We start from the raw sequence: 55,411 nt of genomic DNA, 5'->3' as shown, positions 1-55,411 counted from the left end.
GGCACACCGACTGCCAGGTGCCGAGCTCCAGCCGGCCGCCCAGCACCGGCAGGGTCGCGTGGGGCGGGACGAGGGCGGGCAGGACGTGGTCGCGGCCGTGGCCGGGACTGCCGTGCCGGTGCTGCCAGCGGTCGTCGGCGGGCAGCAGGGTGTGCAGCGCGGCCAGGAGGTCGTCGTCACTGCCGGCGCCGGTCTCCAGGACGGCGATGCCGGCCGTGGCGTGCGGGACGAAGACGTTGAGGAGCCCGTCGCGGCCGGCCGCCGCCTCCCGCAGGAAGGACTCGCAGTCGCCGGTGATGTCGAGGACCCTCTCGGCGGCACCGGTGCTGACGTTCAGAACTCGGGTGGTGAAGACATCTGACATGCCCTCCATCCTGACGCACGCGCCGGGGCTTGCCCGGGCCACGCCGGGGGATCCGTGCGTCACGGCCTGGTGACGACCGAGCCGTCGTAGACGTTGCCGGGGGTCGCGACCGCGGTGATCGCCCGGGCGAGCAGCGTGGACGGCTCCTGACCCCCGACCTGGACATCCGTGTTGATCATGACGACCAGCGTGGCCTGCTGCGCGGGCAGATAGACGGTCACGGTCTCGTAGCCCGGGATCGAGCCGTTGTGGCCGATCCAGCCGTTGGTCTCGAAGATGCCGAGGCCGTAGTCGGTCCCGGGGTAGCCGGTGGGCAGCATCCGGAGGCGCTGGGCCTGGGTCTCCGGACTGAGCAGCTCGCCGGTGGCCACGACCTTCGCCCAACGGCGCAGGTCGTGCAGGTCCGAGATCATCGCCCCGGCCGCCCAGGCCCAGCTGGGGTTCCAGTTCGTGACGTCCTCGACCTCGCCGCTGAGCGTCTGGTCGGTGTAGCCGCGCGGGTGTGGCTCGGGGAACTCGTCGTCCTGCGGGAACAGGGTGTGGCGCAGGCCGGCCGGGCGGAGCACCCGCTCGTGGATGACGTCGGCGAGCTTGCGACCGGTGACCTTCTCGATCACCAGGCCCAGCAGGACGAGGTTGGAGTTGGAGTACTGGAAGTCCTCGCCCGGCCCGAAGGTGTTCGGGTGCCGGAAGCCGTAGGTGAGCACCTCGCGGGGGTTGAAGTAGCGCTCCGGGTCGCTCAGCAGGTCGTGGATGAAGTCGGCGTCGGCGGTGTACGGGAACAGGCCGCTGCGCATCCCGGCGAGCTGGCGCAGCGTGATCCGGTGGCCGTTGGGCACGCCCCGGACGTACGTCGCGATCGGGTCGTCCAGCGCGATCCGGCCCTCATCGACGAGTTCGAGCAGCGCGGTGACCGTGAAGGTCTTGGTCTCGCTGCCGATCCGGACGTAGGAGTCGGCGGTCATCGGCATGCGGGTGACGGTGTCGGCCACGCCGGTCGCGCGGACGTAGCTTCCTCTGCCCGGCATCCACAGTCCGACGACGACACCGGGGATGCCGGCCTGCTCGCGGACCTCCGCGACGGCCCGGTCGAGCCGTTCGGTGAGCTCGGGTCCGAGACCGTGCCGCGGGGCGTCGTCGTGGGCGTGCCGGGCGGTGCCGGTGGCCGGGGCGGCCGTGGCGGGCATCGTCGCCATCGGGGCCAGCACGGACGCCACGAGCAGTGCCGCGGCGAACAGACGGCGGGAGGGAGTACGTCGCATGGAGGGCGCCTCTTCCGGAGGGGGCGGGACGCAAGGAACATCACACCCGCACCCGTGGCGGAGACCGCCTTGCGGTCCGCGGGCAGCGGAGTCCACTCGTTCGGAGCCACGCGGGCCCGCCGGGAGGATCCATGGAGGGAAGATCCACGGCCCCGCCCCGGTTAGTAGAAACGTGAACAACACGCGCGAGGTCGAGGTAGTCGTCATAGGCGCTGGTCAGGCCGGTCTGGCCGGCGCCTATCACCTGCGGCGATCCGGTTTCGAGCCGGACCGCGACGTCGTCGTGCTGGACCACTCCCCCGGCCCCGGTGGCGCCTGGCAGTTCCGGTGGCCGTCGCTGACGTACGGCAAGGTGCACGGGATGCACGCCCTGCCGGGCATGGAGCTCACGGACGCGGACCCTTCGCGGCCGTCCGCCGAGGTGATCAGCGAGTACTTCGACCGTTACGAGCGGACCTTCGACCTGCGGGTCAGGCGCCCGGTGGACGTACGGGCCGTGCGCGAGGGCTCCGGTGGGCGACTGCTCGTGGAGACCTCGGTCGGCGTGTGGTCGGCGCGGGCGCTGATCAACGCGACCGGCACCTGGGACCGGCCCTTCTGGCCGCGCTATCCGGGCCAGGAGACCTTCCGGGGACGGCAGTTGCACACCGCCCAGTACCCCGGGCCCGAGGAGTTCGCCGGGCGGCGGGTCGTGGTGGTGGGCGGCGGCGCGTCGGGCACCCAGCATCTGCTGGAGATCGCCTCGTACGCGGCGGCCACCACCTGGGTCACGCGGCGCCCGCCCGTCTTCCGCGAGGGTCCCTTCGACGAGGACGCGGGCCGCGCGGCGGTCGCGCTCGTCGAGGAACGGGTACGGCAGGGACTGCCGCCCCGCAGTGTCGTCTCGGTCACCGGGCTGCCGCTCAACGACGCGATCTCACAGGGCATCGAGGACGGGGGGCTCGACCGGCAGCCGATGTTCGACCGCATCACGCCCACGGGGGTGGACTGGGAGGACGGCCGGCACATCGACGCCGACGTCATCCTCTGGGCCACCGGCTTCCGCGCCGCCCTCGACCATCTCGCCCCGCTGCGGCTGCGCGCCCCGGGCGGCGGTATCCGCATGGACGGCACACACGCGGCTGCGGACCCCCGCGTCCATCTGATCGGCTACGGGCCGTCGGCCAGCACGATCGGAGCCAACCGGGCCGGCCGCGCGGCCGTACGGGACATCAGGCGGCTGCTGGCACGGGAGCCGGCCGCGGCGTGACACGGGCCGGATCCCGCGCGGCTCTCACCCGGCCGCCTTCGCCCCGCTCTTCTTCGCCTCCGCATTGAACTCCGCGACATTGCGCTGGTGTTCCTGGTAGTCCGCGGTGAAGCGGGTGTCGCCCGGGCGGACCGTGACGAAGTACAGCCAGTCGCCCGGGGGCGGGTTGACGGCCGCGCGCATCGCCTCATCGCCGGGATTGTCGATGGGCGTGGGCGGCAGGCCCATGCGCTGGTACGAGTTGTAGGGGCTGTCGATCCGGGTGTCCTTCTCCGCCGTACGGAGGGTGGAACGGCCCAGGGCGTAGTTGATGGTGGAGTCCATCTGCAGCGGCATGCCGCGTTCGAGGCGGTTGAAGATGACCCGGGCCACCTTGCCCATGTCGGCCCGGGTGGCCGCCTCCGCCTGGACGATGCTGGCGATGGTGACGGCCTGATACACGTTCATGGCGTTGCGCTGCGCCCCGGCGGCGATGGGCGCGACGTTGAACTTCTCGTTCGCGGTGTCGACCATGAGCGCGAGCAGCTTGTCCGGCGTGGTCTGCTCCTGGAGCGGATAGGTGGCCGGGAAGAGGTAGCCCTCCGGATTGCCCTCGGCGTCGTTGGGCAGCTTCAGCGCGGCCTTCGCGAGGGACTTCCGGGTGCTGCCGGCGGGCAGGGCGAGGGCCTTGTCGACGGCCGCGTAGACCTGGCTCGCGCGCCAGCCCTCCGGGACGGCCAGGGTCGTGGGCCGGCCTTCCTCCTCGGTCCCCAGGGTCAGCAGCGGCACCGCCACGGCGGTACCGACCACGACGGCTCCGGTCGCGACGAGGGCGATGCGGCCCCGGCGCGTCAGTCGAATCGTGCTCCGTGGCGGAGTGTTCTTCTGCATGCGGGCACGGTAACCCGCATATCGCCATAAACCTGGCATATTTTCATCTTGTCGGTTCCAGTTGGGCGTCCCGGCGTACCAGCGCCGCGTACCGGCCGCCCTCCTCCAGGAGCTCCTCGTGTGTGCCGCGTTCGACCGCGCGGCCCGAGTCGAGGACCACGATCTGGTCGGCGCCGCGCACGGTGGACAGCCGGTGGGCGATGGTGACGGTGGTGCGGTTGGCCGACAGAGCGTCGATGGCGTCCTGGACGGCGGCCTCGGTCCGGGTGTCCAGCGCGCTGGTGGCCTCGTCGAGGATGAGCACCGGCGGGTCGCGCAGGATGGTGCGGGCGATGGCCAGGCGCTGTTTCTCACCGCCGGAGAAGCGGTGGCCGCGCTCGCCGACGACGGTGTCGTAACCGTCGGGCAGGGCCGCGATGTGGTCGTGGATCTGCGCCGCCTTCGCCGCCTGGTGGAGTTCCTCGTCGGTGGCGTCGGGCTTGGCGAAGCGCAGGTTGTCGGCGACCGAGGCGTGGAAGAGGTACGTCTCCTGCGAGACGACGCCGACCGCGCGCGCCAGGGTGTCGAAGTCGAGGTCGCGGACGTCGACCCCGTCGAGGGTGACGCGGCCGCCGGTCACGTCGTAGAGCCGGGGCACGAGATAGCCGAGGGTGGACTTGCCGGCTCCGGTGGGGCCGACGATCGCGAGGCTGCCGCCGGCCGGAACGGTGAGGTCGATGCCGTCGAGGACCGGGCCGCCCTTGCCGTCGTAGCCGAAGGAGACGTTCTCGAAGCGGACCTCGCCCTTGACGCGGTCGAGGCGGACCGGGTCGGGGCGCTCGGTGATGTCGATCGGCAGGTCGAGGTACTCGAAGATGCGCTGGAACAGGGCGAGTGAGGTCTGGATCTGCACACCGGTCGACAGCAGGCTCACGGCCGGGCGGAACAGGCCCTGCTGGAGCGAGACGAAGGCGACGATCGTGCCGATGGAGACCGCGGGGCCGCCCAGCTGGAAGGCCATGCCGGCGGTCCAGTAGATGACGGCGGGCAGGGCGGCCATGACGATCGTGATGACGGCCATGCGCCACCGGCCGGCCATGTTCGACCGCACCTCCAGGTCGACGAGTTCCTCGGACTCGTCGGAGAAGGACTTCGTCAGCGAGTCGGAGCGGCCCATCGTGCGGCCGAGCAGGATGCCGCTGACGGAGAGCGACTCGGTGACGGTGGCGGCCATGGCGGCCATCTGCTTCTGGCGCTGGGTGGTGATCTTCCGGCGTTCGTTGCCGACGCGGCGGCTGATCCACACGAACACCGGCAGCAACAGCAGCGAGACGACCGTCAGGCGCCAGTCGAGGACGATCATCGCGACGATCGTGGCGATCACGCTTGTGAGGTTGGAGACCAGGGAGGTCGCGGTGGAGGTGACGGTGGCCTGCATGCCGCCGATGTCGTTGGCGATGCGGGACTGCACCTCGCCGGTGCGCGTGCGGGTGAAGAAGGCCAGGGACATGCGCTGGAGCCGGCCGTAGACGGCAGTGCGCAGGTCGTGCATGACGCGCTGGCCGACCGTCGTGGAGATCAGGGTCTGGAGGACTCCGAAGACGCTGGTGAGGACGGCGCTGAGGATCATGCCGAGGGCGAGCAGGCTGAGCAGGCCCGTGCGCCCTTCGGGGATCGCGACGTCGAGGATCTCCTTCAGCAGGAAGGGCGTGGCGACCGAGACCAGTGACGCGGCACCGACCAGCAGGCCGACGATTCCGAGGCGGCCCCGGTAGGGGCGGAAGAGGCCGAGGATGCGGCGGACCTGCCGGGGCTCCTGCTTCGAGTCGGCCGGCGGGGTCCAGGGGGCTTCACGGTCGGGATGCATGGGCTCCTACGAGGGATGCGGCGGATCGGATCGTAGCTCATTGTTACCTAGACTCACAATGAACTGCATCCTGATATTGTTCCCGCATGACCACGCCCGACCCCGACGGCCTGCTCGCCGAGCAGTTGCTGCGGCTCACCCGCCGGGTGCACCGCATCCAGAAGCGCCATCTGGAGCATCGCGACCTTGGTATCACCCCGGCCCAGTCCCGGCTGCTGCGCACGCTGGCGCACTGGGGTTCACCACCTCGCATGGCCGACCTGGCCGAGCGTCTTGAGGTGGTGCCGCGAGCCGTGACGACGCTGGTCGACGGCCTGGAGGCGAGCGGCAAGGTGCGGCGGGTCCCGGACCCGGCGAACCGGCGGGTGATCCGCATCGAGCTCACGGACGACGGCCGGGGCGCGCTGCGCGAGCTGCGGGCGGCGCGCAGGTCGGCCGCCGAGGAGATCCTCGCTCCGCTGACGGGGGATCAGCGGGAGGCGCTCGGGGGGCTGCTCGACACACTGATCGACGGGACACCGGTGCAGCCCTGCTGAACCGCAGCGCGAAAGCGGGCCGTGGGCGCCGCTCGTTCTGCACGAGCGGCGACCACGGCCCGCTGCCTTTCGGTCAACCGGCCTCGGGGGCGGGCTCCTTGAGCTCCTTGAGTTCCTTGGCCTTCTGGGCCGGGATGTCCGGCACCGGCGCCTCGGCCCCGGTCTCGCCGCCGAGGCCCTTCGCGCCGTCCTCCGGCGGGGAGGTGTCCTCCCCGCCGAGCACCCTCTTCGCCCGGGCGGTGTCCAGGGCCCCCTCCCAGCGGGACACCGCGAAGACGGCGACGCAGTTGCCGAGCAGGTTCGTGACGACGCGCATCGAGTCCATGATGCGGTCCACGCCGAGCAGCAGCGCGACGGCCCCGGCAGGGATCACCCCCAGGGACGAGGCGGTCGCGGACAGGGCGAGGAACGCCGAACCGGGGATCCCCGCCATGCCCTTGCTGGTCAGCATCAGCACCAGGACGACGGTGACCTGCTGACCGAGGCTCAGGTCCACGCCCACCGCCTGGGCGATGAACAGGGTGCCGATGGACAGGTAGAGCGAGGCGCCGTCGAGGTTGAAGGAGTAGCCGGTGGGGAGCACCAGCCCCACGGCGTCGTCGCGGGCGCCGGCCCGGCGCAGCTTCTGCATCACCCGCGGCATGACCGACTCGGTGGACGCGGTGCCGAGCGCGAGCAGCATCTCCTCGCGGATGTAGCGCAGGAACTTCCACAGACTGAGGCCGGTCACGAGCTTCAGGGCGACGGCCAGCAGCGCGACGAACAGCGCCGCCGCCACATAGCAGAGCACGATGAGCTTGGCGTACGTCCTCATCACGCCCAGGCCGTAGTTGCCGACCAGGTGGGCCATCGCGCCGAACACCGCGATCGGGGCCAGCCGCATGATGAATCCGACGACCGCGAAGATGACCTCCTGGGCCTGCTCGATCGCGGGGAGGACCTTCGGCACCTTGGTGTGCCCGAGGTGCAGCAGGGCGGCGCCCACCAGGCAGGCGAGGATGAGGACTTGGAGCAGTTCGTTCTCGGCGAAGGCGCCTAGGAAGCTCTGCGGCAGCGCGTTCAGGACGAACTCGGTGGTCGTGGGCAGATGGCCGCCGCCCGTCGTCTCGTCCACCGCCGCGGCATCGAGCGAGGAGGGGTCGACGTTCATGCCCCTGCCGGGGCCGACGACGTTGGCGGCGACGAGACCGATGACCAGGGCGGCCGTGGAGGCGACCTCGAACCAGATGAGGGCCTTGACCCCGATCCGGCCGAAGGCCTTCAGATCACCCGCCTTGGCGATGCCGACGACGACCACGCAGAACACGAGCGGCGAGATCACCGTCTTGATGAGGCGGGTGAAACCGTCGCCGAGCGGCTGGAGAGCCGTGGCCGTGTCCGGCCACAGCTTTCCGACGACGATGCCGAGGACGAGCGCGCAGGAAACCTGCGCGAACAGCGAGGTGCGTAGAGTGCGTGCGACGCGTCGCGGGAGGGACGGTACGGACGGCGGCACGAAGCCTCCTAGGGGAACGGGACGCACAGAAGCCGGAGGGGACTTCTGTTATGCGGAAAATCACTTCCGATTCCGACCACTCTGGAGGCTGTCTTGATCGCGCACAAGACCGCAACGTTTCAGCCAGGTAAAAGCCCCATGCGTGGCACGCGTCACACGCACCCCACCGGTCACCTCAGCACCTGCTGCGGTCCCCCGTGAGCACCCCCTGCACGGTGGTCAGGGTGCGGTCGTAGCAGCCGCGCGAGCCGTGCAGCCGGTAGCGCTCGCTCGTGGTGCCGACCGCGTGACGCTGGTCGCGCGGCACGTGCGCCGTGTAGGTCGCGTCGCCCGTGTAGGAGTTGTCCAGCCGTGACCACACGGTGCGTCGTCCGCCGCGCGTCCCGGTGACCGTGGCGCGGTCGCCGAGAGTCAGCACGGTGCGCAGGCGGTCGCCCGCGCCGAGGGTGGTCGTGCCGTCCATGGTGTAGCTGCGGCGGGTCCGCGTGGTCCGGCCGCCGACGGTCACCGACTCGTCGTCGGTCCAGGTGGCTTCGAGAGCGTCACGCGTCTCGCCGTCGGTCCACCGGTGGGTGGAGGCGTTGGCGAGGGAGCGGCTGACGGTGGTCCCGACGCGGCCGTGCGAGGTGTCGATGTAGCCCCCGACGATCAGCCGGTGGGCCCCCTCGGTATCGACGCCGTGCTCCGAACCGGGCGTGTACACCGATGAGTTGATGAGGTCGCCTTCCCTGTGCACGGTGAGCTTCCCGGTGACCTGCTCGCGCCGCTCGTCCTGCCAGACGAGGACGTTCACGGGCGTGCTCCAGCCGCTCTGCCCCTCGGGGACGCCGACGACCGAGACCTCGACGCGGTGCGGGCGGCCGTCGTTGAGGATCCCGGCGAAGGGCGTGAGGTCGTAGGTGATCGGCTTGATGTCGAAGGCGCGCGGCCCTGGGATCACGTACCAGAGGAACGGGTTGGACCAGCCTCCGGTCCACACCGTCGGGAACGGGGCGGCGATGCCGGCGAGCCGGCCGTCCACGCTGATCTGAACCTCCCGGTAAGGACCTTGAGCCGCCTTGCAGGAGTACGGCGCCGGCTCGGACACCGTCAGGTACCAGTACTCCTCGCAGCCGCCGCCGGATCCGGTCGCGTACACCTCGGCGACGATGCGCTCGCTGTTGCGCGGGGTGGTGAGGGCCGAGTCACCGTCGAGGGTGAGGACCCGGTCGGGGCTCTTCCCGTCGGGGCGGCCCCGGTGGAACGTCAGCGTGACCTCGACGTCGAGGACGCCCGTGTAGGTGTCGTCGACGACGTTCCCGATGAGCATCTCGACGTCGCGGCTCGTGCGGAAGGTGTCGCTGTAGCGCGTGACGTCCTTCTCCACGGACCACTCGATGCCGTCCGGCGAGGGCTGCGGCGTCGACGTCCGGAAGATCTCGACCCCGCCGACGTGGAGGTAGCCGAGCCGGTCGTACTGGCGCCCCTTGACCCTGCCGTCGAGCCGCAGCACCACCTTGCTCCAGCGGTCGCCGCAGCCGTCGGGCGGGGTGTACGTGCCGCGGTAGGGGGTGAAGTCACGGAACTGCGCCCGGGCGACGGTGACTTCGCAGGACTGTCCAGCCGGCCTGTCGACGGGCGGGGCGGCCGTGACCGGGTCGTGCCAGTCGGTGCCGAACTCGGCGGGGACGCCGGCCGCCGGGGCCGGGACGTCCGCCGCCCGGGCGGGGCCGGTGCCGAGGAGGGTGCTCGCCAGGAGGGTCGCTCCGGCAAGCATGGACATGACGATCCGTCTCTTCATGGGCGGTGTTCTACGGGGCCCGGGCCGCCTGCGCAATGCGCACCGGCCCGCCGGGACAGCCCTCTTCCCCCCTGTCGGCCGGTTCCGTTCGGTGGGCGGAAAACCTGTTGCCTCCGACCACGCGGCGAGGCGAACCTGTCACGGTTTGCTGCCTTCGGCCGGCCCCATCCCCACGCCATCCCCCCGCCATCCCCCTGACACGAGCCACTGGGACGTCATGCAGATTCAAGACCTTCCGTACCCCGACCCGGGCGTGCCGGACGCGCGTTCGGGTCCCCGATTCCTGTGGTGGCTCTTCCGGAATCAGCTGGGCGGTCAGCTCAAGTCGCTGGCCTGGGGGCTGCTGCACTTCGCCTCCGTCGCCGCGCTGCCGTTCTGTGTCGGTGTCGCCGTGCAGGCCGTCGTCGACCGCTCGGGCACGGGGCTCGCCCTGGCGGGCGGCCTGCTGGCGCTGGCCTGCGCCGGCAACGCGGTCGGCGACACCTTCCTGCACCGCACCGCGATCACCAACTGGATCACGGCGGCCGCCCGCGTCCAGCAGCTGCTCGCCCGCAAGGCCGCCCATCTGGGTTCGGCACTGACCCGGCGTGTCGCGGCCGGTGAAGTGGTGGCGGTTTCGACGGGTGACGTCGAGAAGATCGGCTGGTTCGTCGAGGCACTGTCCCGCTTCACCGCGGCCGTGGTCACCATCGTGCTGGTCTGCGCCGGCCTGCTCGTCTACCAGCCGGCGCTCGGCGTGGTCGTCGCCGTGGGGCTGCCCGCGTTGGCACTCGCGGTACTGCCTCTGCTGCCCCGCGCCACCCGGCGTGCCGACACCCAGCGCGAGAAGGCCGGACGCGCCACCGAACTCGCCTCGGACACCGTCGCCGGCCTGCGCGTGCTGCGCGGCATCGGCGGCGAGGAACTGTTCCTCGACCGCTACCGCAGCGCCTCCCAGGAAGTACGCCACGCGGCCGTGCGCAGCGCCCGGATGTGGTCGCTGATCTCCGCGATCCAGGTCCTGCTGCCGGGGCTGCTGCTCATCGCCGTCGTCTGGTACGGCGTGCGGCTGGCGCGCGAGGGCCGGATCACCGTCGGCGAACTGGTCACCGTCTACAGCTCGGTCATGGTCCTCACCTACCCGCTGCGGCACTTCGAGGAGATCGCCATGGCGTACTCCTTCTCCCGGCCCTCCGCGAAGCGGGCCGCGGGAGTGCTGTCGCTCCAGCGGCCCACGGACACCGCCGGGTCGCGCGCGGCCGACGTCCCCTCCGGCGACCTGTACGACCCGGAGACCGGACTGCTCGCGCCCGCCGGCCGGCTCACGGCCGTGGTGTGCGGCGACCCGGACGCGGCGGGCCTGCTGGCGGAACGGATGGGCGGACACCCGTCCCAGGAGGGCACCTCGGTGCTGCTGGGCGGGGTGCCGCTCGACGAACTCCCGCTGGACAGCGCCCGTACGGCCGTCCTCGTCCAGGACAAGGACCCGGTCCTGCTGTCCGGCACGCTGCGCGACCTGCTCGACGTACCCGCGTCGGGCACCGTCCAGCCGAGGCAGGCGCTCGCGGCCGCGCAGTGCGACGACGTGCTGGCGGCGCTGGTGCAGGGCTCATTGGACGCCGCCGACCCCATGGACGCGCGGATCACCGAACGCGGCCGGTCCCTGTCCGGCGGTCAGCGCCAGCGGCTCGCCCTCGCCCGGTCGCTGATCACGGACCCGGAGGCGCTCGTCCTGGACGAGCCGACCTCGGCCGTCGACTCGCACACCGAGGCACGGATCGCGCAGGGCGTGCGGGAGTTGCGCGACGGGCGCACGACCGTGGTGTTCACCTCCTCGCCACTGCTGCTGGACCGCGCCGACCGGGTCGTGTTCCTGCACGACGGCGAGGCCGTGGCGGTCGGCGCGCACCGGGAGCTGGTGCGCACCGAGCCCCGCTACCGGGCGGTGGTCACCCGCGAGACGGACGACGAGGCCGCGCCGAACGGCTCGGTCGCCCTGAAGGACGTGCTGAAGGACGACGTACTGAAGGACGACGACGTACTGCAGGAACTGGAAGAGATCGAGGAGAAGGCATGATCGGCGTCGCGCCACCGGCGTACGACCCGGCGGCCCCGACGACGGCGAACACCCTGCCGGTCGGCGCCCCCGAGACCGTCCGCGCCTACGTGGCCGAACTGCTGCGCCGGCACCGGCGGGCGTTCCTGCTGCTGGTGGCCGTCAACACGGCCGCCGTGATCGCCTCGATGGCCGGTCCCTGGCTGCTGGGCGGACTGGTGGAGCGGGTGTCCGACGGGGCACGGGACCTGCGGCTGGAACTCACGGCGGGGCTCTTCGTGGCCGCGCTGGCCGTCCAGGCCGTGTTCGTCCGTCAGGTGCGGTTGCGCGGCGCCATGCTGGGTGAGCGGATGCTGGCCGACCTGCGCGAGGACTTCCTCGTCCGGTCGGTCGGGCTGCCGCCCGGGGTGCTGGAGCGCGCCGGGACCGGCGATCTGCTGTCGCGCATCACGACGGACATCGACCGCCTGGGCAACGCCATGCGCGAGGCGGTGCCGCAGCTGTCGATCGGCGTGGTGTGGGTGATCCTGCTGATGGGCGGGCTGGTGATCACGGCGCCGCCGCTGGCGCTCGCCGTGCTGCTCGCCCTGCCGCTGCTGATCGTCGGCTGCCGCTGGTACTTCCGGCGGGCGCCCTCGGCCTACCGTTCCGAGGCCGCCGGGTACGCCGCCGTGGCCGCCGCGCTCGCCGAGACCGTGGACGCCGGGCGCACCGTCGAGGCCCACCGCCTCGGCGACCGCCGCGTCGCGCTGTCGGAGCGCCGGATCCGGGAGTGGACGGCCTGGGAGCGGTACACCCTCTGGCTGCGGTCCGTGCTCTTCCCGGTCATCAACGTCACCCACGTGACCGTGCTCGCCTCCGTCCTGATGATCGGCGGTGTGTTCGCCCTGCACGGGTGGATCGACGTCGGCCAGCTGACGACCGGCGCGCTGATCGCCCAGATGCTGGTCGACCCGGTGGGCATGATCCTGCGCTGGTACGACGAGCTGCAGGTGGCCCAGGTGTCGCTGGCCCGGCTCGTCGGGGTCCGGGACATCGAGCAGGACGCCGGGGATCCGTCGGTGGCTCCCGAGGGACGTCATGTGCACGCCGACCGGGTGCACTTCGGCTACCTGGAGGGCGTGGACGTCCTGCGCAAGGTGTCCCTGGAGGTCTCCCCCGGCACCCGGCTGGCCCTGGTCGGCCCCTCGGGTGCGGGCAAGTCCACGCTGGGCCGGCTGCTCGCCGGGATCTACGCGCCCCGGGACGGCCGGATCACCCTGGGCAGCGCCGAGCTGTCCCGGATGCCCGCCGAACGCGTCCGCTCCCACGTGGCCCTGGTCAACCAGGAGCACCACGTCTTCGTGGGCTCCCTGCGCGACAACCTCCGGCTCGCGCGGACCGGCGCCGTCGACGCCGAGCTGTGGGCGGCGCTCGGCGCGGTCGACGCCGACGGCTGGGCCCGTGCGCTCGACGACGGCCTGGACTCCGAGGTCGGCTCGGGCGGTCTGGCGCTCACCCCGGCCCAGGCCCAGCAGATCGCGCTGGCCCGCCTGGTGCTGGCCGACCCGCACACGCTGGTCCTGGACGAGGCGACGTCCCTGCTCGACCCGCGCGCCGCCCGCAACCTGGAACGGTCCCTGGCCCGGGTCCTCGACGGCCGCACCGTGGTCGCCATCGCCCACCGGCTGCACACCGCCCACGACGCCGACGTCATCGCCGTCGTCGAGAACGGCCGGATCAGCGAGCTGGGCAGCCACGAGGAGCTGGTCGCGGCGGACGGGGCGTATGCGGCGCTGTGGAGGTCGTGGCACGGGTGAGCCGAGGCCGAGCCGCGGGAGGTGCGGGGAGCCGCGCTCGTCCGCAGGGGCCATCGCGTCCTTGGCGTTGCGCGGTCCCGAGCCGGGGTGGAAGGCTGGAATCAGGCACCGGCTCGGGGAACGCCCGGGAACCAGCGGATCGGGCGGCGTCAGTGCTCCGTGCGGCGGCGGCCCGGCTAGGGCCGCGTGGATACGGGCCCGTCCCCACCCCCTGGAGGTACCCGTGAACAGCTCCGACGGCTGGGGAGACGACGTCTACCAGCCGGACCAAGACGAGCAGAGGGAGGACACGGGGCTGCTCGACGCCGAGGACACCCTGGAGAACGACGGCGTCGACGATCCCCTGGACCGGGGCTGGTCCCCTCCCGAGCGACCCTGGGCCGTGGAGCACCTCGGCGTGACGGCGGCCGAGCGGCAGCGCGGCGAGACGCTGGACCAGCGGCTCTCCGAAGAGCTGCCGGATGCCGCCGCCCCGGACGGTGACGGCCTCGGGGACTGCGCGGGCACCGACGGGGAACTCCTGGACAACGAGGTCGGCGCCGCGCGCTCCGGCCGGCTCGTGGCACCCGACGAGGGCGCCCACGAGGACGACGAGGAGGCACTGGTCGCCATGGACGTGGGCATCGACGGCGGCGCCGCGTCGGCCGAGGAGGCCGCCGTGCACATCGTCGACGAGGACACCCTGTCCGGCTGATCGCAGAACCGGCCCGAGCCGTTCGAGGAGCATCCATGCAGCAGGACAAACACCCCGACTACCACCCCGTCGTCTTCCGCGACCGCGCCGCCGGTTACGCGTTCCTCACCCGGTCCACCGCGTCCAGCGACCGGACCATCGAGTGGGACGACGGCGAGACCTACCCGGTCGTGGACGTGGAGATCTCCGCGGAGAGCCACCCCTTCTACACGGGCAAGGCCCGCACGGTGGACTCGGAGGGCCGGGTCGCCGCGTTCGAGCGGCGCTACGGCGGCGGCTGAGGCGCGTCGTGGGGCCGAGCTCAGATGACGTTGAGCGCCGCCGCGCAGCCCACCCCGCCGAGCAGCATGAACACCGGCATCAGCACCTTGAGCTCGACCCAGCTGCCCGCCCGGAACCGCATGGCCTTCGGCGGCCCGATCGGGTACCAGCGCTTGCGCCCGACCGGGATGGGCCACAGGATCGGGCAGCCGGACACGGTGAGCGCGTCCCCGATGTCGTGCACGATCGCGCCCAGCACGACCGGCAGCCCCAGCCACAGGTACTCCTGGCCCGGCGCCGAGAACAGCCAGTCGGCGCCGTTGCCCGGCTTGTCCAGGACGCCCGCGAGGATCCACGCGGTGGTCGCGGCCAGCAGCCACACCAGGACCTCGCTGCTGGAGCCGCGCGTCGCCCGCCAGAGCAGTCCCTCGATGGCCAGGACCATGTGCACGAAGAGGATCGCGAGCACGCCCCAGCGGTCGCTGGTGATCGCCACGGCCGAGGTGCCCGCTCCGATCAGGACCGCCCACAGCCAGGTGTGCGTGAGGGTGCGGTGCCCGCCGGAGCGGCGCGGGTCGCCCTGCTTCTTCGTCGCCTTGTAGACGGCGTACGACAGCTTGTCGACGATCTCGCACAGCCAGCGTGACAGCGGCCCGAAGGACCGGGAGATGGTGGCGGCCTTGTGGTCGAGGTCCGGGGCGAGGGCGGCTCCGGCGCAGATCAGGGCGCCGACGAGGAGGACCGGCCAGGGCATCGGGTGCCCGGCCGCCGCGGCGGCCGCACCGACGCCCAGCCAGGCGGCGGCTCCCGACAGTGAGTGTGCTGGTCCCATCATGGCCGCTGCCCGCCCCATTCCTCGTGTGCCGCTGTCCAGTTGACCGGGCGTGCTGACGTCCCGTCGGCGCCCCAGCGTAGCGTTCGTGATCTTCGGGCCCGCAGCCGATTCCCGCATCGGGCATCGGGCCAGGCAAGATGGGGGGCGTGACCCTCATCGATCAGCTGCCGCGGACCGCCGACCCCGACGCCTTGTACGAAGCCTTCGAGTCGTGGGCCGGCGAGCGGGGTCTCACGCTCTACCCCCACCAGGAGGAGGCGCTGATCGAGGTGGTCTCCGGGGCGAACGTGATCGTGTCGACGCCCACCGGCTCCGGCAAGAGCATGATCGCGGCGGCGGCGCACTTCGCGGCGCTGGCCCGGGACGAGGTCACCTTCTACACGGCTCCGATCAAGGCGCTGGTGTCGGAGAAGTTCTTCGAGCTGTGCAAGATCTTCGGCACGGAGAACGTGGGCATGCTGACCGGCGACGCGTCGGTCAACGCCGACGCCCCCGTCATCTGCTGCACCGCCGAGGTCCTCGCGTCGATCGCGCTGCGCGACGGCAAGCACGCGGACGTCGGCCAGGTCGTGATGGACGAGTTCCACTTCTACGCGGAGGGCGACCGCGGCTGGGCGTGGCAGATCCCGATCCTGGAGCTGCCGCAGGCGCAGTTCGTGCTGATGTCGGCGACGCTCGGCGACGTCTCCTTCTTCGAGAAGGACCTCGCGCGCCGCACCGGCCGCCCGACCGCGGTGGTCCGCTCGGCGACCCGCCCGGTGCCGCTGTCCTACGAGTACCGGTTCACCCCGCTCACCGAGACGCTCACCGACCTGCTGGCAGCCCGGCAGGCGCCCGTCTACATCGTGCACTTCACGCAGGCGCAGGCCGTGGAGCGGGCGCAGGCGCTGATGAGCATCAACATGTGCTCGCGTGAGGAGAAGGAGCGGATCGCCGAGCTGATCGGCAACTTCCGCTTCACCACCAAGTTCGGCCGCAACCTCTCCCGTTACGTCCGGCACGGCATCGGCGTGCACCACGCGGGCATGCTGCCCAAGTACCGGCGCCTGGTGGAGAAGCTCGCGCAGGCCGGTCTGCTGAAGGTCATCTGCGGCACGGACACGCTCGGCGTCGGCGTCAACGTCCCCATCCGCACGGTGCTGTTCACGGCCCTCACCAAGTACGACGGCACCCGCGTGCGCACCCTGCGGGCCCGGGAGTTCCACCAGATCGCGGGCCGGGCCGGGCGGGCCGGGTACGACACGGAGGGCTTCGTCGTCGCGCAGGCGCCCGAGCACGTCGTCGAGAACGAGAAGGCGCTGGCCAAGGCGGGCGACGACCCGAAGAAGCGCCGCAAGGTCGTCCGCAAGAAGGCCCCCGAGGGCTTCGTCGCGTGGTCGGAGCAGACCTTCGAGAAGCTCATCGCCTCCGAACCGGAGCCGCTGACCTCCCGGTTCCGGGTGACGCACACCATGCTGCTGTCGGTGATCGCCCGCCCCGGCAACGCCTTCGAGGCCATGCGCCGGCTGCTGGAGGACAACCACGAGCCGCGCAAGCAGCAGTTGCGGCACATCCGCCGGGCCATCGCGATCTACCGTTCGCTGCTGGACGGCGGCATCGTCGAGAAGCTCGACCAGCCGGACGCCGAAGGCCGCATCGTCCGCCTCACGGTCGACCTCCAGCAGGACTTCGCGCTCAACCAGCCGCTGTCCACCTTCGCGCTCGCCGCGTTCGAACTGCTCGACCCCGAGTCCCCGTCGTACGCGCTCGACATGGTGTCCGTCGTGGAGTCGACGCTCGACGACCCGCGGCAGATCCTGGCCGCCCAGCAGAACAAGGCACGCGGCGAGGCGGTCGCCGCGATGAAGGCCGACGGTGTCGAGTACGAGGAGCGCATGGAGCGCCTCCAGGACATCACGTACCCGAAGCCCCTGGAGGAGCTGCTCTTCCACGCGTACGACACCTACCGCAAGAGCCACCCCTGGGTCGGCGACCATCCGCTGTCGCCGAAGTCGGTCATCCGCGACATGTACGAACGGGCGATGTCCTTCACCGAGTTGGTGTCCCACTACGAGCTGGCCCGCACCGAGGGCATCGTGCTGCGCTACCTGGCCAGCGCCTTCAAGGCCCTCGACCACACCGTCCCGGACGACCTCAAGTCCGAGGACCTCCAGGATCTGATCGCCTGGCTGGGCGAGATGGTGCGCCAGGTCGACTCCAGCCTGCTGGACGAGTGGGAGCAGCTCGCCAACCCGGCGGAGATGACGGCCGAGGAGGCCCAGGAGAAGGCCGACGAGGTCAAGCCGGTCACCGCGAACGCGCGTGCCTTCCGGGTCCTGGTCCGCAACGCCATGTTCCGCCGGGTCGAACTCGCCGCTCTCGACCAGGTCGGGGAGCTGGGCGAGCTGGACGGGGAGTCCGGCTGGGACGCCGACGCGTGGGGCGAGGCGATGGACAAGTACTGGGACGAGTACGAGGATCTCGGCACCGGCCCCGACGCCCGCGGCCCCAAGCTGCTGCTCATCGAGGAGGAGCCGGAGAACGCCCTGTGGCGGGTCCGGCAGATCTTCCACGACCCGAACGGCGACCACGACTGGGGCATCAGCGCGGAGGTCGACCTCACGGCCTCGGACGCGGAGGGCCGCGCGATCGTCCGCGTCACCGACGTCGGCCAGCTCTGACGGGCCGGGCAGCAGCGAACACAGGAGAATCCCACCCATGACGACGAACCCGGCCGAGAGGCTCGTCGACCTGCTCGACCTGGAGCAGATCGAGGTCAACATCTTCCGCGGCCGTAGCCCGCAGGAGTCCCTGCAGCGGGTCTTCGGCGGGCAGGTGGCGGGGCAGGCGCTGGTCGCCGCCGGCCGCACCACCGAGGGCGACCGTCCCGTGCACTCGCTGCACGCGTACTTCCTGCGCCCGGGCATCCCGGGTGTGCCGATCGTCTACCAGGTCGAGCGCGTGCGCGACGGCCGGTCCTTCACCACCCGCCGGGTCACGGCCGTGCAGCAGGGCCGCACGATCTTCAATCTCACCGCCTCCTTCCACAAGCCGGAGGAGGGCAGCTTCGAGCACCAGCTGCCGCCGGCCCGCACGGTCCCGGACCCGGAGTCCCTGCCCACGGTCACGGACGAGATCCGGGAGCACCTGGGCACGCTGCCCGAGCAGCTGGAGCGGATGGCCCGGCGTCAGCCGTTCGACATCCGCTACGTGGACCGGCTGCGCTGGACCGTCGAGGAGGCCCGGGACGCCGAGCCGCGCAGCGCCGTGTGGATGCGCGCGGTCGGGCCGCTCGGCGACGACCCGCTCGTGCACACCTGCGCCCTCACCTACGCCAGCGACATGACCCTCCTGGACGCCGTCCGCATCCCGGTCGAGCCGCTGTGGGGCCCGCGCGGCTTCGACATGGCGTCGCTGGACCACGCGATGTGGTTCCACCGCCCGTTCCGCGCGGACGACTGGCTCCTCTACGACCAGGAGTCGCCGATCGCGGTCGGCGGCCGTGGCCTGGCCCGGGGGCGGATCTACGACCGTGAGGGCCGTCTGGTCGTGTCCGTCGTGCAGGAGGGGCTCTTCCGGAAGCTGGGGTGACCTGCGCTTCGCCGATCGGAACCCCGCGCGCGGGGTTCCGATCGCGCCCCTGACCGGATCCGGCGACCATGGCAGAAGCAGGCACCGCCGACGTCACACGCCCGCCGATCCGGGAGGTGGCCACGCTGCACACCGTGTTCCCCGTCGTGTTCGCGATCTGCGCCGCCTTCAGCAACGCGGTCGCGACCGTGCTGCAACGCAAGGCGGCGCTCACCGTGCCCGCCTCCCAAGGGTTGCGGGCCGGGCTGATCGTCGATCTGCTGCGCCGGCCCGTGTGGCTGGCCGGCATCCTCGCGGTGATCGGCGCCGCCGTCTGCCAGGCGCTGGCGCTGGCCACCGGGCCGCTGACGATCGTGCAGCCGCTGTTCGTGCTGGAGCTGCCGCTCACCCTCATCGTCGCTTCGCTGCTGATGCACCGGCATCTGCCGGGCAGGGGCTGGCTGGCCGTGATGGTGGTGGTGGCCGGTCTGGCGATCGCGCTCGCCGCCGCCTCCCCGGCCGGCAACCGCACCCATGTGGCGCTGGACCGCTGGATTCCCGCGCTCGCCGTGTGCGCGGGCGCGGTCGTCGCCCTCGTTCTCGCCGCCCTCCGCCGCCCGGAGGGCCGGGCCCGCGCGGCCTGTCTGGGAGCCGCGACGGCGATCAGCTACGCGGTGACCGCGGCGCTGATGAAGGCCGCCATGCACATCCTCGACGACCAGGGCCTCGTGGGCTTCCTCACCGCCTGGCAGACGTACGCCTTCGCCGCCACCGGCGTGTGCGCGCTGTTCCTGCTGGAGAACGCCATGCAGGCTGGTCCGCTGGTCGCCTCGCAGCCCGCGCTCACCCTCGGCGACGCCCTGGTGAGCTTCGCCCTCGGCGTCACCCTGTACGAGGAGACCGTCCGCTCCGGGTGGTGGCTGCTGCCCCAGCTGTTCGGCGTCGCGCTGATCGCCGCGGGGGTGCTCGCGCTGGCGCGGATCCCGTTCACGCAGTCGCTGGTGGCTCCGGACGGGGAGCGCGAGACCGCGGCACCCTGACCTCGCTGGTGACGTCCGGGCGCAGCAACGGGCCCGGCCGCCGCACGCGGCTTCGATGGCGGCTCGCTGCTGCCCGGGCCGGCCGGCCCGGCCCGAAGGTCACGCGTCCGGCTGGCACCGCGGGCACCACACCGTGCCCCGCCCGGCCATACGGGACCTGCGCAGGCCGGTGCCGCACCGCGGGCACCTCGGGTCCCGGTCGTCCCGGTGGCCGGTGAGCCAGGAGTCACGCGGCGGTACGCAGCCGGCGGTGACGGACGAGCGCAGGGTGCGGCGCATCTCGCTGTAGAGGCGACGGCGGTCCTCCCGGGTCAGGTCACGCGACCCGCGGTCGGGGCGCAGCCGGGCCCGCCACAGGATCTCGTCGGCGAGCAGATTACCGAGGCCGGCGAGAACGGACTGGTCGGTGAGGGCCGTCTTGACATGCCCCCGGCGCGATGAGAGCACCTCCTCGAACTCGGCACGGTCCACCGCCAGCGCATCGGGCCCCTGCCGCCGCAGCAGCCGCTCGACGTCGGACTCGTCGTGGGCCAGCCAGAGCCCTTGCAGTTTGCGCTGGTCACGGAAGCGGAGCTGACGGCCGCCGCCCAGGGTGAACAGGACGCGGTCATGCGCCTCGACGGAATCATCGGCATGCCCGCAGACCAGTCGGCCGGTCATACCGAAGTGCAGTACGAGGGTGGGGCCGCCGGTGCGGGCGAGCAGCCACTTGCCGTGCCGCTCCGGCGTGCCGAACCGCCGCCCCTCCAGCGCGTCCCGCAGCCGGCGGGCGTCGACCCCGTGCAGGACGCCCGCGTCCCGCACGTCGACGCGCCGGATGACGCGTCCCTTCGCGCAGTCCTCGAGCACCTGCCGGAAGCCCTCGACGTCGGGGAGCTCGGGCACGACCGGCGCGTCAGGTTTCCTGGAGGACGGACAGCACGTTGCCCGCCGGGTCGGTGAACCAGGCGATCAGCGGGCCGCCGCCGCGGAAGATGCCCTTGTCGTCCGTCTTGAGGTGGTCGTAGCGCTCGAATCGCACTCCTCTCCTGCTCAGCTCGTCGACCGCGGCCTCGATGTCGTCGACCGGGAAATTGAGGATGGTGAACGACGCCGGGGTGTGGTCCGGCTTGGGGTAGACCAGGGTGTCCCGGTCTCCCGCGATGTGCAGGAACAGCATCCCGTTCTCCTCCGACACCCGGAGCCCGAGCGTGTCGGCGTAGAACGCCCTGGCCGCGTCGATGTCGTTCACCGAGAACCCGCTGAACGCCTTCGTCGTACCGAACATGATCGCCTCCCGGATTCAGTCTCCTCAGGGTCCGACCGGGGCGCATCCGGAAACTCATCGGTCAGCGGGCCGACCGGCCGTGACGCGGGTCCGCCGGGGTCACCCGGCCGGGCGCCGGCCTCTGCGGCGGAACCAGCCCAGCAGGCCCTCGGGAGGGGTGGGGTCCAGGGGCGCGGGTCGCTCCGCCGCCGGAGCGGGGGGTGGCGCGAGTGGATCCGGCCCGGTCGGCGGCGCCGGGGACAGCGCGGCCGCCACGGGGTGATGCCGTCGGGCGGTCTCCACCGTGTGGGCCAGGTCCGCGCGGAACCAGGCCACTTCGTCCGGCTCGCTCGCCGTCATCAGCGTCTCGGCCAGCTCGGCGGTGGGTGAACCGGGGGCGCCGTGCACCGGAAGCCCGGGGCGGCAGCGGGCCAGGCGGGCACGCTCTTGGGGATCCCGGACGACGTCCGCCACGTCGGCCGGGTCGAGGAGGCAGGCGACCGCTGCCGCGCGCGCCCAGGGGTCGGCCCCCGCCTGCCGCGTCAGGAATCCGACGTGACGCCCCCGCCAGTTGCGGGGCCGCCGGTCCATCCCGGCCTTCAGTCCTTCCCGGATCTCGGCGGGCGTGCGGCGGTCGGCCAGCAGCCGGGCATTACTCCCCTCGGCCGCGAACTGCCGTAGCTCCTCGGCCAGATACAGCCAGACGACGGTCCGATAGCGGTTCACGTAGAACTTCACCGGGAGCAGCAGGCCGTAGCGCGCCAGGCTCGTGAACCTGGTGGGCGCCACCTCCATGAGCTTGGCGCCCTCTGTGGTGCCGACCGTCGCGACGCGCTCGCGCAGGGCGTCCGGGAAGCCGTGCCCGGAGCGCAGCCGGTCGATCTCGGCCCGGGACACGCGCCCGCCTCCGCCTCCTTCGTCGGGAACGGTCCGGATGAGCCCCAGGTTCACGGCGAGGTGGAACTCGCCCCGCTCGAGCTCCAGTTCGCGGGCGGCCCGGCTCGGGGCGCAGGTGAGGCGGTCGGATGTCGTGCCGGTGCGTGACATGGTCGGTCTCCCCCGTGGAGTCAGCGGCTCACGCCGTGTGCGGTCGCCGTGAAAAAACCGTAGCCGCTGCGGCGGATCTCGTGGCGAGCCTGTGGATAACTCCGCGGGGGTGACGAACGTGCAGGTCAGAGGTCTGTGATCGGTTTGGGTTCGGGCTGGCGCGCATCCACGTCGAGGTGCTCGCCGACCCGGTTGACCAGCAGTGTCATCTCGTAGGCGATCTGGCCGATGTCGGCCTCCGCGCCACTGAGGACACACAGACAGCTGCCCGTTCCGGCCGCGGTGACGAACAGCACCGCGTCGTCGAACTCGATCATCGTCTGGCGTACGCTGCCCGCGCCGAAGTGCCGTCCGGAGCCCTTGGCCAGACTGTGCAGCCCGGACGACACGGCCGCGAGGTGCTCCGCGTCCTCGCGGCGCAGTCCGGTGCTCGCGCCGGTCACCAGGCCGTCGTTGGACAGGACCAGTGCGTGCCGCACTTCGTGGACGCGCTCGGTCAGGTCGTCCAGCAGCCAGTCGAGTCCCTGGTTCTGCGCCATCTTCCGTTCTCCCCGTTTTCTCCCCGTGCGATTCCCCTCCTGGCCGGAGGATCTCCATGTCAGCCTTCCCCACGACCGCGGTCGGGGCAAGGAGGATGGGAGCCATGGCAGAGAAGATGACCGACGCGCAATGGCGGGAGTTCGTCTCGCACGGCACCCGCACCGCAAAGCTCTCCACCGTCCGGGCCGACGGCAGCCCGCACGTGGCTCCGATCTGGTTCCTGCTGGACGGGGACGAGGTGGTGTTCAACACCGGCCAGGACAGCGTGAAGGGGCGCAACATCCTCCGGGACGGCCGGATCGCCCTGTGCGTGGACGACGACCGGCCGCCGTACTCCTTCGTGGTGCTGCGGGGCCGCGCCCGTGTCTCGGAGGACCTCGACGAGGTACGGCACTGGGCCACCCGGATCGGGGCCCGGTACATGGGCGAGGAGCGCGCCGAGGAGTTCGGTGCGCGCAACGGCGTCCCCGGCGAACTCCTCGTCCGCGTCACCGTCGACAGGGTGCTGGCGGAGCGGGACGTCGCGAACTGACCGGGCGGGAGCGGCCGGTCTCCGGTCAGCCGACCGAGTCGAGCAGCCGGGCGGTGTGCATCCGTCCGGCGTACTCGACGAGCCTGATCAGCACCTCCTTGCCCGAGTCGCGGTCACGGGCGTCGCACAGCACCACGGGCGTGCCCCTGTCGAGGTCGAGGGCGCGCGAGACGTCCGGGGCGCCGTGCCGCCGGGCGTCCGCGAAGCAGTTGACGGCCACGACGAACGGGATGCGCCGGTGCTCGAAGTAGTCGACCGCGGGGAAGCAGTCCTCCAGGCGACGGGTGTCGGCGAGGACGACCGCGCCGAGCGCCCCCTGCGACAACTCGTCCCACAGGAACCAGAACCGGTCCTGGCCCGGCGTGCCGAACAGGTACAGGGACAGGCCGGACCGGATGGTGATGCGTCCGAAGTCCATGGCGACGGTCGTGGTGGTCTTGTGGTCCACGCCGCCGGTGTCGTCCACCGACTGGCCTGCTTCGCTCAGGAGTTCCTCGGTGCGCAGCGGCCGGATCTCGCTGACGGCGCCCACCAGGGTGGTCTTGCCCACGCCGAATCCGCCGGCGACCAGAATCTTCAGCGCCAGTGCGGCGGTGTCGCCGTCCGGGGCGTCGGAGTGCTCGGAGACCATTGATCACTTCTCTCAGGAGTGCGGGGTGTCGTGGGTGCGTGGGGGTTCAGTCGGTGCGTGGGGGGCTACAGCGCTCTCAGGCCTTCGATCACCTCGCGCAGGATGCGTTCGTCGGGCAGCTGGGCCGGTGGTACGGGGCGGCTGACGGTGACGCAGCCGAGTTCCAGGAGGTCGCCGAGGAGGACCCTGACCACGCCGACGGGCAGGTCCGCGCCGGCGGCGAGTTCGGCGACCGACTGGGTCTCCGGGCGGCACAGATCGAGGAGGTTGCGGTGTTCCGGGCCCAGCGGGGCGTCGTCCACGCCGGGTGCGCCCGGGTCCAGCGTGACCAGGGCGATCAGGTCGAACCGGACGCCGGTGGGGCCGGGCCGGGTGCGTCCGCCCGTCATGGCGTAGGGGCGGACGAGCGGGCCGGCCTCGGTGTCGTACCAGTGGCTGCCCAGCTCGTGCGGGGTGCCCGTGATGTCCTCGGTCATCTGCGCGGACCGTTCTCGCGGTTCATCCGGCGGCGGGTGGCCGCGCGGCCATCCGGGGCGCCGTGCCGAGGTGCTCGCCGACGCGTTTGACCAGGCGTGCCATCTCGTAGGCCACGAGGCCGATGTCGGCGGTGGCGGCGGTGAGGAGGGCGAGGCAGGAGCCGTCGCCCGCGGCCGTCACGAACAGGAAGCCCTCGTCCATCTCCACCATGGTCTGGCGGACCCCGCCGGCGCCGAAGTGCCGTCCCGCGCCCTTGGCGAGGCTGTTGAAGCCCGAGGCGACCGCGGCGAGGTGCTCGGCGTCCTCGCGGCGCAGGCCGGTGGAGGCGCCCACGGCGAGGCCGTCGTTGGACAGCACCACGGCGTGCCGGATGTCGCCCGCGCGGAGCACGAGATCGTCCAGCAGCCAGTCGAGTTCGCCGGAGCGCCGGGCGGACTGTGTGCTCGGGTCCTGGATCATGCGGGGTCTCCTTCACTGCTGTCGCTGCCCGTCGCGGGGCCGTGGGTGGTGCCGCGGCCGGGTTGCCTGCCGCCGCCGCGCGCCCAGCCGTCGCGGTAGGCGGCCATGCGGTCCCGCACGAGTTCGGGGGTGCGCTCGTCGTCCCGGGGGTCGGGCGCCGCCGGCTGCTCCTCGGGCCGCTTGTCGCGCAGTTGGGGAGCCAGGCTGGCCTGCCGTACGCGGCGCGGGAGGTCGTCGGAGTCTTCGGGCTGCTGCGGTGGGCGGTGCAGTCGCAAGGTGGCGACTCCTGGGGGTGGGGTCTGGCTCGGGGTCTCCTGGTGACGCGGGCTGTCCGCGTGACGCGAGATCTTGGCGTGAGGCAGGGTCTCGGTCTCCGCGGCGGCCGGTACGGGAGCCACGAGGGCGCGCCGGTCGGTCCGGGCGGGGACGGCGTCCTGGAGAAGGGTGTCGTCGGGCACGCGCGCGTAGGCGCGTTCCTCGGGCCGGCGCGCGGGTTCCGCCACTTCGGGGGATCGTTCCGCCGCCCCTGTGTGGAGCAGGGCGGTGGGGATCAGGACGACCGCGGTGGTGCCGCCGTACGGTGAGGTCCTCAGGTGGACCTTGACATCGTGCCGGGCGGCGAGCCTGCTGACCACGAACAGGCCGAGCCGGTCGCTGTCGAAGAGGTCGAGCGCCTCGGACTGGTCGATGCGGCGGTTGGCTTCGGAGAGGGTCTCCTTGCCCATGCCGAGGCCGCGGTCCTCGACCTCGACGGCGTAGCCGTTGCCGACGGGTTCGCCGGTGACCCGCACGCGCGTGTGGGGCGGGGAGAACTGGGCGGCGTTCTCGATGATCTCGGCCAGCAGGTGCGTGAGGTCGGCGACGGCCGCGCCGACGACGGCGGCCTCGGGGAGTTGCCGTACCTCCACGCGCGCGTAGTCCTCCACTTCGGAGACGGCCGCACGGACCACGTTCGTCAGGGAGACCGGCATGCGCCAGGCCCGGCCGGGAGCGGCTCCGGAGAGGATGATCAGGCTCTCCGCGTGGCGCCGCATGCGGGTGGTGAGGTGGTCGAGGCGGAAGAGGTCGCTCAGCTCGTTCGGGTCGTCGGAGCGGCGTTCCATGCTGTCGAGGAGGGCCAGCTGCCGGTGGACGAGGATCTGGCTGCGGCGGGCGAGGTTGACGAAGACACCGGAGATGCCGCTGGCGAGTTCGGCGCGTTCCACGGCGGCCCGCAGCGCGGCGCGGTGCACGGTGGTGAGGGCCTCGGCGACCTGCCCGGTCTCGTCCTCCGCGGACGCTCCCGGCGGGGCCTCGGCACTGATGTCGATCTCCTCGCCCGCGCGCAGTTTCCGCATGGCGTCGGGGAGTTTGCGCCGGGCGATCTCCAGGGCGCTGTTGCGCAGGCTGACCAGTTCCACCACGAGTCCGCGTCCGATGCGCACGGAGATGACGAGTGAGGCGGCGACGGCGGCGAGGCCGAGCAGGACGGCGGCGCCGGCCGGGGTGAGCAGTCCTCGGGTGAACGGGTCGGCCCGCTCCGCGACCCCGCGTGCCGCGTCGTCCTCGATGGTGCGCATGCCGTTCTGCACGCGCGTGTGTGCCGTGGTCCAGGTCCTGTCGGGCGCCGCTTCGACCGCCTTCGCGCCCGGCCCGCCGGCGAGAACGCGGTCCTCGACGTCACCCAGGGCGGTGTAGGCGCTGTCGGCGGCGAGGGTGTCCCATGCGGAGCGCTCGGTGCCGCTCAGGTCCGCGACGGCCGACTCGGTGAGCGTCCGGCGCCGGTCGACGGCGCCGGTGAAGAGCCGGAACCGCTCCCCGGTCAGGGTGCCGTCCAGACGGGCACTCGCGAGCACCGCGTTCTCCTGGGCCAGTGCCTCGCCCGCGCGGGCGAATTCGAGCAGCACGCGCGCGTCGGAGCCGAGGTCGGCGTCCCGGATGCCGGTGAGGGCACCTCCGACGCCGAAGGCGGCCGAGATGGTCCCGGTGTAGCGGTCGTACGTCTCGGCCCAGCCCACGCGGCGGTCCCGCACCGCCGTGCGCAGTGGCCGCAGTTGCTCGGCACCGGAGACGAACGCCTTCAGCCGCTGGGCGACTCCGGCGGGCAGTTCCCCGCTGTCGGCGACGGTGGTGTCCTTGCCGAGCCGCAGTCGGGCGACGGCCCGGTCGGTGCGCCGGGCGAGCTCGTCCAGTTCGTCGGTGCGGACGGCGGACGGGTCGGTGGCGTGGCGTACCGCGGCCTCGCGTTCGGCCTGGAGGGCGGCGACGGCGGTGGAGACGGGGGCTCGGACCGTGGCGTCCACGCGCTGGACCTGCCGCAGCCGGGAGATGTCCTGGGCGGTGGTGACGGTGGCGTAGGCCCACAGGGCCAGGAGGGAGACGACCGGCACCATCAGCAGGCAGACGATCTTGGCGCGTACGGTGCGGGGGCGTATGTGCCAGCGCTCCGCGCGCGTGGGCGCCCCGTCGGGCGCGGTGTCCGAGGGCGTGTCGGGGCCCTCGTCGGCCGGTGGTCCGGCGTGCGCACGGCGACCGCGCACGGGTGGCGGCGTCTCGGCGCCGGCTGTGGGTGGCCTACGGGGTGTTCGCATGGACTCCTCGCTCGGGAGTGGGTCGGGGGCGTGCGGGCCGGCGTCCTGGCTGGGGCGGCGCACCGTCGTCCGAGAGCGCCGTGAGGCTCAGAGCGCCGTGTCGGGCCCGGAGCACACGGTGTGGCTCAGAGCGCGGTCGGACTGGGAGCGCACCGGCCGGGAGAGGGCGGGCCGTTCAGGGCTTCGGGTGCGCCGCCCGGGCCGCCGGGCCAAGGCCCCTCCTGACCGCGGGCTCTCCCGACCGCCGGGCGCGCTGTCCCCGAGGCCCGCGCCCTGCACCGCCCGGGCCGCTCGGCCGAGGCCGGCGGGGCGCCTGCGCGGCTAGGGGGCGACGCTGTGCACCGGCGCCTGGGCCGAGGCGGACGCCGCACGCTCCCCCGCCGTCGGCGACAGCGCGACGAAGGCCGAGGTCAGGAAGAGATAGGAGCCGAGGCCGACGGCGAGGGGGAAGATGAACTGCATCGCCGCGGCCCCGGGCAGGGCCTCCCCGGAGGGCGTCACGCGCACGGCCACCGCGAACATCCCGGTGTAGTGCATGCTGCTGACGGCCGCACCCATGATCAGGGACGCGATGGTGACCGCCACGGGCGACTTGATGTTGAGGGCCGCCCACAGGGCCGCCGTCGCGGCGACGACGGCGATCAGGACGGACAGAGCGACGAGCAGCGGGTCGTAGGTCACGTCGCCGTGCAGCCGGACGGCCGCCATGCCCAGGTAGTGCATGCTCGCGACGCCGAGGCCGGTGGTGAGGCCGCCGACGAGCAGGGCCCGGCCGCGGTCCCTGCTGTAGCCGACGGCGAAGACGCCGGCGCAGACGACGACCATGGCGACGAGCAGGCTCAGCAGGGTGAGCGGCACGTCGTAGCGGATGTCGGTACCGGCGACGGCGAACCCGAGCATGGCCACGAAGTGCATGGTCCAGATGCCGGTGCCGATCGCCGAAGCGGCGGTGACGAGCCAGTTGCGGCGCGAGCGCCCGGTGGTGGCGAGCGCGCGGACGGTGCAGCGCAGACCGAGCGCGGCGCCTATGCAGGCCATCACGTACGACAGTGCGGGGGTCAGCCACCCCAGGGCTGCGTGGTCCAGGTGTCCCATGGCCCCGGGACGCTAGACCCGGCAGAGGCGCGCAACGGGGGCGCATTTCGAAAGGTGATGGAATATGACCCAAGGATGTACCGGAACGATCGGGTCACGCTCGAACGTGTGCACAGAGGCATCCATCCGTGCCGGTGAGGAATCATGCGGTACATGAGCGACGAGCAGACGCGTGTCCAGGAGTTCTTCACCGCCCGCGCCGCCGACTGGGACAGCCGGTTCCCCGACGACGGTCCGGCCTACGCGGCCGCGATCGCCGAGCTCGGCCTGCGGGCGGGCGACCGGGTGCTCGACGCGGGGTGCGGCACCGGACGCGCCCTGCCGCCGCTGCGAGCCGCCGTGGGGGCCTCGGGGGTGGTCCTCGGGGCCGACCTGACGCCGGCCATGCTGCGGGAGGCCGTACGGGCCGGGCGGGACCGTGACGGGCAGTTGCTGCTCACGGACGTCGCCGCGCTGCCCCTGCGCTCGCGGTCGCTGGACGCCGTGTTCGGGGCGGGCCTCATCTCACACCTCGGGAGCCCGGCCGAGGACCTGCGGGAGCTGGCGCGCGTGGTGCGTCCCGGTGGGGTGCTGGCCCTGTTCCACCCGATCGGCAGGGCTGCTCTCGCGGCACGCCACGGGCGCCCGCTCACCCCGGACGACCTGCGCGCCGAGCCCAACCTCCGTCCGCTGCTGGCCGGTTCGGGATGGCGCCTTGTGTCGTACGTCGACGAGGACTCCCGTTTCCTCGCGCTCGCCGTGCGCGAGGACTGAGCCGCCTCGTCACCCGGCCTCGGCGTCCGGCGCCGCGTGCCGGACGGGGCAGCCCCGCAGGCCCGGGACCGGGCGGGTGCCCAGGTCGGCGACCCGGTAGCCGTACGGGTAGCCCTTGATCTCCCGGTTCTGGCGGGCGAAGTGCGGGGCGCGCCGGGGCGGCAGCAGGCGGACGGCACGGCCCCGGAGCCGGACGGCACGACGCACCCAGGCGCGCGTGGCGGCACTCGGAGGGGTGTAGCGGAAGGCGCGCAGCAGCGAGTCGTCGAGCAGCGCGAGGGTCGTGGTGCGCAGCACGGGTGCGAGCGGGCCGGGGTACCAGGAGGCCATCAGGTCGAGGGTGGCGTCCGAGACGCGCCGGGCATCCTCGTCCCAGGCGAAGTGGGCGGCCTCGTAGGTGTCGAGGCAGGTCTCGAACTCCTCGTAGGTCTCGGGGATGTCCTTGATGCCCATGTGCCGGCCCAGTGTGCGGTAGTGGACGACGCTGGCGACGGTCTCATGGCGCGACATCCTGCGCCAGCCGTAGGCGTCGATCCACCGTTTGGGCATCACGACGAACGTGCAGAGCACGTAGCGCATGTCGTCGTCGCTGATGTCGTAGCTGCGGTGCATCTGGTTGATGCGGCGGATCGCGGTCCTGCCCTGGTCACTGCCGAAGCCGTGCTCGACGATGGTGTCCAGGAGCAGCGAGGTGTCGTCGTAGCGCTTCTGCGTCCGGTCCGTGAGCTCCGCCGTGCGCGCGAGCAGCCGACCGATGCCGGGAACGGCGTAGGTGCGGTACAGAGCCAGCTCCAGGGCGCGTGTGAAGTCCCAGGGGTACTCGTACGCCACGCTGAGCCGGTAGATCTCCGTAGCCTCCTCGTACGGGTCCATCCGCCGGATCTGTTCGAGCCGCGAGAAGCGCTTCACCATGTCGTCCCCCTTCTGCCACAGACTCTGCAACTTTACGTTGGTGACCGGGAGATGAACGATGAGGCACGACAGGCACGCAGGGGGAAGGTGGTCAGCATGTGGGGCAGGTTCCGCAAAGCCGGGGGAAGGGTCGCCGATGTCTTGCGCACGGAGCCGAGGGCCGAGGGGGACAAGCGTCCGCACAATCTTTTCGAGGCCGCGGCGAGCTATGTCACGGCCTGCGCGGAGGACGACCAGGAACGGGCCGACGAGGCGGCCGGCTGGGTGTCCCCTGAGGCGCTGTCGTTCGGCGTGAACGAGCTGGCCTGCCGGGCAGTGATCGCGCTCGCCCGGGAACGCGGCGAGTCGCCGGAGACCGTGGCCCGCGACCTGCTGGGGCTGCCGGCGGCATGATGCGCACGGGCCGGACGGCCGATTCGCCCCGTCCGCCGGAAAACTGCAGCTCCGCGTGCGCCTGCGAGGCCGTGACAAGGGGCTTCCCGGCGCACTAGGGTGCGCGCCGGTGGACGAAGCGATGGGGAGGCTGGGATGGCCGGGACGGACGAGGAAGCCGTCGCCGCCGAGGACGATGCGCTCTATGTGCTCACGGCGGTGCTGCTGACGCCGGCGAAGTTCCCGAGTGTGCTGGGCGACGACTACCCCGAGGCATGCGCGGCGCTCGGTCTCGCGCCGCTCGCCGACGGGTACGGGCTGGTGCTCGGCCAGGACGGTGAGGGCGCCCGGTGGACGGTGGCCATCGACGACGTCTCCCTGGTGGCCGTCGCGATCGCGTCCTGGGACTGCGGCATGGAGTACGAGCTGTCGCCCGACGAGCGCACGGTCGTCGCGGCCATGCCCGGCTGGCCCCTCGCGGTCGCCGTGGCGGCCCCCGGGGTGCCCGCGCCGCACGATCCCGGCCCGGAGGCCGACGACCGGCCCCCTCTGACTCCGCCGGACACCACCGTCTGGGGCCCGGCCCAGCGGCGCCTGGGCGCGGACGAGATCGCGCAGCAGTGGGCGACGTGGCGGGAGCAGATCGACGACGCGGAGTTCCCGGCGGCGGGGTCCTCGGGGACACCGGATGAGGGGGGCGGGGCGGACGTCGGTCCGGACGGCCGCGGGGAGAACGGGCAGAAGGGTGGCCACAGCGGCATCCGGCGCGTCCTCGCGGAGGCCCGCACCTACATCGACTCGCCGCCGCCGCTGGGCCGGGTCCGGTCGTCCTTCGCACCGGGTGACGCCAGGACCCTGCGCGCCGACGGTCCGGGCTGGTCGCTCGTCGCCAGGACCGACGACATCGCCTTCGTGCTGCTCGACGAGGAACCCGGCGAGGTCTTGCCGGTGGGGCGGGGGCCGGAACTGCCGGGTCTCCTCGAGGCGCTGGACAAGATCGCCGTACGGCCGAACTGAGCCGGTCCGGCCGAACTGAGCCGGTGCGACCGAGCCGAGCCGGTGCGCCCGGGCCGCACCGGGTCAGCGCCTCAGCGGCCGAGCTCCTTGCGGCCGGCGCGGCGCAGCCTGCGACGCTGCGATGGGTCCAATGTGAGGTACGCGGCGGCCGGGACTCCCAGGATGATCAGGAGCGCTGCCCACCAGGGCAGCCAGATCAGCAGGATGAGCCCGACCGCCACACCGCCTGCGGCGATCTTGGCGTTCTTCGACATGACTGTCGCCTCCTTCGCGGCCACTGCCGCTCTCTGTCTCGAAAACGGACCCGCGTTCACGGCGGTTCCGGACCGCGACCCTGAGACATCCCTGAGGTGTGACCCCGACGCACCCCTGAGACCTCCATGGTGACCCAACTCACAGCCCAGTCATACCCATGCGTTCGGGAAGTGCTGTACTCTCGGCGGCTCCGCTCCCACTAGTCAAATTTGAGGAATCCGCCATAGCCGAGCATCCGACTCCCCCGGCACCCTCCTCCGACATCTCCGAACTGGCTCTTTGCCCCTCCGTGTTCCTGCCCGGCGACCCCGCACGCACCGGCAGCGTCGCCTTCTGGCGAACGGACGGCACTGCCCCCGCGGTCGTGGCGTCCGCGTCCGTCGCGGACCTGACCGTCGCCGTGCCCCATGACGGTGGGGTCGAGGAAGCGAGTGTGCCCGCCGTCCTGGTGCCGGTACGCACCGCCCTGCCGCTCCTCACGCGTGCGCGCGCCGGTGGGCACGGGCACCGGTCCACCGCCTTCTGGGGCGCTGCGGCCCTGCACGCCCTGCACCTCGTGGCACGCGGGCTGCTGCTGCCCGGGCTGTCCCCGGGCGACCACGACGCCTGGCGCACGGGCCCGCTGAGAGCCCAGGACATCGAAGCCCTGCGCCGCCTCGCCGCCTCGATGCCGCCCGAGGCGCACGCCGTGCCCCTGGAAGGCACCGCGCCGCTGCGGCTGCCCGACCCGGAGCAGCTCCTGCGCGCCTTCCTCGACGCGGTCGCCGACACCCTGCCCCGCTCCCCCGCCGCGCCGCTGTTGACGAACGGCCCCGCCTACGCCGCGCCGCAGCCGGTGCGGCTGCCCGAGCAGCGCGCCTGGGCCGCCGACGTCGCCGCGGGCCATGACGCGGGTGTGCGGCTGTCGCTGCGGATCGAGGCGGACGGTGTGACGGACGCGGCGGACGACGGCACGGACGTGACGTTCCGGGCCGTGCTCCAGGTGCACAGCGTCAGCGATCCGGCGCTCGTCGCCGACGCCGCGGACGTCTGGGCCGGCACCGGGAGCGAGGCCTTCGGTCCGCGCGCGCGGATGGACGCACTGCTCGCCCTGCGCCGGGCGGCCCGGGCCTGGGCTCCGCTCACTCCCCTGCTGTCGGCGTCCGTGCCGGACGCGGCCGAGCTCGCCGACGAGGAGGTCGCCGAGCTTCTCGGTGCGGGTGCCCTCGCACTGAGCGCGGCCGGGGTCGACGTGCACTGGCCGAAGGGGCTGTCCCGTGAGCTGAGCACGCGCGCGGAGGTGGGGCCGTCCGACGGCGAGCCGGAGTCCGGTGAGGGCTTCACGGCCATGCCGTCGTTCCTGTCCGCCGACGCGCTGCTCGCCTTCACATGGTCGTTCGCCCTGGGTGACAGGCGACTGGACCGTGAGGAGCTGGACCGTCTCGCCGAGGCCAAGCGCCCGGTGGTCCGGCTGCGCGACCAGTGGGTCCTGATCGACCCTCAGGATGCGCGCCTGGCCCGTTCCCGGCAGGACCGCAAGGTGACGCCGGTGGACGCCCTGGGCGCGGCTCTGACGGGCTGGGCGGAGGTGGAGGGCGGCCGGGTCGAGGTGCGGCCCACCGGGTGGCTGGCGGTCCTGCGGGAGCGGCTCGCGGACCCCGAGGCGCAGCAGCCCGTGGAGCAGCCGGCCGCCCTCGCCGCCACCCTGCGGGACTACCAGCGGCGGGGCCTGAACTGGCTCGCGAGTATGACGTCGCTCGGTCTGGGCTGCTGCCTCGCCGACGACATGGGCCTCGGCAAGACGATCACGCTGATCGCCCTCCACCTGCACCGGCAGTCCGACGCCGGGTCCGCCGGGCCGACCCTGGTGGTCTGCCCCACGTCCCTGATGGGCAACTGGCAGCGGGAGATCGAGCGGTTCGCGCCCGGCACACCGGTGCGGCGCTTCCACGGCGCGCGGCGCGGCCTGGACGGCCTGGCCGGCGGGGAGTTCGTGCTCACCACGTACGGCACGATGCGCCTGGACGCGCCCCGGCTCGCCGGGGTGCCGTGGGGCATGCTCGTGGCGGACGAGGCCCAGCACGTGAAGAACCCGTACTCCTCCACCGCTCGGGAGCTGCGTTCCATCGGTGCACGCGCGCGTGTGGCGCTCACCGGCACCCCGGTGGAGAACAACCTGTCGGAGCTGTGGGCGATCCTCGACTGGACGACTCCAGGGCTGCTGGGCCGGCTCGGCACCTTCCGCCGGCGGTACGCGGAGGCCGTCGAGGGCGGTCAGGACCCGGCCGCGGCCGACCGGCTGGCCCGGCTCGTCCGGCCGTTCCTGCTGCGCCGCCGCAAGTCGGACCCGGGGATCGCACCCGAACTGCCGCCGAAGACGGAGACCGATCACGCCGTGTCGCTCACCCAGGAGCAGGCGGCGCTGTACGAAGCCGTGGTGCGCGAGGCGCTCGAGGAGATCTCCGGCGCCGGCAGCATGGCCCGGCGGGGCCTGATCGTGAAGCTGCTGACCGGCCTCAAGCAGCTCTTCAACCACCCGGCGCAGTACCTCAAGGAGGAGCGCCCGGTGATCACCGGGCGCTCCGGGAAGCTGGAGCTGCTGGACGAGCTGCTCGACACGATCCTCGCCGAGAAGGCGGGCGTGCTGGTCTTCACGCAGTACGTGCAGATGGCCCGCCTCCTCGAACGGCACCTGGCCGCCCGCGGCACGCCCTCGCAGTTCCTGCACGGAGGGACGCCCGTCGCCGGGCGCGAGGCCATGGTGCGGCGCTTCCAGGACGGTGAGGTGCCGGTGTTCCTGCTGTCGTTGAAGGCGGCGGGCACCGGGCTGAACCTCACCCGGGCCGAGCACGTCGTGCACTACGACCGCTGGTGGAACCCGGCCGTCGAGGCGCAGGCCACCGACCGCGCGTACCGCATCGGCCAGACGCGGCCCGTGCAGGTGCACCGGATCATCGCGGAAGGAACGATCGAGGACCGCATCGCCGAACTGCTGCTGCGCAAGCGGGAGCTGGCGGACGCGGTCCTGGGTGCCGGTGAGGCGGCTCTCACGGAACTGACGGACGCGGAACTGGCGGATCTGGTCGAACTGCGAGGGGGCCTGCGATGACTCGGCACGACGGCGACACGGAACGCACCTTCGCCGCGCTTCCGCCCGCCCACGGGCGGGGCTTCGCGCAGACCTGGTGGGGCCAGGCCTGGCTGAAGGCCCTGGAGGGCACGGCGCTGGACTCGACGCAGCTCAAGACGGGCCGCCGGCTCGCCCGCGCGGGTGCGGTCGGCGCGGTGTCGGTGCGCCCGGGGCGGCTCACGGCCGTCGTCCAGGGCCGCGACCGTACGGCGCACCGGGCCGACGTCCTGCTGGAGGAGCTCTCGCCCGAACAGTGGGACCGCTTCCTGGACATGACGGTGGAGCGAGCCGGTCATGTGGCGGCCCTGCTGGACCGGGAGATGCCGCCGCACCTGGTCGAGGACGCGGCGGACGCGGGCGTCGAACTGCTGCCGGGCCTGGGCGACCTGGAGCCGGAGTGCGACTGCGAGGCCTGGGACCACTGCGGGCACACGGCGGCGCTCTGCTACCAGGTGGCACGGCTGCTGGACCAGGACCCGTTCGTGCTGCTGCTGATGCGGGGGCGCGACGAAGCCACCCTGCTGGCGGACCTCCAGGCACGCAGCGGCGCTTCCGCCGCGGGCTCCTCCGGGCCGGAGGGCGTGGACGCGGCCGAGGCGTACGCCGCCGGTGACATCCTGCCGCCGCTGCCGGATCCGCCCGAACTCCCCGACGAGCCCGGTCTTCCGCCGTCCCTGGACACCGAGACACCGCCCGCGCCCGGAATCGACCCGGCCGCGGTGGCGTTCCTGGCCACCCAGACCGCCGTACGGGCCCACCGCCTGCTCAAGGAGACGCTCCGGGGCACCTTCCACGCGGAGTTGACGCCTGCGCAGGACGCGGTGCGACTGGCCGCAGGTGATCCCGGCCCGGAGATGACCGACCGGCTCGCCGACGGGTCGGGACGCGGCCGGGAGGGACTGGCGACAGCCGTACGCGCCTGGCGTCACGACGGTACGGACGCGCTGTCCGTCCTCGACGAGGAGTGGCGTGTGGAGGGCGAGACGCTCGCACGCGCGCGTGCCGCCCTGGAGTCGGCCTGGGACGCCGGCGAACGGCCGGAGCTGCGGGCGCGGGGCAACCGCTGGACGGTCGTCGGGGCACCGGTGCAGCTGCGCCTCGGCCGGGACGGCCGCTGGTGGCCCTACCGCAAGGAACGCGGCCGCTGGCTGCCCGCGGGAGACGCCGCCCAGGACCCCGCGACGGCCCTGGCCCTGGTGACAGCCCCGGCTTCGGCGGAACTCCCGCCCGGAGAGGGGAGCTCCCTGTGAGGATCCAGCGGTACGGCCCGGACGTCCTCACCGTCGCCGACGAGCTCACCGAGGCGTACGCCGAGGTCTTCACGGCACCGCCCTGGGAGCCCCGGGACCCCGAGAAGACCCGGGTGGAGTTCCGCGAGCGGCTGGAGACGGACGTACGCCGACCGGGATTCCGGGCGGTGCCGGCACTGTCGGAGGACGGCGGGGTGGACGGTTTCGCCACGGGCTGGACCACCCAGGCGCCCTTCCGCACCGACCGCGCCTACGGGAAGGTGACCCGGCGGCTCGGTGCCGACCGGGTGAACGAGCTCCTCGTGGGTTCCTTCGAGATCGACGAACTGGGCGTACGCTCCCGGGCTCGCGGTACGGGCCTGGGGCAGCGGTCGCTGTCCGCTCTCGGCTCCCGCGCACCCGGCGGCCGGGCCTGGCTGATGACCTGGAGCGGTGCGCCGGACGCGGTCGCCATCTACCGCCGCGTCGGATGGTGGGAGGTCGAACCTGTGCCGGGTCAGGAGACGGACATGGTGGTGTTCGTCACCCCGGCCGGCCGGCGAGGCCTCCGGCTCGGGTGCGCGGGCGTCAGGGCACTAGCTCGCCGGGGTACAGGGACGGGAGGAGCGATTCGAGGCCGCTCGGAAGATCGCTCGGCAGATCGCTCGGCAGCTGCGTCGGGAAGCCCGACGGCAGCCGGGTCGGCAGCTCACTCGGCAGCCTGGTGGGGATACCGATGGACGGCGCGGGTGTGGGGCTCGTGCTCCCGCCGGACGGCTCCTTGTCCGACGAGCCGCCCCGGTCCGACGCCATCAGCACCACGAGAGACACGGCTGCGACGGCCACGAACACGGCGAGCAGGATGAACAGCGGATTCCGGCGCCGGGGAGGTCCGGGCGGGTGCGGCGGTACGGGCGGCAGGGCCATACCGACCAGAGTCGCCGCGCACCGCCCGGACCGGGAGGGGCGCACGGAAGCTGATACGGACTCAGGGCGTGGATCGCATGATTCCGCGGCATGACGCGCCCGTCGGCCGGCCGGAGTGACCGGCCGACGGGCCCGCACGCGCGCGTGGACTCAGCCACGTGCCCCCAGCAGGTGGTCCATCGCCAGCTGGTCCAGGTGCTCGAAGGCCATGCCGCGCGCGGCGGCCGCCTCCACATCGAACGCCTCGAACGCCGACCGGTCGGCGAGCAGTGCCTGGAGGCCGTCCGCGGCGGTGGGCTGGGCCAGCTCGTCCAGGCGGGCCGCGCGCAGGGCCTCCTGGACCTCCGGGTCGGCGCGGAAGGCGGCGGCGCGCTCCTTGAGGATGAGGTAGTTGCGCATGCAGCCGGCCGCCGAGGCCCACACGCCGTCGAGGTCCTCGGTCCGCGGCGGCTTGAAGTCGAAGTGCAGCGGGCCGGTGTAGCCGGCCGACTCCAGCAGGTCGACCAGCCAGAACGCGGCACGCAGGTCGCCGGCGCCGAAGCGCAGGTCCTGGTCGTACTTGATGCCGGACTGACCGTTGAGGTCGATGTGGAACAGCTTGCCCGCCCACAGCGCCTGCGCGATGCCGTGCGGGAAGTTCAGCCCGGCCATCTGCTCGTGCCCGACCTCGGGGTTGACGCCGTACAGCTCCGGCCGCTCCAGACGCTCGATGAACGCCAGGGCGTGGCCCACGGTCGGCAGCAGGATGTCGCCGCGCGGCTCGTTCGGCTTGGGCTCGATCGCGAAGCGCAGGTCGTAGCCCTGGGAGGTGACGTACTCGCCGAGCAGGTCGAAGGCCTCCTTCATCCGGTCCAGGGCCGCGCGGACGTCCTTGGCGGCGCCCGACTCGGCACCCTCACGGCCGCCCCAGGCCACGTACACCTGGGCGCCGAGCTCGGCGGCGAGGTCGATGTTGCGGATCGTCTTGCGCAGGGCGTAGCGGCGCACGTCGCGGTCGTTGGCGGTGAACGCGCCGTCCTTGAAGACGGGGTGCGTGAAGAGGTTGGTGGTGGCCATCGGGACCTTCATGCCCGTGGCGTCCAGCGCCTGACGGAAGCGCTTGATGTGCGCCTCGCGCTCGGTGTCGCCCGAGCCGAACGGGATCAGGTCGTCGTCGTGGAAGGTCACGCCGTGAGCGCCCAGCTCGGCCAGGCGCTGCACCGTCTCGACGGGGTCCAGGGCACGCCGCGTGGCGTCGCCGAAGGGGTCCCGTCCCTGCCAGCCGACGGTCCACAGGCCGAAGGTGAACCTGTCGTCGGGGGTGGGCTGGTAGCTCATGCCGCGGCTCCTTGCTCGCTGAGGCTATTTCGTCATGCCGATTTACAAATTAGTATGCGGGCACCTCTCTGGGAAGAGACAAGGTGCCTCCGAACGGAGACACGTGCCGCGCGCAGTAGGGAGAAGCCCGATGTCAGCAGCCGAGGGTCCGCTCGTCGTCGGTGTGGACTCGTCCACCCAGTCCACCAAGGCGCTGGTCGTCGACGCGTCCACCGGCCGGGTGGTCGCGAGCGGCCAGGCGCCGCACCCGGTCTCCTCGGGGGCCGGGCGGGAGACCGACCCGCGCCAGTGGTGGGACGCGCTGTGCGAGGCCCTGCACCAGTGCGGTGACGCCGCGCACGAGGCCGCCGCCGTGTCGGTCGGCGGGCAGCAACACGGCCTCGTCACCCTGGACGGCCGGGGTGAGCCGGTGCGGCCGGCCCTGCTGTGGAACGACGTGCGCTCGGCGCCACAGGCCCGCCGGCTGACGGAGGAGCTGGGCGGAGCGAAGTTCTGGGCGGACCGCACCGGAAGCGTGCCCGCCGCCTCGTTCACGGTCACCAAGTGGGCCTGGCTGGCCGAGCACGAGCCGGAGGCGGTGCGTGCCACGAAGGCCGTGCGCCTCCCCCACGACTACCTCACCGAACGGCTCACCGGGCAGGGCACGACCGACCGCGGCGACGTCTCCGGGACGGGCTGGTGGGCGTCCGGGACGGAAGGCTACGACGAGGAGATCCTGGCGCACGTGGGGCTCGACCCGGCCCTGCTGCCCCGCGTGGTCCGGCCCGGCGAGGTGGCGGGCACGGTGCGCGACGGCCATGACCTGCCGTTCTCCCGGGGCACCCTGGTCGCGCCCGGCACGGGCGACAACGCCGCCGCCGCGCTGGGCCTCGGGGTGCGGCCGGGTGTGCCGGTGATGAGCCTCGGCACCTCGGGCACGGTGTACGCCGTGTCGCGGCACAGGCCCGCCGACCCTAGCGGCACGGTGGCGGGTTTCGCCGACGCCCGCGGCGACTGGCTGCCGCTGGCCTGCACCCTGAACTGCACGCTCGCCGTCGACCGCGTCGCGGCCCTGCTGGGGCTGGACCGCGAGGCCGTGGAGCCCGGCACGGCCGTGACGCTACTGCCCTACCTGGACGGCGAACGCACCCCGAACCTGCCGAACGCCTCCGGCCTGCTGCACGGCCTGCGCCACGACACGACCGGCGGCCAGCTCCTCCAGGCCGCCTACGACGGTGCCGTGCACTCGCTGCTCGGCGCGCTCGACCTCGTCCTCGACGAGGACGCGGACCGTTCGGAACCCCTGCTGCTGATCGGCGGCGGGGCCCGGGGTACGGCCTGGCAGCAGACCGTGCGGAGGCTCTCGGGACGTCCCGTGCAGGTGCCCGAGGCCAAGGAACTGGTCGCGCTCGGCGCCGCGGCGCAGGCGGCCGGGCTGCTGACCGGGGAGGATCCGGCGGCTGTCGCGCGGCGCTGGGACACGGCGGCCGGGCCGGTGCTCGACGCCGTCGAGCGGGACGAGGAGACGCTGGCCAGGATCGCCGGGGTACTCTCCGACGCGGCTCCGCTGCTGGAGCGACCCACGAACACCCACTGAGGACTGGCGTCAGGCATGACCGCACCGCTGCACGAGGCACGTCCCGCAGGGCCGGGACGCGCCCTGCCCGACACCCAGCAGGGCATGCGCCGCCGCAACCTCGCCCGTGTCCTGCACACCGTCCGCGACGAGGGTCCGCTGTCCCGGGCCGCCGTCGCCTCGCGGATCGGTCTGACCCGGGCGGCGGTCTCGACGCTCGTCGACGAGCTCATCCGCTCGGGGCTCCTCGAGGAACTGGGGCCCGAGCGGCCCGGCCGGGTGGGACGGCCCGGTTCCGCGCTCGCCGTCAGCGGTCGCGGCCCGGCCGGGATCGGCGCGGAGGTCGGCGTCGACCACCTCGCGGTCTGCGCCGTCGACCTGCGCGGGACGACCCGGTCGCGGGCGGTACGGCAGGGAGCGAACCGCGGCCGCTCCCCGGAACCCGTGCTCGCGGAGCTCACCGAGCTGATCCGCCGGGTCGTCGCCGAGGCGGAGGGCGAGGGTCTGTGGCCCGCCGGACTCGCCGTGGCCGTGCCGGGTCTGGTGGCGCGTGACGCCCGGACCGTCGTGCGCGCCCCGAACCTCGGCTGGCACGACACGGACCTCGGCACGCTGCTGCCGTCGGACCTCCCGCTGACCGTGGACAACGAGGCCAACTTCGGCGCCCTCGCCGAACTCTGGCTGGGGGACGACACGCCCCGCGACTTCCTGCACGTCTCGGCGGAGATCGGTATCGGTGCGGCGGTCGTGGTGGACGGCGGGCTGCTGCGCGGAACCCGCGGTTTCGCGGGCGAGTTGGGGCACGTGCCGGTCCAGCCGGACGGGCCGGAGTGCGCCTGCGGCGGGCGTGGCTGTCTGGAGCAGTACGCCGGCGAGGAGGCCGTGCTGCGTGCGGCCGGTCTGGAACCCGACGAGGACCGGGTCGGGCTGCTCGCGGGGCGCGCCTCGGAGGGCGACGAGGACGTACGCCGTGCCCTGCGCGACGCCGGTACGGCGCTCGGTGTGGCGCTGACCGGGGCGGTCAACCTGCTCGACCCGGAGAGCGTGGTCCTCGGCGGGGAACTGTCCGGTCTTGCGCCCTGGCTGCTGCCCTCGCTGCGGGACGAACTGGCGCGGCGCACGGCGGGTCCGGCCTGCCCCGTGTCCGTGTCCCGGCTGGGCCCTCAGGGGCCGCTGCTGGGAGCCGCGCACTCGGTGGTGCGGGCGGTGCTGGACGATCCGGCGGCCGTCGCCGGGCAGGCCTGAAACGGGGCCGTCGCCAACGGTCGCCGGGGGGTGCGCCGACCCGAATCACCCGACGGGGTGAGGGAGTTGTCCACATCAACGGGCCCGTCCACGGAATCGCGCCGCCTCCTCCTGACGGACCGGCAGGGGCCGTAACTTGATCGACGCGGGCCGCGATCGCAACGGCCGCCGCTCCGCGCAGTCGAGCAAGTGACACCCTCCCGTCGAGCCCGGAAGGAACAACACTCATGGAACGGACCACCCCCGTCCCCAGCAGGCGAGGCATCCTCGCGGGCGCCGCCCTCACCGCCGTCCCGTCCGTCCTGCTCTGCGGCCCCCGGGCCGGCGATCTGCGGGAGGCACGGCATCCCGAGGAACCGCGCGCATCATCGGCCATCACGAGGTACGGGGCAGCGACCACACCGATCCGGGCCGGCACTGGGCCCGAAAGCGCTACCTCAGACTCGCCAAGTCCGCCTGACCCCCTGGTCGCTGCCCCCGCGGTCCACCTCACGTCCCGGTTACAAATCGCTCAACCTCTGGTTGCGGGCCGGTGAGCAGGCGACGATGGGGCCATGACTCTGGCCCAGCGCGCCATGGAGCGCCTGCAGGCATGGCCCGACCTGTTGGTGGGCCCGGCGAGTTGCGGTACCGGAAGGGCGCTCCGTTCCGTCCGTGACGAGATCGTCCACTTCCACACCGCACGGGACGTGGACCTCCACCTCACACGCCGGGCCATCCAGCGCTTCCACTACGACCTCGCCGGTTCGAGTGCGATCCACCTGCTGCCCGGATCGTGCTGGGTGACGGTCCACCTCGACTGCGAGGCGGACGTCGACCTGCTGCTGAGTCTGGTGAGCATCGCCCTCAAGGCCCACCAGACCCCGCCCGCCGATGACGGCGAGCCAGGGCTCGCGGGGTGCAACTTCCACCGGGTCACGGTGCTTCCGCGTGACGCCGTGGCGGGCGGCTGAGCCTTGACGGACGAACCGGAGGCGGTCAACGCCGAGGCCTGGGGCGCGTACGGGGCGCATCATCTGCGACGGGGCACGGTGCTGTCCGAAGCGGCACGGATCGACTGGGGGTTCGGGGGCGGCGGTCCGGGGAGCGAGGTGCTCGGGGAGCTGACGGGCCGGCGGGTGCTGGACCTCGGGTGCGGTCCGGCCCGGCACGCCGCCCATCTGGTGCGGGCCCACGGGGCCCTGGTGGACGCGGTCGACGCCTCGGCCGGGCAGTACGAGCGGGCCCGCGCCCGCTACGGCTCGCTGCCCGGGCTGCGGCTGGTCCTGGGCGACGCGGTGCAGCACCTGCGCTCGGCCGAGCCGTACGACGTCGTCTACTCCGTCAACGGCGTCCCGTACATCGATCCGCACCGGCTGCTGCCCGCCCTCGCCGGGGCGCTCAGACCGGGCGGCAGGCTCTGCTTCACGGTGCTGGACACCAACTCGCGTGGTGACGGACCGTCGGACCGGGTCGCCGCCCGGCCGGAGATCCTGCGGCTGGCGGGCGGCGGTGAGATCACGGTCCACATGTGGGTGCTCACCCCGGAGGTCTGGACGGCGCTGCTCACCGAGTACGGGCTGCGCGTGGAGGGGATCGACGTCCTCGACACGCCGGAGGCCGGGAACAGGGCCTCCTACCGGCTCTTCCGGGTGACCCGGCCCGTGCGGGTGTCCTCCCGGCCGCGCGTCGACAAGCCGCCGGCGGCGCACGCCGCGCTCGGGGTGGGTGCTGTCCTGTACGGGCCGCGCGGGCTGCTTCTGGGCCGGCACCGGCGCGGGACGTGGGAGCTGCCCGGCGGGACGGTGGAGCCCGGGGAGTCGTTGCAGGAGGCGGTCGTGCGCGAGCTCGGCGAGGAGACGGGGCTCGCGGCACGGCCCGAGGACGTCCGGCTGCTCGGGACGCTGCTGGACGATGCGGGCGGCGTCGTCCGCATCACCGTGGCCGCCCGGGTCACCTCCTGGCGGGGCGAGCCGTCGGACCAGCCCGGGGAGACTGTGGGCCGCTGGCGCTGGTTCGCCCTGGACCGGCTGCCGGAGCAGTTGTTCGTGTGCAGCGCGCAGGCCCTCACCGTCTGGCGGCCAGGCCTGCCGATCGACCACACGCCCGCGCATTTCACGCCCTACGACACCGGAGCGGGCGACAGCTGAAGCACCCAGGGGGTGCGATTTTTCAGCCGTTCCCGCGTAGTCCGCGCTCAGCCGCCCTGCCTGCCCCCGCGGTCTGGTGCACTGCCCCTGAGGGTTCCGGAAGTTGACGAGGCATCAGGGGGCACGGTGGCAGGTCGTCACAGGCGACGAGCAGGCAGAGCGGTATTGGCGTCTCTCACGGCGTTGTGCGCACTGACCGGTGCGGCCCTGGCGGGGGCGGCTCCGGCCGGTGCCGTCCAGAAGGGCGGACGGGTCGCGCCGGGCGTGACGTACGAGGAGTTCGACATCAAGGCGGCGAAGGGGGTGACGCACGCCCATGTGCTGAGGGTCGACCTGGGCAACCCGCAGGTACGGGTCGATCTGCTGTACCCGGGGGTCGTGGCCGCTCGCGCGCGGGTCTCGGCCATGGCGAACACCCAGGGCGCGGTCGCCGGTGTCAACGGCGACTTCTTCAACATCACCGAGACGCAGCACCCGGGCGTCGAGGCGACCGGCGCCAGTGTGGGTCCGGCGATCGCTGCCGGGCGGACACTGAAGGCGGCCGTGCCGAACGGCCAGCGTTTCGGGCCGGCGCTGCCGCCCGGCACCACCACCGAGGACGTCTTCGCCGTCGGCACCGACGGGCGGGCGCGGCTGGACCGGCTGACGCTCGCCGGTTCGGTCCGTACGGCCGAGACGGAGCTGCCTCTCGGCGGGCTCAACCAGTACGCGCTGCCGGTGGGTTCCGTCGGTGCGTTCACCTCCGAGTGGGGCAGCGTGTCCCGGGTGCGCGCCACGTGCGGCACGGACACGGACCGCGCCGCTCCGTGCAGCACGGACACCTACGAGGTGACGGTCCGCGACGGCCAGGTCGTCTCGGCCGCCGACACCCCGGGCAGCGGCCCCATCACCGCGGGGACCACCGTGCTGGTCGGCCGGGAGGCGGGCGCCCAGCAGCTGCGCAAGTTCTCCACCGGTGAGGCGGTCGAGGTCGAGCACGGCCTCGTGGCGGCCACGGACGGCGTCGCCTACCGGCTCGCCCTCGGCGGTTACCCGGTGCTCACGGGCGGGCAGCCGCTGCCGGGGCTCGACAACACGACGTCGGCAGTCCGTACGGCCGTGGGGATCGCCGACGGCGGACGGCGCCTGTTGCTGCTCGCGCTGGACGGCGCCGCCGCCTACCGCAGCGGTCTGACGATCGCCGAAGTCGCCGGCACCATGAAGAATCTGGGCTCGGAGGACGCCTTCAGCCTGGACGGCGGCGGGTCGTCGACCCTGGTCGCACGGAAAGCGGGCGCGAGCGCGGTATCCGTGCGCAACCACCCCAGCGGCGGTGCCGAACGCCTCGCCCCGAACGGCATCGGCGTGTTCTCCGGGTGACCTCAGGGCCTCAGACCGCTGACGATGTCCGCCGTCGCCGTGAGTCCGCTGTGGATGGTGGGGGCGATGCTGGTGCTGGCCAGGTAGAAGCCGAGCAGCAGGCAGACCAGCGCATGGGAGACCTTCAGCCCGCCGTTGCGCAGGAAGATCACCGCAAGGATCACGAGCAGCAGCACCACAGAGATGGAAATGGCCATCGTCAACTCCTCCGCCACGCCGCCATGTCCGGTTCACGACGTTCGGCCGCAAGTGTGGCGTAGCGGAGGGTTCGTCCGGGCGGCTGACCTGTCCGCCGAACGTGTGGTGTCCCTCTTGGCGCCCTAGGCTCGCCGGGCGTCCAGGAACGCCTCCAGCCCGGCGAGGTCGTCGGTGTTGAGGTAGTCGACGCCGGCGGCGAGCAGTTCGCCCCAGAGCGCGTCGCGGGCGGGTCCGGCCAGGTCCGGGGTCGCCCAGAACCGCACCTTCTGCCCGCGCCGGTGGGCGGCCCTGGTGAGGCCCCGCAGCTTCTGCCGCTCGGCTTCCGGGAACGCGCCCACGCCCTGCCAAGTGAAGTGGAGCGTCCAGTTGTCGCTGATCAGCGGGATGAAGGAGGCCGGAGCCGGGCTGCCGAGGTCGGCGAGGCGGCCGTCGTAGAAGGCGCGCCGGACGGTCTGCGCCTCCATGGGCGTGCGGGCCGCGCGGTCGCCGGAGATCACGGCGGTGACGGGACCGCGGAAGACGCGGCCGTGGGCGTAGGTGGTGAACAGGTGCCGGTGGCGCCGGAGGTGGCGGTCGAGTTCGAGGTACGTCGACGAGCCCTCGGTCTTGATGTCGATCAGCAGCTGCAGTGAGCCGCGGTATCCCCGGTACACGCAGCCGTGGCTGGCGCGGACGCGGGCGGCGAGCGGGTCGAGGTAGAGGGACTCAAGGGTGCGTGACGGGTCGAGGTCCTCCGGGTCGTGGGCGACGAGGAGCTGGTCACCGACGAGGTGGATGTCGGCCTCGACGCTGCCGAAGCGGTGGTCGAGGGCGTCGAACAGCGGGCGCGGGTGCTCGTAGTCGTTGTGCGCGTGGGCGCGCCACAACGGCCGGAACCTGTGCGTGCGTTCGCCCGCCGCTGCGGGGGCGGCGGGGACGGCGATCGAGCCCGCGAGGGCTGCGCCGAGGGTGGTGAGGGCACTGCGACGGGTGGTGAGGGCCATGCTCTGCCTCCCTGGAGATGCCGTACGGGAACCCTGCGAGTATGGGTCCCGGCAGCCTCAAGGAGCAGGACCGCGCACGGAGTTGGCAGGACCGCCATCACGCGTTCACCGCACCGGACCGGGGCGCACGGAAAGGCCCGCCCCTGGTGGGACGGGCCTTTCCGGTTTTCCCCGGGAGGTTTCCCGGTGTTGGCCGGTTGGACGTCAGGGAGCCTGGAGGTCGGCCAGAGCGGCCAGTGCCTCCCGGTGGGCGCCCGGCGTGCCGTAGGCGATCGAGTCGGCCTTGGCGCGCTTGAGGTACAGATGCACGGGGTGCTCCCACGTCATGCCGATGCCGCCGTGCAGTTGCAGGGCCTCCTCGGCGGCGTGCACGGCCACGGGTGCCGCGTACGCCTGGGCGACGGTGACGGCCATGTCCACGTCCTCGCCGTTCGCCAGGGCGTCGGCGGCGTTGCGGGCGGCCGCGCGGGTGTTGACGACCTCCAGCCACAGCTGGGCCAGCCGGTGCTTGATCGCCTGGAAGCCGCCGACCGGCCGGTTGAACTGCTTGCGTTCCTTCAGGTAGCGGACCGTCTCCGTGAGCGTCCACTCGGCCAGCCCGAACTGCTCGGAGGCGAGCAGTCCGGCGCCGGCGCGCAGGGCCCGGCGTACGGCGGGTTCGGCGTCACCCAGCAGCCGGCCCCGCACTCCGTCGAGGGTGACGGTCGCGAGCGGCCGGGTCAGGTCCAGGGAGGTCTGGGGCGTGACGGTCGCGGCGGTGGCGTCGACCGCGTACAGACCGCCGTCGTCGGCGGGCACGAGCAGGACATCCGCGACGGCCGCGTCCGCGATGGCGGTCAGTTCGCCGCGCAGCAGCCCGTCCTCGTGCCGGACGGTCTTGTAGGCGGCGCCCGGTGCGACGTTGAGGGCGACCGCGAGGGCGCCGATCGTCGTCCCGGTCGCGAGGTCGCGGAGCAGGTCGTCGGTGCCGCAGGCCAGCAGGGCCTCGGTGGCGACGACCGCGCTCGTCAGATACGGCACGGGCGCGACCGCGCGTCCCAGCTCCTCCAGCACGACGGCGGCTTCGCGGTGCGTGGCGCCCTGGCCGTCGAGTTCCTCGGGCACCAGCAGGCCGGCGAGACCCATGCCGTCGGTCAGGGCCTTCCACAGGGCCAGGTGGTGCGGGGCGTCCGACTCCGACCGGGCGATGACGCCGGGGGCGTCACAGTGGTCGGTGAGCAGGTCGCGGACGGCGGCACGCAGCGCCTCTTCCTCCTCCGAGTACAGCAGATCGGGCTGTGCGCTCATCGGGCCAGGTCCTTCCAGGCGACGTCCTTGTCGGTGCGCGGCTCGCCGGGCAGGCCCAGGACGCGCTCGGCGACGATGTTCAGCAGGACTTCGGTGGTCCCGCCCTCGATGCTGTTGCCCTTGGAGCGCAGGTAGCGGTAGCCGGCGTCGCGGCCGGTGAAGTCGACCAGCTCCGGGCGTCGCATGGTCCAGTCGTCGTACAACAGGCCCTCCTCGCCGAGGAGTTCCACCTCCAGGCCGCTGATCTCCTGGTTGAGGCGGGCGAAGGCCAGTTTCATGCCGGCGCCCTCGGGGCCGGGCTGGCCCGCGACGAGCTGCTGGCGCAGCCGCTCCGCGGTGAGGCGGGAGACCTCGGACTCCACCCAGAGCTTCAGCAGCCGCTGGTGCAGGTCGTGGGTGCGCAGCCCGGGCCGCTCGCGCCAGGTCTTCGAGACCGGGCCGATCATGCCGCCCTCGCGGGGCAGCCGCATGCCGCCGATGGCCACGCGCTCGTTGTTCAGCGTGGTCTGCGCGACCTTCCAGCCGTCGCCGACCTCGCCGAGGCGCCGCGAGTCGGGGATGCGGACGTCGGTGAGGAACACCTCGTTGAACTCGGCCTCGCCGGTGACCTGCCGCAGCGGCCGCACCTCGACGCCCGGGTCGGTCATGTCGCAGACGAAGTACGTGATGCCCCGGTGTTTGGGCACCTCCGGGTCGGTGCGGGCGATGAGGATGGCCCAGCGCGCGACATGGGCGCTGGACGTCCAGACCTTCTGCCCGTTGACGACCCAGTCGTCGCCTTCCCGCACGGCACGGGTGCCCAGCGCGGCCAGGTCGGATCCCGCCCCCGGCTCGCTGAACAGCTGGCACCAGACCTCCTCCCCCGTCCACAGGGGCCTCAGGTAGCGCCGCTTCTGTTCGTCCGTGCCGTAGCCCAGGATGGTCGGTGCGGCCATGCCCAGGCCGATGCCGATGCGCCGCGGGTCGTTGTCGGGCGCCCCGGCGGCCTCCAGCTCGGCGTCCACGACGGCCTGGAGGGAGCGGGGGGCGCCGAGTCCGCCGAGGCCCTCCGGGTAGTGCACCCAGGCGAGTCCGGCGTCGAAGCGGGCCCGGAGGAAGTCCAGGCGGTCGGTGGAGGCCGGCGGGTGGGCGGCCAGCAACTCGCGGGTGCGGCTGCGCAGTTCCTCGACGTCGGTCATGCCGCCTCCTCCACGACGACCGCGATCCGGCCGGTGGTCAGACCGTCCGCCACCTTCTGTACGGCGGCGGCCGCCCCGCCGAGCGGCACGCGCTCGCTCACCAGCGGCTTGATCGCGCCCCGGGCGGCCAGTTCGGTGAGCCGCTCGTGGCAGTGCCGGACCAGCTTGGGGTTCTTGGTGTTGTACAGGCCCCAGTGCAGGCCGAGGATCGAGTAGTTCTTCACCAGGGCGTGGTTCAGGCCCGGGCTGGGAATCGTGCCGCTGGCGAAGCCGACGACCACGATGCGCCCTTCGAAGGCGACGGCCTTGGCGGACTGGGTGTAGGCCTCGCCGCCGACCGGGTCGTAGATCACGTCGGCGCCCCGGCCGCCGGTGGCCTCCTTGACGGCGGCGACGACATCCTCGGAGCGCCGGTCGATCACGACGTCGCAGCCCAGCTCGCGGGCGACGGCCGCCTTCGCGGAGCCGCCGACGACACCGATGACGGTGGCGCCGGCGGCCTTCCCGAGCTGCACGGCCGCGCTGCCGACCCCTCCTGCGGCAGCGTGGACGAGCAGGGTCTCGCCGGCCTCCAGACCGGCCCGGCGGTGCAGACCGAACCAGCCGGTCTGGTAGCCGATGTGCAGGGCGGCGGCCTCCGCGTCGTCGAGGGCGTCCGGTGCGGGCAGGAGGGCCGCGGCGTCGGCGACGGCGTACTCGGCGAAGCCGCCGTGGGGCAGCGCCGGGTTGGCGATCACCCGGCGGCCGTCCTCGGCCTCGCCGCAGATCTCCACGCCCGGGGTGAACGGCAGCGGCGGCCTGACCTGGTACTGGCCGCGGCACAGCAGGGCGTCGGGGAAGTTGATGTTGGCCGCCCGTACCTTCAGCAGGACCTGGCCGTCGCCGGGCGTGGGCGGCTCCACGTCCTCGAGCCGCATCACCTCGCCCGGCTCGCCGTTCTCGTGCACTTGCCATGCCTGCATGCGGGGCCTCCACGGGGGACTGCTTCGTCTGACCGGGGTCAGTTCGCATACTAAGCGGTCGCTTGCCCATCAGGGAACAGTCTCCGGGCAAAGTCCCGCCCGGAGGGCTTCCCGTGCGTCAGGCGCCCTTCGGCCGGGCCCGCACGTGCATCCGCTCCCCCTGCGGCCCGAACAGGCTGAGGAACTCCACGGCCCCCTCCCCCGTCGACCCGAACCAGTGCGGCACCCGGGTGTCGAACTCGGCGGCCTCCCCCGCCGTGAGCACCACGTCGTGCTCGCCCAGCACCAGGCGCAGCCTCCCGGACAGCACGTACAGCCACTCGTAGCCCTCGTGCGTGCGCGGTTCCGGCTCCTGTCTGCGCTTCGGTTCCAGGACCTTGTAGGCCTGCAGGCCGCCGGGCTGGCGGGTGAGGGGCCAGTGGGTGCGGCCGCCCATGACGATCGGCTTCGACCGCACGCGCGGATCACCGGCCGGCGGGGTGCCGACCAGTTCGTCCAGCGCCACCTGGTGGGCGCGCGCGATCGGCAGCAGCAGTTCCAGACTGGGTTTACGCAGGCCGGACTCCAGCCGCGAGAGGGTGCTGACGGAGATGCCGGTGGTCTCGGAGAGCGCCGCCAGGGTCACCTCCCGGTCCTTCCGCATCTGCCGCAGCCGGGGGCCCACGCCCGCGAGTACCTCGTCCGTCGTCATGGGTCGTATTGCAGGTTCGGCAAAGGTGTTTGTCAATCCCGCAGGGCCGGGGCGACGCTCGGCAGCGGAGGTGGTCACATGACCGAGAAGTACGCGGTGGTCGTCATCGGCGGGGGTGCGGCGGGCCTGTCCGCCGCACTGGTGCTGGGGCGGGCCCGGCACCGCACGCTGGTGGTCGACGCGGGCGAGCCGCGCAACGCGCCCGCGGCGCACATGCAGGGCTATCTGTCCCGGGACGGCATGCCGCCCGCCGAGTTCCTGGCCATCGGGCGGGAGGAGATCGCGCGCTACGGCGTGGAGCTCGTGCGGGACCGGGTGGTGGAGGTGGAGAGGGGCGAGGACTTCACCGTGGTGCTGGCCGGCGGACGGACCCTGCGGGCCCGGCGGCTGGTCGTCGCGACGGGACTCGAGGACGAGCTGCCCGGGATCGCCGGGGTCGCCCAGCGGTTCGGCCGGGACGTGCTGCACTGCCCGTTCTGCCACGGCTGGGAGGTGCGCGACCAGCCGTTCGGGGTGCTGGCGTCGAGCCCGGCGGGTGTGCACCAGGCGCTGATGGTGTCCCAGTGGTCGAAGGACGTGCGGTTCTTCCTGCACACGGTCGCCGAGGAGGAACTGTCCGACGAGGATCTGCGCCGGCTCGCCGCGGCCGGGGTGGACGTGGTGCCCGGGGAGGTGGCGGAGCTGGTGATCGAGGGCGACCGGCTCACCGGCGTCCGGCTCACGGACGGCACGGCGCACGCCCGCTCGGTGCTGTTCGTCGCCCCGCGGGCCGTCCCGCGGACCGGCCTGCTGGAGCAGTTGGGTGCCGAACTGCACGAGACGCCGTTCGGCGCGTATCCGGTGGTCGACGCGAACGGCCTGACGACCGTGCCCGGGGTGTGGGCCGCGGGCAACGCGATCGGCTTCTCCGAGCAGGTCGTGCACGCGGCGAGCGGCGGATACCGGGCGGCGGCGGCGATCGTCGGGGACCTGCTGATGACCGACCTCGACGCGGCCGCCCAGGTGTAGAGGCATCGCCTCCGGTGCACCATGGCTGCATGCTGCTGCACCGGCTGGCCCGCGTGTCCCAGGAGGTCGCCGCCACCTCGGCGCGGTCCCGGAAGACGGCCCTGCTCGCGGAGCTCTTCCGGGACGCCGAGGCGGAGGACGTGCCGATCGTCATCCCGTACCTGGCCGGACGGCTGCCGCAGGGGCGGATCGGCGTCGGCTGGAAGGTGCTGAGCCGCCCGGTCGACCCGGCCGCCGAACCGGGCCTGACCGTGCGGGAGGTGGACGCCCGGCTGGCGGAGCTCGCCAAGGTGTCCGGCCCGGGCTCCCAGGCGGAACGGACCCGGCTGGTCGGGGAGTTGATGGGCGCGGCCACCGAGGACGAGCAGCGGTTCCTGCTCGGGCTGCTCACCGGCGAGGTCCGGCAGGGCGCCCTGGACGCGGTGGCGGTGGAAGGGCTGGCCCAGGCGACCGGGGCGCCGTCCGCGGACGTACGGCGGGCCGTGATGCTCGCGGGGTCCCTCCAGGCGGTGGCCGGGGCGCTGCTCGCGGACGGCCCCGCCTCCCTCGACCGCTTCCGTCTCACCGTGGGCCGCCCGGTGCTGCCGATGCTGGCGCACAGCGCCTCCTCGGTGGCCGAGGCGGTGGCCAAGCTTGGCGCCTGCGCGGTCGAGGAGAAGCTGGACGGCATCCGCGTCCAGGTGCACCGGGACGGCGACACCGTGCGGCTCTACACCCGCACCCTCGACGACATCACCGACCGTCTGCCCGAAGTGACGGCAGCCGCGCTGGAGTTGCGCGGCGAGCGGTTCATCCTCGACGGCGAGGTGATCTCCTTCGACGAGGGCGGGCGCCCCCGCTCGTTCCAGGAGACCGCCGGCCGCGTCGGCTCCCGCACGGACGTGAGGACGGCCGCTCGCGCGGTGCCGGTCTCCCCCGTCTTCTTCGACGCGCTGTCCGTCGACGGCCATGACCTGCTCGACCTGCCCTTCGCCGAGCGGCACGCCGAGCTGGCCCGTCTGGTGCCCGAGCCGATGCGGGTGCGGCGCACCCTGGTGTCCGGCCCGGACGACACACCCGTCGCGGAGGAGTTCCTCGCCGGGACGCTGAAGCGCGGCCACGAGGGCGTCGTCGCCAAGGCGCTCGACGCCTCCTACAGCGCGGGGCGGCGCGGGGCCTCCTGGCTCAAGGTCAAGCCGGTCCACACCCTCGACCTGGTCGTCCTGGCCGCCGAATGGGGCCACGGCCGCCGCACCGGCAAGCTCTCCAACCTCCACCTGGGTGCCCGCACCGCCGACGGTGGCCTCGCCATGCTCGGCAAGACCTTCAAGGGCATGACCGACGCGATGCTCACCTGGCAGACCGAACGCCTCCAGCAGCTCGCCGTCGACGACAACGGCTACGTCGTGACCGTCCGCCCGGAACTCGTGGTCGAGATCGCCTACGACGGACTGCAGCGCTCCACCCGCTACCCGGTCGGCGTCACCCTGCGCTTCGCCCGGGTGGTCCGCTACCGGGAGGACAAGCGCCCTGGGGACGCCGACACGGTCGAGACGCTGCTCGCCGCGCACCCGGAGGTGACGCCGTGAGGCGCAGTGCCGGCCTGCTGCTCTTCCGTCCCACCGACCACGGCCCCGAGGTGCTGCTCGGCCATATGGGCGGCCCGTTCTTCTCCCGGCGCGACGCCGGAGCCTGGACCGTCGTCAAGGGCGAGTACGAGCCGGACGAGCCCGCCTGGGAGGCCGCCCGCCGCGAGTTCCGGGAGGAACTGGGGCTGCCACCGCCCGACGGCGAGCCCATCGACCTCGGTGAGGTCCGGCAGACAGGCGGCAAGATCGTCACGGCCTGGGCGATCCGGGCGGACCTCGACCCGGCGACGATCACGCCCGGCACCTTCCGGATGGAGTGGCCGCCGAGGTCGGGGCAGTTCCAGGAGTTCCCCGAAGTGGACCGGGTGGCCTGGTTCGGCCTGGACCGGGCCCGCGTGGTGATCGTCAAGGCGCAGGCGGCGTTTCTCGACCGGCTGGCGGAGCACTCGGCCTGAGGAGACGCTCCCGCGTTGCGGTCCCCTCCGCCGCGCGGGAAGGTCGAGACACAGCCCGCTCCGAGGGAGGTCAGCCATGCCCATCGCAACGGTGAACCCGGCGAACGGCGAGACGCTCAAGACGTACGAGGCCATGGGCGAGCAGGAGGTCGAGCGCCGGCTCCAGCTCGCGGAGGCCACGTTCCGCACGTACCGGACGACGACCTTCGGCGAGCGGGCCCGGCTGCTGCACCGGGCCGCCGACCTCCTCGAAGAGGACCAGCAGGACATCGCCCGCGTGATGACCACCGAGATGGGCAAGCCGATCCAGCAGGCCCGGGCCGAGGCGGCGAAGTGCGCCAAGGCGATGCGCTGGTACGCCGACCATGCCGAGGAACTGCTCGCCGACGAGGAACCCGCCGACGCCGACGTCAAGGACTCCGGCGCCTCGCGCGTGCGGGTGCGCTACCGGCCGCTCGGGCCGGTGCTGGCCGTCATGCCGTGGAACTTCCCGCTGTGGCAGGTGGTCCGTTTCGCCGCACCCGCGCTGATGGCGGGCAACGTGGGGCTGCTCAAGCACGCCTCGAACGTCCCGCAGACCGCCCTCTACCTGGAGGATCTCTTCCACCGGGCGGGTTTCACCGAGGGCACCTTCCAGACCCTGCTGATCGGCTCCGCCGCGGTCGACGAGATCCTGCGCGACGAGCGGGTCAGGGCGGCCACGCTCACCGGCAGCGAGCCCGCGGGCCGCGCGGTCGCCTCCACCGCCGGGGAGATGGTCAAGAAGACGGTGCTGGAGCTGGGCGGCAGCGACCCGTTCGTCGTCATGCCCTCCGCCGACCTCGACCGGGCCGCCAAGGTCGCGGTGACGGCGCGCGTGCAGAACACCGGGCAGTCGTGCATCGCCGCGAAGCGGTTCATCGTGCACACGGACGTCTACGACGCCTTCGCCGAGCGGTTCGCCGAGGGCATGAAGGCGCTGAAGGTCGGCGACCCCCTGGCCGACGACACCGAGGTCGGGCCGCTCTCCAGCGAGCAGGGACTGCGTGATCTGGAGGAACTGGTCGACGACGCGGTGCGCAGCGGAGCGCAGGTGCTGTGCGGAGGCGAACGGCCGGACGGGCCCGGCTGGTACTACACGCCGACGATCCTCGCCGGTATCACCCGCGAGATGCGGATCCACCGGGAGGAGGCGTTCGGGCCGGTCGCCACGCTGTACCGGGCGACCGACCTCGATGAGGCCGTGCTGATCGCGAACGACTCGCCGTTCGGGCTGAGTTCCAACGTGTGGACGCGGGACGAGGCAGAGGTCGACCGGTTCGTACGGGATCTGGAGGCCGGCGGGGTGTTCTTCAACGGCATGACGGCGTCCCATCCGGCGTTCCCGTTCGGCGGTGTGAAGCGGTCCGGGTACGGGCGTGAGCTGTCCGGGCACGGAATCCGGGAGTTCTGCAACATCACCACCGTTTGGCATGGTGCGTGAGTGTTGCGGGGCTACGATCCCGTCTGTGAACCGCGAAGTGACTCTGCCTCTGATCGTCGACGACCGCGGGACCCTGCAGGTGGCTGCGGCGGATGTCAGCAAGCTCTTGCGGACGGTGGGGGGTCGGTGGGTGCGCCTCGTGGAGGGCGGGGAGTCGGGGCTGGACGAGGACACGGTTGCCGAGTTGGCCATTGAGCTGGCAAAGCTGGCCGACCGCATTGATGTGGCCTGTATCGCCCACAGCAGTGGGACTGCGACGTAGCGCCGGCGGGTGCGGGTGCGTAGTGAGCTTGTCGCGCAGTTCCCCGCGCCCCTAGGAAGTCGGCTCCCCCAGCGTCGACCAGAAGCACGCCTCGTATGTCTGCAGCAGGCGGCCGTACGCGTGTGCTCGTTTCTCGTCCAGGCGGCCGGCGTCCAGACCCGCCCGCACCGCCGCCGTCGCCAGCCGGTCCAGCTCGGGTGACGGCTCCGCGAAGAAGTCGAAGAAGGCGCAGGCCTCATCGGTGAAGCCGTAGCGGTCGCGCAGCGCCTCGGCGATCGTGGCGCAATAGCCTCCCCACGCCGAGAAGTTGGCCGTCAGGGCCAGAACCACGTCCGCCGGTGAGGCGTTGAGGGCCAGCCAGGCCACGTAGGCGGGGTACGCCTGGCAGCCGGGGAGCGGCTCGTAGGAGGCCTCCCCCGCCTCGTCCACACCGCACGCCCGCACCAGGGCCCCGAGTCGCTCACCCGCGAGTGTCTCGCCCTGTGCGAGGGCCGCGAAGAACGGCGCGGAATCCGGGTCGGTCGCGCGAGAGCGTTCTGCCAGGTGTTCGAAGGCCCGGCGGTCCGCGGGGATCACCCGGGTCTGTTCCAGAGCGAGCGCGGCGAGCGTGGTCAAGGGCGCCGTGCCGGCGGCGATCCGGGGGATCAGCGGGTTGGCGTGCGGGTCCGGGGCGAGGCCCGCGGTGGTCGTCTTCAGCAGGTCCCGGGCCGGGTGCGTCATCGCAGTCCTCCGTCGTCGAGGTGTCGGGACGAGCCTGGCACGGAGTCCGCGCTACGGAGTGTCACGCGGCTCGAAGGCGAGCCGGACGTCCTCGCCTTCGAGCCGCGTGTCCGCATGCGCTAGCTGTATTGATCACGAGCGTTGTTAACGCGGGGTCGGACTTGATCATGGCGAAGGCCCCCGTGTGTGGTGGAGGTGTCGAATCTTCACCGTACGGAGGCCTTCGTGTCCCACCGTAATGCCCGC

Annotated in this window: 52 protein-coding genes and 1 pseudogene (1 of these 53 cut by a window edge); 26 read left to right on the top strand and 27 right to left on the bottom strand. The window is 72.7% G+C overall.

The window, feature by feature from the left end; translation table 11 throughout:
• Positions 1-364, bottom strand: the 5' portion of a protein-coding gene (locus G3I77_RS36320) for a YjbQ family protein (protein ID WP_234749552.1). The gene continues 59 nt to the left of window position 1, outside the view; 364 of the gene's 423 nt are visible here — the first part of the coding sequence; it begins with the start codon at positions 362-364; the stop codon falls past the left edge of the window.
• Positions 365-423: 59 nt separating this feature from the next.
• Positions 424-1,626, bottom strand: a complete 1,203-nt coding sequence (locus G3I77_RS36315) for a serine hydrolase (RefSeq protein ID WP_248510830.1) — start codon at positions 1,624-1,626, stop codon at positions 424-426.
• A gap of 172 nt (positions 1,627-1,798) precedes the next feature.
• Here G3I77_RS36315 and G3I77_RS36310 point away from each other — a divergent pair, with 172 nt between their 5' ends.
• Complete coding sequence (locus G3I77_RS36310; protein WP_248510829.1) at positions 1,799-2,875, top strand: NAD(P)-binding domain-containing protein; 1,077 nt, start codon at positions 1,799-1,801, stop codon at positions 2,873-2,875.
• A gap of 24 nt (positions 2,876-2,899) precedes the next feature.
• Here the strand turns inward: G3I77_RS36310 and mltG are convergent, their stop codons facing one another.
• Both mltG and G3I77_RS36300 read right to left on the bottom strand, forming a co-directional pair.
• Entirely contained in the window at positions 2,900-3,745 is an 846-nt protein-coding gene (gene mltG, locus G3I77_RS36305) for an endolytic transglycosylase MltG (RefSeq protein WP_248510828.1), read from the bottom strand.
• Between the two features lie 43 nt (positions 3,746-3,788).
• Entirely contained in the window at positions 3,789-5,591 is a 1,803-nt protein-coding gene (locus G3I77_RS36300) for an ABC transporter ATP-binding protein (RefSeq protein WP_248510824.1), read from the bottom strand.
• Positions 5,592-5,677: 86 nt separating this feature from the next.
• Here G3I77_RS36300 and G3I77_RS36295 point away from each other — a divergent pair, with 86 nt between their 5' ends.
• The gene (locus tag G3I77_RS36295) at positions 5,678-6,127 is read left to right on the top strand and encodes a MarR family winged helix-turn-helix transcriptional regulator (protein ID WP_248510823.1); all 450 of its coding nucleotides are present in this window, start codon (positions 5,678-5,680) and stop codon (positions 6,125-6,127) included.
• Positions 6,128-6,200: 73 nt separating this feature from the next.
• Here the strand turns inward: G3I77_RS36295 and G3I77_RS36290 are convergent, their stop codons facing one another.
• A complete protein-coding gene (locus G3I77_RS36290; RefSeq protein WP_248510821.1) occupies positions 6,201-7,622 on the bottom strand; it encodes a cation:dicarboxylate symporter family transporter in 1,422 nt (473 codons plus the stop codon).
• 175 nt (positions 7,623-7,797) lie between these two features.
• Positions 7,798-9,402, bottom strand: coding sequence for a peptide-N4-asparagine amidase (locus tag G3I77_RS36285; protein WP_248510817.1), 1,605 nt, complete (start codon positions 9,400-9,402; stop codon positions 7,798-7,800).
• 217 nt (positions 9,403-9,619) lie between these two features.
• Here G3I77_RS36285 and G3I77_RS36280 point away from each other — a divergent pair, with 217 nt between their 5' ends.
• The 4 genes from G3I77_RS36280 (at position 9,620) to G3I77_RS36265 (ending at position 14,211) form a co-directional block, all read left to right on the top strand.
• Positions 9,620-11,458 carry an ABC transporter ATP-binding protein gene (locus G3I77_RS36280; protein WP_248510815.1) on the top strand — a complete coding sequence of 613 codons (1,839 nt, stop codon included), beginning with the start codon at positions 9,620-9,622 and terminating at the stop codon, positions 11,456-11,458.
• Positions 11,455-13,236 (top strand): ABC transporter ATP-binding protein, encoded by a 1,782-nt coding sequence (locus G3I77_RS36275; protein WP_248510813.1) that lies wholly within the window; start codon positions 11,455-11,457, stop codon positions 13,234-13,236. The genes G3I77_RS36280 and G3I77_RS36275 overlap by 4 nt, the downstream gene beginning before the upstream one ends.
• A 223-nt stretch (positions 13,237-13,459) precedes the next feature.
• A complete protein-coding gene (locus tag G3I77_RS36270; protein ID WP_248510812.1) occupies positions 13,460-13,930 on the top strand; it encodes a DUF5709 domain-containing protein in 471 nt (156 codons plus the stop codon).
• A 35-nt stretch (positions 13,931-13,965) separates the two neighbouring features.
• Positions 13,966-14,211, top strand: coding sequence for a type B 50S ribosomal protein L31 (locus G3I77_RS36265; RefSeq protein ID WP_248510811.1), 246 nt, complete (start codon positions 13,966-13,968; stop codon positions 14,209-14,211).
• Positions 14,212-14,231: 20 nt separating this feature from the next.
• On the opposite strand, the gene G3I77_RS36260 is transcribed toward G3I77_RS36265, so the two are convergent.
• Positions 14,232-15,026: a metal-dependent hydrolase gene (locus tag G3I77_RS36260; protein ID WP_248510810.1), complete on the bottom strand. Its 795-nt coding sequence runs from the start codon at positions 15,024-15,026 to the stop codon at positions 14,232-14,234.
• A gap of 146 nt (positions 15,027-15,172) precedes the next feature.
• Between G3I77_RS36260 and G3I77_RS36255 the strand changes: the two genes are divergently transcribed.
• From G3I77_RS36255 to G3I77_RS36245, 3 genes are all read left to right on the top strand, one after another.
• A complete protein-coding gene (locus G3I77_RS36255; RefSeq protein WP_248510809.1) occupies positions 15,173-17,686 on the top strand; it encodes a DEAD/DEAH box helicase in 2,514 nt (837 codons plus the stop codon).
• Positions 17,687-17,723: 37 nt separating this feature from the next.
• Positions 17,724-18,596, top strand: a complete 873-nt coding sequence (locus G3I77_RS36250) for an acyl-CoA thioesterase II (RefSeq protein WP_248510808.1) — start codon at positions 17,724-17,726, stop codon at positions 18,594-18,596.
• A gap of 68 nt (positions 18,597-18,664) precedes the next feature.
• On the top strand, positions 18,665-19,615 hold the full coding sequence (locus G3I77_RS36245) for a DMT family transporter (protein ID WP_248510807.1): 951 nt from the start codon (positions 18,665-18,667) through the stop codon (positions 19,613-19,615).
• A 99-nt stretch (positions 19,616-19,714) separates the two neighbouring features.
• Here the strand turns inward: G3I77_RS36245 and G3I77_RS36240 are convergent, their stop codons facing one another.
• The 4 genes from G3I77_RS36240 to G3I77_RS36225 all read right to left on the bottom strand — a co-directional run bounded on the left by G3I77_RS36240 (position 19,715) and on the right by G3I77_RS36225 (position 22,447).
• Entirely contained in the window at positions 19,715-20,500 is a 786-nt protein-coding gene (locus G3I77_RS36240) for a DNA-formamidopyrimidine glycosylase family protein (protein WP_248510806.1), read from the bottom strand.
• A 10-nt stretch (positions 20,501-20,510) separates the two neighbouring features.
• Entirely contained in the window at positions 20,511-20,882 is a 372-nt protein-coding gene (locus tag G3I77_RS36235) for a VOC family protein (protein ID WP_248510805.1), read from the bottom strand.
• A gap of 99 nt (positions 20,883-20,981) precedes the next feature.
• Positions 20,982-21,908: a DUF6397 family protein gene (locus G3I77_RS36230; RefSeq protein ID WP_248510804.1), complete on the bottom strand. Its 927-nt coding sequence runs from the start codon at positions 21,906-21,908 to the stop codon at positions 20,982-20,984.
• A gap of 125 nt (positions 21,909-22,033) precedes the next feature.
• The gene (locus G3I77_RS36225) at positions 22,034-22,447 is read right to left on the bottom strand and encodes a roadblock/LC7 domain-containing protein (protein ID WP_031107031.1); all 414 of its coding nucleotides are present in this window, start codon (positions 22,445-22,447) and stop codon (positions 22,034-22,036) included.
• A 104-nt stretch (positions 22,448-22,551) separates the two neighbouring features.
• Between G3I77_RS36225 and G3I77_RS36220 the strand changes: the two genes are divergently transcribed.
• Positions 22,552-22,980 (top strand): PPOX class F420-dependent oxidoreductase, encoded by a 429-nt coding sequence (locus G3I77_RS36220; RefSeq protein ID WP_248510803.1) that lies wholly within the window; start codon positions 22,552-22,554, stop codon positions 22,978-22,980.
• Between the two features lie 25 nt (positions 22,981-23,005).
• On the opposite strand, the gene G3I77_RS36215 is transcribed toward G3I77_RS36220, so the two are convergent.
• The 5 genes from G3I77_RS36215 to G3I77_RS36195 all read right to left on the bottom strand — a co-directional run bounded on the left by G3I77_RS36215 (position 23,006) and on the right by G3I77_RS36195 (position 28,212).
• A complete protein-coding gene (locus G3I77_RS36215) occupies positions 23,006-23,611 on the bottom strand; it encodes an ATP/GTP-binding protein (RefSeq protein WP_248510802.1) in 606 nt (201 codons plus the stop codon).
• 65 nt (positions 23,612-23,676) lie between these two features.
• Entirely contained in the window at positions 23,677-24,087 is a 411-nt protein-coding gene (locus tag G3I77_RS36210; protein ID WP_248510801.1) for a DUF742 domain-containing protein, read from the bottom strand.
• Positions 24,088-24,109: 22 nt separating this feature from the next.
• On the bottom strand, positions 24,110-24,547 hold the full coding sequence (locus tag G3I77_RS36205) for a roadblock/LC7 domain-containing protein (protein ID WP_248510799.1): 438 nt from the start codon (positions 24,545-24,547) through the stop codon (positions 24,110-24,112).
• Positions 24,544-27,117, bottom strand: a complete 2,574-nt coding sequence (locus G3I77_RS36200; protein ID WP_248510797.1) for a nitrate- and nitrite sensing domain-containing protein — start codon at positions 27,115-27,117, stop codon at positions 24,544-24,546. The genes G3I77_RS36205 and G3I77_RS36200 overlap by 4 nt, the downstream gene beginning before the upstream one ends.
• Before the next feature lie 321 nt (positions 27,118-27,438).
• Positions 27,439-28,212: an MHYT domain-containing protein gene (locus tag G3I77_RS36195; RefSeq protein ID WP_248510796.1), complete on the bottom strand. Its 774-nt coding sequence runs from the start codon at positions 28,210-28,212 to the stop codon at positions 27,439-27,441.
• Positions 28,213-28,365: 153 nt separating this feature from the next.
• Here G3I77_RS36195 and G3I77_RS36190 point away from each other — a divergent pair, with 153 nt between their 5' ends.
• Positions 28,366-28,965, top strand: a complete 600-nt coding sequence (locus tag G3I77_RS36190; RefSeq protein ID WP_248510794.1) for a class I SAM-dependent methyltransferase — start codon at positions 28,366-28,368, stop codon at positions 28,963-28,965.
• A 9-nt stretch (positions 28,966-28,974) separates the two neighbouring features.
• Here the strand turns inward: G3I77_RS36190 and G3I77_RS36185 are convergent, their stop codons facing one another.
• A complete protein-coding gene (locus tag G3I77_RS36185) occupies positions 28,975-29,877 on the bottom strand; it encodes an oxygenase MpaB family protein (protein WP_248510792.1) in 903 nt (300 codons plus the stop codon).
• A gap of 96 nt (positions 29,878-29,973) precedes the next feature.
• On the opposite strand from G3I77_RS36185, the gene G3I77_RS36180 reads away from it, so the two are divergent.
• Positions 29,974-30,270 (top strand): hypothetical protein, encoded by a 297-nt coding sequence (locus G3I77_RS36180; RefSeq protein WP_248510790.1) that lies wholly within the window; start codon positions 29,974-29,976, stop codon positions 30,268-30,270.
• 135 nt (positions 30,271-30,405) lie between these two features.
• Positions 30,406-31,266, top strand: coding sequence for a hypothetical protein (locus tag G3I77_RS36175; protein ID WP_248510788.1), 861 nt, complete (start codon positions 30,406-30,408; stop codon positions 31,264-31,266).
• A 71-nt stretch (positions 31,267-31,337) separates the two neighbouring features.
• Here the strand turns inward: G3I77_RS36175 and G3I77_RS36170 are convergent, their stop codons facing one another.
• Positions 31,338-31,520, bottom strand: coding sequence for a hypothetical protein (locus G3I77_RS36170; RefSeq protein ID WP_248510786.1), 183 nt, complete (start codon positions 31,518-31,520; stop codon positions 31,338-31,340).
• A 158-nt stretch (positions 31,521-31,678) separates the two neighbouring features.
• On the opposite strand from G3I77_RS36170, the gene G3I77_RS36165 reads away from it, so the two are divergent.
• Entirely contained in the window at positions 31,679-34,609 is a 2,931-nt protein-coding gene (locus G3I77_RS36165; RefSeq protein WP_248510784.1) for a DEAD/DEAH box helicase, read from the top strand.
• Positions 34,606-35,880, top strand: a complete 1,275-nt coding sequence (locus tag G3I77_RS36160; RefSeq protein ID WP_248510777.1) for an SWF or SNF family helicase — start codon at positions 34,606-34,608, stop codon at positions 35,878-35,880. Before G3I77_RS36165 ends, G3I77_RS36160 begins: the two co-directional genes overlap by 4 nt.
• 567 nt (positions 35,881-36,447) lie before the next feature.
• On the opposite strand, the gene G3I77_RS36155 is transcribed toward G3I77_RS36160, so the two are convergent.
• Together G3I77_RS36155 and xylA are read right to left on the bottom strand one after the other, a co-directional pair.
• Positions 36,448-36,786, bottom strand: coding sequence for a hypothetical protein (locus G3I77_RS36155; RefSeq protein WP_248510775.1), 339 nt, complete (start codon positions 36,784-36,786; stop codon positions 36,448-36,450).
• A gap of 150 nt (positions 36,787-36,936) precedes the next feature.
• The gene (gene xylA, locus G3I77_RS36150; RefSeq protein ID WP_248510773.1) at positions 36,937-38,103 is read right to left on the bottom strand and encodes a xylose isomerase; all 1,167 of its coding nucleotides are present in this window, start codon (positions 38,101-38,103) and stop codon (positions 36,937-36,939) included.
• A gap of 130 nt (positions 38,104-38,233) precedes the next feature.
• On the opposite strand from xylA, the gene xylB reads away from it, so the two are divergent.
• The 6 genes and pseudogenes from xylB to G3I77_RS36120 all read left to right on the top strand — a co-directional run bounded on the left by xylB (position 38,234) and on the right by G3I77_RS36120 (position 44,391).
• Complete coding sequence (gene xylB, locus G3I77_RS36145) at positions 38,234-39,679, top strand: xylulokinase (protein ID WP_248510771.1); 1,446 nt, start codon at positions 38,234-38,236, stop codon at positions 39,677-39,679.
• Positions 39,680-39,694: 15 nt separating this feature from the next.
• Entirely contained in the window at positions 39,695-40,903 is a 1,209-nt protein-coding gene (locus G3I77_RS36140) for an ROK family transcriptional regulator (RefSeq protein ID WP_248510769.1), read from the top strand.
• Between the two features lie 327 nt (positions 40,904-41,230).
• A pseudogene (locus G3I77_RS36135) lies at positions 41,231-41,363 on the top strand (N-acetylmuramoyl-L-alanine amidase); the annotation flags it as partial.
• A gap of 94 nt (positions 41,364-41,457) precedes the next feature.
• Entirely contained in the window at positions 41,458-41,856 is a 399-nt protein-coding gene (locus G3I77_RS36130; protein ID WP_248510767.1) for a luciferase family protein, read from the top strand.
• A gap of 3 nt (positions 41,857-41,859) precedes the next feature.
• Positions 41,860-43,032, top strand: a complete 1,173-nt coding sequence (locus tag G3I77_RS36125; protein WP_248510765.1) for a bifunctional class I SAM-dependent methyltransferase/NUDIX hydrolase — start codon at positions 41,860-41,862, stop codon at positions 43,030-43,032.
• A 165-nt stretch (positions 43,033-43,197) separates the two neighbouring features.
• Entirely contained in the window at positions 43,198-44,391 is a 1,194-nt protein-coding gene (locus G3I77_RS36120; RefSeq protein ID WP_248510764.1) for a phosphodiester glycosidase family protein, read from the top strand.
• A 2-nt stretch (positions 44,392-44,393) separates the two neighbouring features.
• Here the strand turns inward: G3I77_RS36120 and G3I77_RS36115 are convergent, their stop codons facing one another.
• The 6 genes from G3I77_RS36115 to G3I77_RS36090 form a co-directional block, all read right to left on the bottom strand.
• On the bottom strand, positions 44,394-44,588 hold the full coding sequence (locus G3I77_RS36115; protein ID WP_185013539.1) for a hypothetical protein: 195 nt from the start codon (positions 44,586-44,588) through the stop codon (positions 44,394-44,396).
• Positions 44,589-44,711: 123 nt separating this feature from the next.
• On the bottom strand, positions 44,712-45,572 hold the full coding sequence (locus tag G3I77_RS36110) for a phosphatidylinositol-specific phospholipase C/glycerophosphodiester phosphodiesterase family protein (protein WP_248510762.1): 861 nt from the start codon (positions 45,570-45,572) through the stop codon (positions 44,712-44,714).
• A gap of 204 nt (positions 45,573-45,776) precedes the next feature.
• A complete protein-coding gene (locus G3I77_RS36105; protein WP_248510760.1) occupies positions 45,777-46,859 on the bottom strand; it encodes an acyl-CoA dehydrogenase family protein in 1,083 nt (360 codons plus the stop codon).
• Positions 46,856-48,037: an acyl-CoA dehydrogenase family protein gene (locus tag G3I77_RS36100; protein WP_248510758.1), complete on the bottom strand. Its 1,182-nt coding sequence runs from the start codon at positions 48,035-48,037 to the stop codon at positions 46,856-46,858. The genes G3I77_RS36105 and G3I77_RS36100 overlap by 4 nt, the downstream gene beginning before the upstream one ends.
• Positions 48,034-48,999, bottom strand: a complete 966-nt coding sequence (locus tag G3I77_RS36095) for an NADPH:quinone oxidoreductase family protein (protein ID WP_248510756.1) — start codon at positions 48,997-48,999, stop codon at positions 48,034-48,036. Before G3I77_RS36095 ends, G3I77_RS36100 begins: the two co-directional genes overlap by 4 nt.
• 118 nt (positions 49,000-49,117) lie before the next feature.
• Positions 49,118-49,690 carry a helix-turn-helix domain-containing protein gene (locus G3I77_RS36090; protein ID WP_248510755.1) on the bottom strand — a complete coding sequence of 191 codons (573 nt, stop codon included), beginning with the start codon at positions 49,688-49,690 and terminating at the stop codon, positions 49,118-49,120.
• 78 nt (positions 49,691-49,768) lie between these two features.
• On the opposite strand from G3I77_RS36090, the gene G3I77_RS36085 reads away from it, so the two are divergent.
• The 5 genes from G3I77_RS36085 to G3I77_RS36065 all read left to right on the top strand — a co-directional run bounded on the left by G3I77_RS36085 (position 49,769) and on the right by G3I77_RS36065 (position 54,445).
• Positions 49,769-50,698, top strand: coding sequence for an NAD(P)/FAD-dependent oxidoreductase (locus G3I77_RS36085; RefSeq protein ID WP_248510753.1), 930 nt, complete (start codon positions 49,769-49,771; stop codon positions 50,696-50,698).
• A gap of 29 nt (positions 50,699-50,727) precedes the next feature.
• Positions 50,728-52,266 carry an ATP-dependent DNA ligase gene (locus tag G3I77_RS36080; RefSeq protein WP_248510751.1) on the top strand — a complete coding sequence of 513 codons (1,539 nt, stop codon included), beginning with the start codon at positions 50,728-50,730 and terminating at the stop codon, positions 52,264-52,266.
• Positions 52,263-52,721 (top strand): NUDIX domain-containing protein, encoded by a 459-nt coding sequence (locus G3I77_RS36075; protein WP_248510749.1) that lies wholly within the window; start codon positions 52,263-52,265, stop codon positions 52,719-52,721. The genes G3I77_RS36080 and G3I77_RS36075 overlap by 4 nt, the downstream gene beginning before the upstream one ends.
• 76 nt (positions 52,722-52,797) lie before the next feature.
• A complete protein-coding gene (locus G3I77_RS36070) occupies positions 52,798-54,183 on the top strand; it encodes an NADP-dependent succinic semialdehyde dehydrogenase (protein ID WP_248510747.1) in 1,386 nt (461 codons plus the stop codon).
• Between the two features lie 25 nt (positions 54,184-54,208).
• Positions 54,209-54,445, top strand: a complete 237-nt coding sequence (locus G3I77_RS36065; RefSeq protein WP_033307522.1) for a DUF6213 family protein — start codon at positions 54,209-54,211, stop codon at positions 54,443-54,445.
• 51 nt (positions 54,446-54,496) lie between these two features.
• On the opposite strand, the gene G3I77_RS36060 is transcribed toward G3I77_RS36065, so the two are convergent.
• On the bottom strand, positions 54,497-55,165 hold the full coding sequence (locus G3I77_RS36060) for a transcriptional regulator (RefSeq protein ID WP_248510745.1): 669 nt from the start codon (positions 55,163-55,165) through the stop codon (positions 54,497-54,499).
• Positions 55,166-55,411: the final 246 nt, after the last annotated feature.

Origin of the sequence: Streptomyces sp. D2-8, from assembly GCF_023184515.1 — a bacterium.
Lineage (GTDB): Bacteria > Actinomycetota > Actinomycetes > Streptomycetales > Streptomycetaceae > Streptomyces.
Note: the sequence above shows the minus strand (reverse complement) of the source record. Positions and strands in the feature narration are given on the sequence as shown.

What these genes read in the sequence shown, in the direction of transcription:
- G3I77_RS36205 (WP_248510799.1), bottom strand. Translation starts at nt 24,547, where the DNA reads ATGATCCAGGACCCGAGCACACAGTCCGCCCGGCGCTCCGGCGAACTC.
- G3I77_RS36165 (WP_248510784.1), top strand. Translation starts at nt 31,679, where the DNA reads ATGCGTTCGGGAAGTGCTGTACTCTCGGCGGCTCCGCTCCCACTAGTC.
- G3I77_RS36225 (WP_031107031.1), bottom strand. Translation starts at nt 22,447, where the DNA reads ATGGCGCAGAACCAGGGACTCGACTGGCTGCTGGACGACCTGACCGAG.
- G3I77_RS36245 (WP_248510807.1), top strand. Translation starts at nt 18,665, where the DNA reads ATGGCAGAAGCAGGCACCGCCGACGTCACACGCCCGCCGATCCGGGAG.
- xylA (WP_248510773.1), bottom strand. Translation starts at nt 38,103, where the DNA reads ATGAGCTACCAGCCCACCCCCGACGACAGGTTCACCTTCGGCCTGTGG.
- G3I77_RS36215 (WP_248510802.1), bottom strand. Translation starts at nt 23,611, where the DNA reads ATGGTCTCCGAGCACTCCGACGCCCCGGACGGCGACACCGCCGCACTG.
- G3I77_RS36185 (WP_248510792.1), bottom strand. Translation starts at nt 29,877, where the DNA reads ATGGTGAAGCGCTTCTCGCGGCTCGAACAGATCCGGCGGATGGACCCG.
- G3I77_RS36155 (WP_248510775.1), bottom strand. Translation starts at nt 36,786, where the DNA reads ATGGCCCTGCCGCCCGTACCGCCGCACCCGCCCGGACCTCCCCGGCGC.
- G3I77_RS36230 (WP_248510804.1), bottom strand. Translation starts at nt 21,908, where the DNA reads ATGTCACGCACCGGCACGACATCCGACCGCCTCACCTGCGCCCCGAGC.
- G3I77_RS36280 (WP_248510815.1), top strand. Translation starts at nt 9,620, where the DNA reads ATGCAGATTCAAGACCTTCCGTACCCCGACCCGGGCGTGCCGGACGCG.
- xylB (WP_248510771.1), top strand. Translation starts at nt 38,234, where the DNA reads ATGTCAGCAGCCGAGGGTCCGCTCGTCGTCGGTGTGGACTCGTCCACC.
- G3I77_RS36210 (WP_248510801.1), bottom strand. Translation starts at nt 24,087, where the DNA reads ATGACCGAGGACATCACGGGCACCCCGCACGAGCTGGGCAGCCACTGG.
- G3I77_RS36115 (WP_185013539.1), bottom strand. Translation starts at nt 44,588, where the DNA reads ATGGCCATTTCCATCTCTGTGGTGCTGCTGCTCGTGATCCTTGCGGTG.
- G3I77_RS36100 (WP_248510758.1), bottom strand. Translation starts at nt 48,037, where the DNA reads ATGACCGACGTCGAGGAACTGCGCAGCCGCACCCGCGAGTTGCTGGCC.
- G3I77_RS36110 (WP_248510762.1), bottom strand. Translation starts at nt 45,572, where the DNA reads ATGGCCCTCACCACCCGTCGCAGTGCCCTCACCACCCTCGGCGCAGCC.
- G3I77_RS36175 (WP_248510788.1), top strand. Translation starts at nt 30,406, where the DNA reads ATGGCCGGGACGGACGAGGAAGCCGTCGCCGCCGAGGACGATGCGCTC.
- G3I77_RS36315 (WP_248510830.1), bottom strand. Translation starts at nt 1,626, where the DNA reads ATGCGACGTACTCCCTCCCGCCGTCTGTTCGCCGCGGCACTGCTCGTG.
- G3I77_RS36160 (WP_248510777.1), top strand. Translation starts at nt 34,606, where the DNA reads ATGACTCGGCACGACGGCGACACGGAACGCACCTTCGCCGCGCTTCCG.
- mltG (WP_248510828.1), bottom strand. Translation starts at nt 3,745, where the DNA reads ATGCAGAAGAACACTCCGCCACGGAGCACGATTCGACTGACGCGCCGG.
- G3I77_RS36200 (WP_248510797.1), bottom strand. Translation starts at nt 27,117, where the DNA reads ATGCGAACACCCCGTAGGCCACCCACAGCCGGCGCCGAGACGCCGCCA.
- G3I77_RS36275 (WP_248510813.1), top strand. Translation starts at nt 11,455, where the DNA reads ATGATCGGCGTCGCGCCACCGGCGTACGACCCGGCGGCCCCGACGACG.
- G3I77_RS36180 (WP_248510790.1), top strand. Translation starts at nt 29,974, where the DNA reads ATGTGGGGCAGGTTCCGCAAAGCCGGGGGAAGGGTCGCCGATGTCTTG.
- G3I77_RS36060 (WP_248510745.1), bottom strand. Translation starts at nt 55,165, where the DNA reads ATGACGCACCCGGCCCGGGACCTGCTGAAGACGACCACCGCGGGCCTC.
- G3I77_RS36170 (WP_248510786.1), bottom strand. Translation starts at nt 31,520, where the DNA reads ATGTCGAAGAACGCCAAGATCGCCGCAGGCGGTGTGGCGGTCGGGCTC.
- G3I77_RS36260 (WP_248510810.1), bottom strand. Translation starts at nt 15,026, where the DNA reads ATGATGGGACCAGCACACTCACTGTCGGGAGCCGCCGCCTGGCTGGGC.
- G3I77_RS36235 (WP_248510805.1), bottom strand. Translation starts at nt 20,882, where the DNA reads ATGTTCGGTACGACGAAGGCGTTCAGCGGGTTCTCGGTGAACGACATC.
- G3I77_RS36300 (WP_248510824.1), bottom strand. Translation starts at nt 5,591, where the DNA reads ATGCATCCCGACCGTGAAGCCCCCTGGACCCCGCCGGCCGACTCGAAG.
- G3I77_RS36190 (WP_248510794.1), top strand. Translation starts at nt 28,366, where the DNA reads ATGAGCGACGAGCAGACGCGTGTCCAGGAGTTCTTCACCGCCCGCGCC.
- G3I77_RS36140 (WP_248510769.1), top strand. Translation starts at nt 39,695, where the DNA reads ATGACCGCACCGCTGCACGAGGCACGTCCCGCAGGGCCGGGACGCGCC.
- G3I77_RS36295 (WP_248510823.1), top strand. Translation starts at nt 5,678, where the DNA reads ATGACCACGCCCGACCCCGACGGCCTGCTCGCCGAGCAGTTGCTGCGG.
- G3I77_RS36080 (WP_248510751.1), top strand. Translation starts at nt 50,728, where the DNA reads ATGCTGCTGCACCGGCTGGCCCGCGTGTCCCAGGAGGTCGCCGCCACC.
- G3I77_RS36250 (WP_248510808.1), top strand. Translation starts at nt 17,724, where the DNA reads ATGACGACGAACCCGGCCGAGAGGCTCGTCGACCTGCTCGACCTGGAG.
- G3I77_RS36130 (WP_248510767.1), top strand. Translation starts at nt 41,458, where the DNA reads ATGACTCTGGCCCAGCGCGCCATGGAGCGCCTGCAGGCATGGCCCGAC.
- G3I77_RS36220 (WP_248510803.1), top strand. Translation starts at nt 22,552, where the DNA reads ATGGCAGAGAAGATGACCGACGCGCAATGGCGGGAGTTCGTCTCGCAC.
- G3I77_RS36095 (WP_248510756.1), bottom strand. Translation starts at nt 48,999, where the DNA reads ATGCAGGCATGGCAAGTGCACGAGAACGGCGAGCCGGGCGAGGTGATG.
- G3I77_RS36105 (WP_248510760.1), bottom strand. Translation starts at nt 46,859, where the DNA reads ATGAGCGCACAGCCCGATCTGCTGTACTCGGAGGAGGAAGAGGCGCTG.
- G3I77_RS36090 (WP_248510755.1), bottom strand. Translation starts at nt 49,690, where the DNA reads ATGACGACGGACGAGGTACTCGCGGGCGTGGGCCCCCGGCTGCGGCAG.
- G3I77_RS36265 (WP_248510811.1), top strand. Translation starts at nt 13,966, where the DNA reads ATGCAGCAGGACAAACACCCCGACTACCACCCCGTCGTCTTCCGCGAC.
- G3I77_RS36285 (WP_248510817.1), bottom strand. Translation starts at nt 9,402, where the DNA reads ATGAAGAGACGGATCGTCATGTCCATGCTTGCCGGAGCGACCCTCCTG.
- G3I77_RS36195 (WP_248510796.1), bottom strand. Translation starts at nt 28,212, where the DNA reads ATGGGACACCTGGACCACGCAGCCCTGGGGTGGCTGACCCCCGCACTG.
- G3I77_RS36070 (WP_248510747.1), top strand. Translation starts at nt 52,798, where the DNA reads ATGCCCATCGCAACGGTGAACCCGGCGAACGGCGAGACGCTCAAGACG.
- G3I77_RS36085 (WP_248510753.1), top strand. Translation starts at nt 49,769, where the DNA reads ATGACCGAGAAGTACGCGGTGGTCGTCATCGGCGGGGGTGCGGCGGGC.